Origin of the sequence: Sphingomonas insulae (assembly GCF_010450875.1) — a bacterium.
GTDB lineage: Bacteria > Pseudomonadota > Alphaproteobacteria > Sphingomonadales > Sphingomonadaceae > Sphingomonas > Sphingomonas insulae.
This window is the reverse complement of record NZ_CP048422.1, coordinates 1,395,001-1,452,671: the sequence shown is the minus strand read 5'-3', so window position 1 is coordinate 1,452,671 and position 57,671 is coordinate 1,395,001. Positions and strand designations below refer to the sequence as shown.

Annotated in this window: 47 protein-coding genes and 1 other RNA gene (2 of these 48 only partly in view); 31 read left to right on the top strand and 17 right to left on the bottom strand. The window is 67.4% G+C overall.

The window, feature by feature from the left end; all coding sequences use genetic code 11:
* The 9 genes from GTH33_RS08410 to GTH33_RS08370 form a co-directional block, all read left to right on the top strand.
* A protein-coding gene (locus GTH33_RS08410; protein ID WP_163958032.1) for a TonB-dependent receptor crosses the window boundary here: on the top strand, nucleotides 1–2,371 show its 3' portion. The gene continues 857 nt to the left of window position 1, outside the view; only the last 2,371 of its 3,228 coding nucleotides appear in the window; its start codon lies beyond the left edge, outside the window; its stop codon occupies nucleotides 2,369–2,371.
* A gap of 91 nt (nucleotides 2,372–2,462) precedes the next feature.
* Nucleotides 2,463–3,260: an IclR family transcriptional regulator gene (locus GTH33_RS08405; RefSeq protein WP_163958031.1), complete on the top strand. Its 798-nt coding sequence runs from the start codon at nucleotides 2,463–2,465 to the stop codon at nucleotides 3,258–3,260.
* A gap of 19 nt (nucleotides 3,261–3,279) precedes the next feature.
* A complete protein-coding gene (locus tag GTH33_RS08400; protein WP_163958030.1) occupies nucleotides 3,280–4,041 on the top strand; it encodes an L-rhamnose 1-dehydrogenase Lra1 in 762 nt (253 codons plus the stop codon).
* A gap of 137 nt (nucleotides 4,042–4,178) precedes the next feature.
* On the top strand, nucleotides 4,179–5,690 hold the full coding sequence (locus tag GTH33_RS08395) for a rhamnogalacturonidase (RefSeq protein ID WP_163958029.1): 1,512 nt from the start codon (nucleotides 4,179–4,181) through the stop codon (nucleotides 5,688–5,690).
* Between the two features lie 74 nt (nucleotides 5,691–5,764).
* Nucleotides 5,765–6,079 (top strand): L-rhamnose mutarotase, encoded by a 315-nt coding sequence (gene rhaM, locus GTH33_RS08390; RefSeq protein WP_163958028.1) that lies wholly within the window; start codon nucleotides 5,765–5,767, stop codon nucleotides 6,077–6,079.
* Nucleotides 6,072–9,056: a beta-galactosidase gene (locus tag GTH33_RS08385; RefSeq protein WP_243848438.1), complete on the top strand. Its 2,985-nt coding sequence runs from the start codon at nucleotides 6,072–6,074 to the stop codon at nucleotides 9,054–9,056. The genes rhaM and GTH33_RS08385 overlap by 8 nt, the downstream gene beginning before the upstream one ends.
* Nucleotides 9,053–10,297 carry a glycosyl hydrolase 53 family protein gene (locus GTH33_RS08380; protein ID WP_163958027.1) on the top strand — a complete coding sequence of 415 codons (1,245 nt, stop codon included), beginning with the start codon at nucleotides 9,053–9,055 and terminating at the stop codon, nucleotides 10,295–10,297. Before GTH33_RS08385 ends, GTH33_RS08380 begins: the two co-directional genes overlap by 4 nt.
* The gene (bglB, locus tag GTH33_RS08375) at nucleotides 10,298–11,413 is read left to right on the top strand and encodes a beta-galactosidase BglB (RefSeq protein ID WP_163958026.1); all 1,116 of its coding nucleotides are present in this window, start codon (nucleotides 10,298–10,300) and stop codon (nucleotides 11,411–11,413) included.
* Between the two features lie 103 nt (nucleotides 11,414–11,516).
* Complete coding sequence (locus tag GTH33_RS08370) at nucleotides 11,517–13,058, top strand: MFS transporter (protein ID WP_243848439.1); 1,542 nt, start codon at nucleotides 11,517–11,519, stop codon at nucleotides 13,056–13,058.
* A 273-nt stretch (nucleotides 13,059–13,331) separates the two neighbouring features.
* On the opposite strand, the gene ssrA is transcribed toward GTH33_RS08370, so the two are convergent.
* Nucleotides 13,332–13,707: a transfer-messenger RNA gene (gene ssrA / locus GTH33_RS08365) on the bottom strand.
* Between the two features lie 42 nt (nucleotides 13,708–13,749).
* Here ssrA and GTH33_RS08360 point away from each other — a divergent pair.
* On the top strand, nucleotides 13,750–14,181 hold the full coding sequence (locus tag GTH33_RS08360) for an RrF2 family transcriptional regulator (protein ID WP_163958025.1): 432 nt from the start codon (nucleotides 13,750–13,752) through the stop codon (nucleotides 14,179–14,181).
* Between the two features lie 102 nt (nucleotides 14,182–14,283).
* On the opposite strand, the gene mscL is transcribed toward GTH33_RS08360, so the two are convergent.
* A complete protein-coding gene (gene mscL, locus GTH33_RS08355) occupies nucleotides 14,284–14,727 on the bottom strand; it encodes a large conductance mechanosensitive channel protein MscL (RefSeq protein ID WP_163958024.1) in 444 nt (147 codons plus the stop codon).
* A 109-nt stretch (nucleotides 14,728–14,836) separates the two neighbouring features.
* Between mscL and GTH33_RS08350 the strand changes: the two genes are divergently transcribed.
* The 4 genes from GTH33_RS08350 to GTH33_RS08335 are packed head-to-tail and all read left to right on the top strand — an operon-like array spanning nucleotide 14,837 to nucleotide 17,541.
* Nucleotides 14,837–15,442 carry a LemA family protein gene (locus GTH33_RS08350; protein WP_163958023.1) on the top strand — a complete coding sequence of 202 codons (606 nt, stop codon included), beginning with the start codon at nucleotides 14,837–14,839 and terminating at the stop codon, nucleotides 15,440–15,442.
* A 5-nt stretch (nucleotides 15,443–15,447) separates the two neighbouring features.
* The gene (locus GTH33_RS08345; protein WP_163958022.1) at nucleotides 15,448–16,344 is read left to right on the top strand and encodes a TPM domain-containing protein; all 897 of its coding nucleotides are present in this window, start codon (nucleotides 15,448–15,450) and stop codon (nucleotides 16,342–16,344) included.
* 1 nt (nucleotide 16,345) lies between these two features.
* The gene (locus GTH33_RS08340; protein ID WP_163958021.1) at nucleotides 16,346–17,017 is read left to right on the top strand and encodes a TPM domain-containing protein; all 672 of its coding nucleotides are present in this window, start codon (nucleotides 16,346–16,348) and stop codon (nucleotides 17,015–17,017) included.
* A complete protein-coding gene (locus tag GTH33_RS08335; protein ID WP_163958020.1) occupies nucleotides 17,014–17,541 on the top strand; it encodes an NUDIX hydrolase in 528 nt (175 codons plus the stop codon). Before GTH33_RS08340 ends, GTH33_RS08335 begins: the two co-directional genes overlap by 4 nt.
* A gap of 245 nt (nucleotides 17,542–17,786) precedes the next feature.
* On the opposite strand, the gene GTH33_RS08330 is transcribed toward GTH33_RS08335, so the two are convergent.
* Nucleotides 17,787–18,068, bottom strand: a complete 282-nt coding sequence (locus GTH33_RS08330) for an ETC complex I subunit (RefSeq protein WP_163958019.1) — start codon at nucleotides 18,066–18,068, stop codon at nucleotides 17,787–17,789.
* An 11-nt stretch (nucleotides 18,069–18,079) separates the two neighbouring features.
* On the bottom strand, nucleotides 18,080–20,527 hold the full coding sequence (gene hrpB / locus GTH33_RS08325; protein WP_163958018.1) for an ATP-dependent helicase HrpB: 2,448 nt from the start codon (nucleotides 20,525–20,527) through the stop codon (nucleotides 18,080–18,082).
* A gap of 87 nt (nucleotides 20,528–20,614) precedes the next feature.
* Between hrpB and GTH33_RS08320 the strand changes: the two genes are divergently transcribed.
* Nucleotides 20,615–20,926 carry a hypothetical protein gene (locus GTH33_RS08320; RefSeq protein WP_163958017.1) on the top strand — a complete coding sequence of 104 codons (312 nt, stop codon included), beginning with the start codon at nucleotides 20,615–20,617 and terminating at the stop codon, nucleotides 20,924–20,926.
* A gap of 7 nt (nucleotides 20,927–20,933) precedes the next feature.
* Here GTH33_RS08320 and GTH33_RS08315 read toward each other — a convergent pair whose 3' ends face one another.
* From GTH33_RS08315 to GTH33_RS18460, 4 genes are read right to left on the bottom strand one after another with little or no spacing between them, the layout of a single operon-like run.
* A complete protein-coding gene (locus GTH33_RS08315; protein WP_163958016.1) occupies nucleotides 20,934–21,716 on the bottom strand; it encodes a hypothetical protein in 783 nt (260 codons plus the stop codon).
* Nucleotides 21,716–24,334, bottom strand: a complete 2,619-nt coding sequence (locus GTH33_RS08305) for a M1 family metallopeptidase (RefSeq protein WP_208404200.1) — start codon at nucleotides 24,332–24,334, stop codon at nucleotides 21,716–21,718. Before GTH33_RS08305 ends, GTH33_RS08315 begins: the two co-directional genes overlap by 1 nt.
* A gap of 4 nt (nucleotides 24,335–24,338) precedes the next feature.
* Nucleotides 24,339–25,094, bottom strand: coding sequence for a DUF885 domain-containing protein (locus GTH33_RS18465; RefSeq protein WP_276508912.1), 756 nt, complete (start codon nucleotides 25,092–25,094; stop codon nucleotides 24,339–24,341).
* Nucleotides 25,073–26,155 (bottom strand): DUF885 domain-containing protein, encoded by a 1,083-nt coding sequence (locus tag GTH33_RS18460; protein ID WP_276508911.1) that lies wholly within the window; start codon nucleotides 26,153–26,155, stop codon nucleotides 25,073–25,075. The genes GTH33_RS18465 and GTH33_RS18460 overlap by 22 nt, the downstream gene beginning before the upstream one ends.
* A 136-nt stretch (nucleotides 26,156–26,291) precedes the next feature.
* Between GTH33_RS18460 and GTH33_RS08295 the strand changes: the two genes are divergently transcribed.
* Nucleotides 26,292–26,873 (top strand): ANTAR domain-containing response regulator, encoded by a 582-nt coding sequence (locus GTH33_RS08295; protein WP_163958014.1) that lies wholly within the window; start codon nucleotides 26,292–26,294, stop codon nucleotides 26,871–26,873.
* Complete coding sequence (locus tag GTH33_RS08290; protein WP_163958013.1) at nucleotides 26,870–28,069, top strand: CmpA/NrtA family ABC transporter substrate-binding protein; 1,200 nt, start codon at nucleotides 26,870–26,872, stop codon at nucleotides 28,067–28,069. Before GTH33_RS08295 ends, GTH33_RS08290 begins: the two co-directional genes overlap by 4 nt.
* A 168-nt stretch (nucleotides 28,070–28,237) precedes the next feature.
* Here GTH33_RS08290 and GTH33_RS08285 read toward each other — a convergent pair whose 3' ends face one another.
* Nucleotides 28,238–28,417, bottom strand: coding sequence for a hypothetical protein (locus GTH33_RS08285; RefSeq protein ID WP_163958012.1), 180 nt, complete (start codon nucleotides 28,415–28,417; stop codon nucleotides 28,238–28,240).
* A gap of 19 nt (nucleotides 28,418–28,436) precedes the next feature.
* Here GTH33_RS08285 and GTH33_RS08280 point away from each other — a divergent pair, with 19 nt between their 5' ends.
* The 6 genes from GTH33_RS08280 (at nucleotide 28,437) to cobA (ending at nucleotide 37,284) form a co-directional block, all read left to right on the top strand.
* A complete protein-coding gene (locus GTH33_RS08280; protein ID WP_163958011.1) occupies nucleotides 28,437–29,675 on the top strand; it encodes a nitrate/nitrite transporter in 1,239 nt (412 codons plus the stop codon).
* 1 nt (nucleotide 29,676) lies between these two features.
* Nucleotides 29,677–30,879, top strand: coding sequence for an alginate export family protein (locus GTH33_RS08275; protein ID WP_163958010.1), 1,203 nt, complete (start codon nucleotides 29,677–29,679; stop codon nucleotides 30,877–30,879).
* Nucleotides 30,876–33,338 carry a nitrite reductase large subunit NirB gene (gene nirB, locus GTH33_RS08270; RefSeq protein ID WP_163958009.1) on the top strand — a complete coding sequence of 821 codons (2,463 nt, stop codon included), beginning with the start codon at nucleotides 30,876–30,878 and terminating at the stop codon, nucleotides 33,336–33,338. Before GTH33_RS08275 ends, nirB begins: the two co-directional genes overlap by 4 nt.
* Nucleotides 33,335–33,673 (top strand): nitrite reductase small subunit NirD, encoded by a 339-nt coding sequence (gene nirD, locus GTH33_RS08265; protein WP_163958008.1) that lies wholly within the window; start codon nucleotides 33,335–33,337, stop codon nucleotides 33,671–33,673. The genes nirB and nirD overlap by 4 nt, the downstream gene beginning before the upstream one ends.
* 223 nt (nucleotides 33,674–33,896) lie before the next feature.
* Entirely contained in the window at nucleotides 33,897–36,491 is a 2,595-nt protein-coding gene (locus tag GTH33_RS08260; protein WP_163958007.1) for a nitrate reductase, read from the top strand.
* The gene (gene cobA / locus GTH33_RS08255; RefSeq protein WP_163958006.1) at nucleotides 36,481–37,284 is read left to right on the top strand and encodes a uroporphyrinogen-III C-methyltransferase; all 804 of its coding nucleotides are present in this window, start codon (nucleotides 36,481–36,483) and stop codon (nucleotides 37,282–37,284) included. The genes GTH33_RS08260 and cobA overlap by 11 nt, the downstream gene beginning before the upstream one ends.
* 3 nt (nucleotides 37,285–37,287) lie before the next feature.
* Here cobA and GTH33_RS08250 read toward each other — a convergent pair whose 3' ends face one another.
* The gene (locus tag GTH33_RS08250; RefSeq protein ID WP_163958005.1) at nucleotides 37,288–37,833 is read right to left on the bottom strand and encodes a hypothetical protein; all 546 of its coding nucleotides are present in this window, start codon (nucleotides 37,831–37,833) and stop codon (nucleotides 37,288–37,290) included.
* Nucleotides 37,834–38,076: 243 nt separating this feature from the next.
* Here GTH33_RS08250 and GTH33_RS08245 point away from each other — a divergent pair, with 243 nt between their 5' ends.
* Together GTH33_RS08245 and GTH33_RS08240 are read left to right on the top strand one after the other, a co-directional pair.
* Nucleotides 38,077–38,313, top strand: coding sequence for a DUF3253 domain-containing protein (locus GTH33_RS08245; RefSeq protein ID WP_163958004.1), 237 nt, complete (start codon nucleotides 38,077–38,079; stop codon nucleotides 38,311–38,313).
* Nucleotides 38,314–38,361: 48 nt separating this feature from the next.
* The gene (locus GTH33_RS08240) at nucleotides 38,362–38,652 is read left to right on the top strand and encodes a hypothetical protein (RefSeq protein WP_163958003.1); all 291 of its coding nucleotides are present in this window, start codon (nucleotides 38,362–38,364) and stop codon (nucleotides 38,650–38,652) included.
* Between the two features lie 95 nt (nucleotides 38,653–38,747).
* Here GTH33_RS08240 and GTH33_RS08235 read toward each other — a convergent pair whose 3' ends face one another.
* The 3 genes from GTH33_RS08235 to GTH33_RS08225 are packed head-to-tail and all read right to left on the bottom strand — an operon-like array spanning nucleotide 38,748 to nucleotide 43,083.
* Nucleotides 38,748–39,482 (bottom strand): FadR/GntR family transcriptional regulator, encoded by a 735-nt coding sequence (locus tag GTH33_RS08235; protein ID WP_163958002.1) that lies wholly within the window; start codon nucleotides 39,480–39,482, stop codon nucleotides 38,748–38,750.
* Between the two features lie 30 nt (nucleotides 39,483–39,512).
* A complete protein-coding gene (gene pelA / locus GTH33_RS08230) occupies nucleotides 39,513–40,820 on the bottom strand; it encodes a pectate lyase (protein WP_166753214.1) in 1,308 nt (435 codons plus the stop codon).
* A gap of 19 nt (nucleotides 40,821–40,839) precedes the next feature.
* Complete coding sequence (locus GTH33_RS08225; protein ID WP_208404201.1) at nucleotides 40,840–43,083, bottom strand: glycoside hydrolase family 88 protein; 2,244 nt, start codon at nucleotides 43,081–43,083, stop codon at nucleotides 40,840–40,842.
* 110 nt (nucleotides 43,084–43,193) lie between these two features.
* Here GTH33_RS08225 and GTH33_RS08220 point away from each other — a divergent pair, with 110 nt between their 5' ends.
* On the top strand, nucleotides 43,194–44,573 hold the full coding sequence (locus GTH33_RS08220; RefSeq protein ID WP_163958000.1) for a glycoside hydrolase family 28 protein: 1,380 nt from the start codon (nucleotides 43,194–43,196) through the stop codon (nucleotides 44,571–44,573).
* A gap of 71 nt (nucleotides 44,574–44,644) precedes the next feature.
* Here GTH33_RS08220 and GTH33_RS08215 read toward each other — a convergent pair whose 3' ends face one another.
* Complete coding sequence (locus tag GTH33_RS08215) at nucleotides 44,645–47,467, bottom strand: TonB-dependent receptor (protein ID WP_166753215.1); 2,823 nt, start codon at nucleotides 47,465–47,467, stop codon at nucleotides 44,645–44,647.
* A gap of 198 nt (nucleotides 47,468–47,665) precedes the next feature.
* Here GTH33_RS08215 and GTH33_RS08210 point away from each other — a divergent pair, with 198 nt between their 5' ends.
* Nucleotides 47,666–49,909, top strand: coding sequence for a hypothetical protein (locus GTH33_RS08210; RefSeq protein ID WP_163957998.1), 2,244 nt, complete (start codon nucleotides 47,666–47,668; stop codon nucleotides 49,907–49,909).
* A 10-nt stretch (nucleotides 49,910–49,919) separates the two neighbouring features.
* Complete coding sequence (locus GTH33_RS08205; protein ID WP_163957997.1) at nucleotides 49,920–51,236, top strand: oligogalacturonate lyase family protein; 1,317 nt, start codon at nucleotides 49,920–49,922, stop codon at nucleotides 51,234–51,236.
* A 68-nt stretch (nucleotides 51,237–51,304) separates the two neighbouring features.
* Here GTH33_RS08205 and GTH33_RS08200 read toward each other — a convergent pair whose 3' ends face one another.
* On the bottom strand, nucleotides 51,305–51,985 hold the full coding sequence (locus GTH33_RS08200) for a PAS domain-containing protein (protein WP_163957996.1): 681 nt from the start codon (nucleotides 51,983–51,985) through the stop codon (nucleotides 51,305–51,307).
* 251 nt (nucleotides 51,986–52,236) lie between these two features.
* Here GTH33_RS08200 and GTH33_RS08195 point away from each other — a divergent pair, with 251 nt between their 5' ends.
* The gene (locus GTH33_RS08195) at nucleotides 52,237–52,401 is read left to right on the top strand and encodes a hypothetical protein (protein ID WP_163957995.1); all 165 of its coding nucleotides are present in this window, start codon (nucleotides 52,237–52,239) and stop codon (nucleotides 52,399–52,401) included.
* A 94-nt stretch (nucleotides 52,402–52,495) separates the two neighbouring features.
* Here GTH33_RS08195 and GTH33_RS08190 read toward each other — a convergent pair whose 3' ends face one another.
* Together GTH33_RS08190 and GTH33_RS08185 are read right to left on the bottom strand one after the other, a co-directional pair.
* Nucleotides 52,496–53,521, bottom strand: a complete 1,026-nt coding sequence (locus tag GTH33_RS08190) for a hypothetical protein (RefSeq protein WP_163957994.1) — start codon at nucleotides 53,519–53,521, stop codon at nucleotides 52,496–52,498.
* Nucleotides 53,521–54,039, bottom strand: coding sequence for a hypothetical protein (locus GTH33_RS08185; RefSeq protein ID WP_163957993.1), 519 nt, complete (start codon nucleotides 54,037–54,039; stop codon nucleotides 53,521–53,523). The genes GTH33_RS08190 and GTH33_RS08185 overlap by 1 nt, the downstream gene beginning before the upstream one ends.
* 681 nt (nucleotides 54,040–54,720) lie before the next feature.
* Here GTH33_RS08185 and GTH33_RS08180 point away from each other — a divergent pair.
* A complete protein-coding gene (locus tag GTH33_RS08180; RefSeq protein WP_163957992.1) occupies nucleotides 54,721–56,823 on the top strand; it encodes a beta-galactosidase in 2,103 nt (700 codons plus the stop codon).
* A gap of 80 nt (nucleotides 56,824–56,903) precedes the next feature.
* Nucleotides 56,904–57,671: the 5' portion of a glycoside hydrolase family protein gene (locus tag GTH33_RS08175; RefSeq protein WP_163957991.1), read on the top strand. 444 nt of this gene lie beyond the right edge of the window; only the first 768 of its 1,212 coding nucleotides appear in the window; its start codon is at nucleotides 56,904–56,906; its stop codon lies beyond the right edge, outside the window.

Sequence of the window (57,671 nt, the reverse complement as noted above, 5' to 3'; positions counted from 1 at the left end):
TCAGAAAACGGTTGCCGACCCGCTGTATTCCAACTTCAACACCTATGCGAGCTGCGCCGGCGTCGGTGGCCAGAACACGTCTAACGCCACTGCTCGTCGCCTCGCGTGCGAAACCCAGTTCTTCGACTGGGCATCCACCGGGCCGCGCTATCGGAATCTCGTTCGCCGCGACAAGCGCATCTCGGGCGATCTGACGGTACAATATGAGGTGGCGCCCAACTTCCGCGTCTTCGGAGAGGCGACGCTCAACAACCGCAACCAGCGGCTGTTCGACACGAACTATTCGCTCGACCTCGGCCGTTTCCAGCGCTTCCCGCTTGATGCCGCCCTGCCGGCCGGCCTCAACGGCGCGACGTCGCGACCGCAGGTCGTACAAAGCAGCGCGACCGTCGACGCCAACCACGTCGTGACCAGCTATACCACCGCCGCCAATCCGGTGAACATCGGCACCACCGCGGCACCGAACTATAGCGGATCGAGCAACATCCTCGGCGTCCAGCGCCGCGACTTCCAATATGATCAGCAGTCGCGTTACTATCTCGGCGGCTTCGACTGGGATTTCGACCGGATCCAGATCAAGGGGCTGGTTTCGCACTCCACCGCCACGACGGAGGGCGAAACCAATCTCGTTTCGCTGTCCACCGGCATCGCCGGGGTTTCCGTCGATACCCGCAACGATCTCGGCATACCCGTCTTCACCTATCCGAGCACGATCAATCCCGCCGACCCCAGCATCTACACCAACTTCACGCGGCCGGGTAACAACATCGGGACTGCCTCGACCGTGCTGGGACCGACGGTGCAGTATCGCCCGGGTTATACCAGCAACAGCGAAGACCAGCTGAAGCTCGACATCGACTGGGAAGTCGATGCCGGCCCCCTCAAGAGCATCGAATATGGCGGCCAGTTCCGCAAGCAGAGCTATCTCGTCTACAACGGCGGTGGCAGCCGACTGCTGACCGGCCCGAACGTGATGCCGCAGGTCTACCAGACCACGGCCAACGTGTCGTATACGACTAACATCGTCTCGACGGTAACCGCGCGCACCACGCAGACCGGCAACGGCACCTACACGAACCAGTTGACCCAGGCGGAATATGCAGCGCTCCTCACGTCGCTCGGCGCGACCAGCGGTGGAGCGCCGCTGTTCACCGGCCTGAAGGGCGCCCCATCCAACATTCCCAACCGGATCGCGTTCGCCAACTTCACGCCGGAACTGCTCAGCCAGTATTTCGACCTGTCGGGCTTCGATCACGATCTGCTGTTCGAGGCCAACGGCCTGGCCCAGATCCCGCAGGCCCGCATCAAGGAGACGATCGCCGCCGGCTATCTGCAGGGCAACGTCGACACGACGGTGTTCGGCATGCGGCTGACCGGCAATGCCGGCGTCCGCTACACCTACACCCGCGACCAGGGCACGGGCACCAACATCAGCCGCGTTACCCGCTTCAACGCGGTTACCGGCGCGGTCGAGACGGTCACGCTGGGTGCGCAGCAATTGTCGCTCACGAACAGTTATCACGACATCCTGCCGGCCTTCAACGCGGCGCTGGAAATTACCCCCAACCTGGTCGCCCGCGCGAACTGGGCCCGCAACCTTGCCCGTCCGCGTCCGCTGGATCTCGTCCCCAACATCAATTGTCTGGACGACGCGACCATCTCGGCGGCCGACGACGTCTGCACGGCCGGCAACCCTGCTCTGGTCCCGTACCGCGCCGACCAATGGGAAGTGAACCTCTCCTGGTATCCCAATCGCGATACGCTGGTGAGCGTCGGCTACTATAAGAAGTACGAGAAGAGCTTCGTGGTCCCCAACGTCACCCGCAGCGGCGTCGACCTGTTTCAGGACGGCATCACCTATACGGTGCGCCAGCCGGTCAACGGCTTCGGTGCATTGCTCGACGGGATCGAGGCGAGTGCGCAAACCGCTTTCACCTTCCTTCCCAAACCGTTCGACGGGTTGGGTGCGAGCGGCAACGTCACTTATGCCCGCGCGATCCGTACCAATCTGACGAACAGCGCGACCGGCCTGCCACTCAACGAATATCCGGGCCTGTCGGAGTGGACGTACAATGCCAGCGTTTTCTACGACAAGGACTGGCTGAACGCCCGCCTCAGCTACAACTTCCGCTCGGACTGGCTGGTCGAGGCCGTCAATGCCAACAACGGCAACAATCCGATCTACCGCAAGGGCGAAGGCTATCTGGATGGCAAGATAACCTTCCGCTTCCCGCAGTGGCATTATAGCCTGTTCATGGAAATGCAGAACATCAACAAGGAATATTCGAAGAGCTACATCAAGACCATCGGCACGTCCGAAGTCTACTATCCCGGACAGCGTTTCTTCGCCGGTTTCCAGCTCAAGTTCTGACCCGTTCCTCCCCCTGGCCGGTCGTCGCACGCGCGGCGGCCGGTCGCTTGTTACATTGCCAGGATGTAAGAGGGCGTCCTAAGGAGTGGACATGACCACCACGGCAACCATCGAAAAGCCCGACACCACCGGCGCAGTCGGCGCGGGCAGTCAGACGCTGATGCGTGGGCTCGACCTGATCGAGGCGGTGAGCCACGAGGTGCTGACCCTCAGCGAACTCGCGGCCAAGCTGGACCTGACCAAGAGCACGACGCACCGGCTGCTGTCTGCTTTGGTCGATCGCGGCTATCTCGCCTTTACCCCTCGCGCCGGTTACCGCCTTGGCCCGAAGCTGCTGCTGCTCGGCACACTGGCCCAAGCGCAGGCCGACCTCGTCCAGGTCGCCCGCCCGCATCTTGAGGAACTGGCCGCGTCAACCGAGGACACCGTGCATCTCGGTGTGTTCGACGGCGATTTCGCCTTGTACCTCGACAAGGTACCGGGCCGCCGCCGCATCACCATTTCCAGCCGGGTCGGCGATCGTCAGCCGTTGAGCTCCACCGGACTCGGCAAGGCACTGATGATCGATTCCTCGCCCGCCTATTGGGACGAGCGTTTCGCGGCGGATCAGGCGGCGGGATCGATGAAGGCGGATGCCACGGTCTGGCGCACGCGCATGGAGGGTTATGCCGCCTGCGGGCGCGCGTTCGATCTCGAAGAGAACGAGGACCAGATCCGCTGCGTCGCCGCGCCGATCCGCGATGCCGCCGGCAAGATCGTCGGCGCGATCAGCGTGTCGAGCGCCGCGCAATATATGAGCGATGATCGCATGACGACGCTGACCGACGAGGTGCGTGGCACCGCCGATGCGATCAGCCACGATCTCGGCTTCGAGCCGCACACCGACTGAGTTTCGTAAGGAGATACGTATGTTGCTCGAGGGCAAGACCGTGCTGGTCACCGGCGCGTCGGCCGGGATCGGCCGCGCCGTGGCGATAGGCTGCGCGCGCCATGGCGCAAACGTCGCGCTGAACTTCAGCCGCGACGTCGATGGGGCGAACGCCGCGGTCGCCGAAATCGAGGCGTTGGGCCGCAAAGGCATCGCGGTGCAGGGCGACGTCTCCGACCCCGCCACCGCCACCGCCTTCATCGCCAAAGCCGTCGAAGCGCTCGGCCGGGTCGACGTGTTCGTCAACAACGCCGGGATCTGCCCCTTCCACGCCTTCCTCGACATGCCGGTCGACACATTCGAGCGGACGATGAAGGTCAATCTGCATGGCGCCTATTTCATGGTGCAGGCCGCGGCGAACCAGATGGTGAAGCAGGGTGACGGCGGCTCGATCATCGCCATGTCGTCGATCTCGGCGTTGGTCGGCGGCGAATATCAAACGCATTACACGCCGACGAAGGCGGGGCTGCATTCGCTCATGCAGTCGGTCGCGATCGCGCTGGGCAAGCACAACATCCGTTGCAACTCACTGTTCCCGGGCACGATCCTGACCGACATCAACAAGGACGACCTCGCCGATCAGGCCAAACGGACGTACATGGAGGGCCGCATCCCGCTCGGGCGGCTGGGGCAGCCCGAGGACCTCGTCGGACCGACCGTCTTCCTGGCGTCAGACCTGGCGCAATACGTCACCGGCGCATCGCTGCTGGTCGACGGCGGCGCCTATGTGAACCTGCAATAGGCGGTGCAGCGCCTCCCCTTTATCGCTTCCCTGGCAAAGGCCGGGGTCCTGATGGACAGATCCTAGTGAATCATCGCCGGCATCATGCCGATTGGACCCCGGCTTCCGCCGGGGAGGCGGACGGCACACGGGAACACATGCACGTCTCCCGCCGTGCCGCCACGCTCGGGATGACCACCATCTTCCTCCCCTTCCCAGCGCACGCCGCGACGATGATCGACATCCGCGACCATGGCGCGAAGGGCGACGGCAAGGCGCTCGACTCCCCCGCGATCAACGCTGCCATCGCCGCCGCCGCCGCGCGTCCGCAGGGCGGCACCGTCACCGTCCCCGCGGGTCGCTACCGCTGCTATTCGATCCGCCTGCGCAGTCGCGTCACCATCGTGCTGGCGAAGGGCGCGGTCATCGAAGCCGCGACCGGCACGGGCTATGACCTGCCCGAAAATAACGGCGACCAGCTCTATCAGGACTTTGGCCACAGTCATTGGCACAACAGCCTGATCTGTGGCGAGGACGTGGAGGACGTGGCCATCACCGGACCCGGACTGATCCACGGCATCGGCCTGACCCGCGACGGCCCCGGCGCACGGTGGAAGGCGCAGACCGGCGAGCGCCCGCTATCGATGCGCCAGATGAGCGCCGCGGAAATCGCAAAGCTCGAACCCGATGCCGCGCGCATGAACGGACTCGGCAACAAGGCCATCGCGCTCAAGAACGGCCGGAACATCCGCCTGTCCGGCTTCAGCATGTTGAAATGCGGGCATTTCGCAATCCTCGCCACCGGGACGCGCGGGTTGCATATCCACGATCTGTCGATCGACACCGACCGCGATGGCATCGATCTCGATTGCGTTCGCGACACCGTCGTCGAACGCTGTCGCGTCAACACGCCCAATGACGACGCGATCATCATCAAGAGCAGCTTCGCCCTCGGCAGCGCGATCGCCGCCGAGAATGTCGTCGTCCGCCATTGCGCGGTCAGTGGCTATGATCTCGGCACGATGCTGGACGGGACGCGCCGCACCACGCAGCTGCTGGCGCCGGACCGGGACCGTCCCACCGGACGGATCAAGCTGGGCACCGAAAGCAACGGCGGCTATCGCAGGATCCGGATCGAGGATTGCACCTTCCACCATTGCCGTGGCCTTGCGCTCGAAATGGTCGATGGCGGGGTGATGGACGATGTCGTCGTGCGCCGCCTGACGATGCGGGACGTCACCACCGCACCGCTGTTCCTGCGCATCGGCGACCGCCGCCGCGGTCCTGCCGGCACAGGGCTTGGCGCGATCAGCAATATCCGCATCGAACAGATCGTCGCGACCGGCATCGATCACCGTTTCGCCGCAACGATCGCCGGCCTGCCCGATCGTCCGGTCGAGGATGTCGTGCTGCGTGACATCCGCCTGACCTACGCGGGCGGCGGCACGGCGGCCGATGCCGCGCGCCGACCACAGGAACTCGCCTCCGCCTATCCCGAACCGAGCATGTTCGGGGTCACGCCGGCCTGGGGACTATGGGTGCGCCACGCCCGCGGGCTGCACGTTGAGGGTCTGGCACTCGCCACCGCAACGCCCGACCAGCGTCCGCCTTTCCGGATGGAGGACACAATCGATGTGACCGTCACCGATACGCCACTCTGGCGCGGTTAGCGTTTGACGTCCGAACGATAACCGCTTACCAAATCCTACATACCAATACCATATAATGGTCTGGAGGGGTTTTGATGTCGATCCATGCATTCAAGATGCAGCTGAAACCCGGCGTGATCGACGAATATCGCCGCCGCCATGACGAGATTTGGCCCGAGCTGTCGTCTTTGCTGACGGACAGCGGCATCCACGATTATTCGATCTTTCTCGACGAACAGACGCTCTCGCTCTTCGCGGTGCTGCGGCTGGCGGACCACAACCGTCGCGACGCGCTGCCGGATCATCCGGTGATGAGGCGCTGGTGGGACTATATGGCGCCGCTGATGGAGGTCGAAGCGGATAACCGCCCGGTGGAAACCGCGTTGCCGATGATCTTCCACCATGATTAAGCGCAGCACGGCCGGAATGTTGGCGCTGCTGCTCGCTTCCACGGCGCACGCGCAGGTCGCCAAGCCGACCGAAAACCTCGCCGCCCCCGTCAAGACGTTCGGCCGGGTCAGCTACGATGCCCGCTCGCTGATGATCGACGGCAAGCGTAGGGTGATCTGGTCCGCCGAATTCCACCCCTTCCGCCTGCCCAGCCCTGACCTGTGGCGCGACGTGCTGCAGAAGCTGAAGGCAAGCGGTTTCAACACCGTCGCGATCTACTTCGACTGGGGCTATCACAGCCCGAAACAGGGCGTGTACGATTTTACCGGCATCCGCGACATGGATCGCGTGCTGCGCGAGGCTGCGGAGGAGGGACTGTATGTCATCACCCGCGCCGGCCCCTATGTGAATGCAGAGCTGTCGCGCGGCGGCTTTCCCGGCTGGCTGGTCAACCAACGCGGGCGCGCGCGGACCGACGATGCCGCCTATATGGCGGCGGCGGACGAATGGCTGACGCGGATCGACGCGATCATCGCGCGCCATCAGATCAATAACGGCGGGTCGGTCATCCTGCACCAGATCGAGAACGAACTGGCGCTTACCACCTCGGCGCAGCGCCGCTACATGGACCATCTCTACGCCAAGGCGCGCGGCGACGGCATCACCGTGCCGCTGTTCCACAACGACCAGGGTCGCAACGGTTATTGGGTGCCGGAAAGCAGCACGGTCGCGAACGTCGTCCACGGGCCCAACGACCTGTATGCGTTCGATGGTTATCCCGGTGGCACCTGTACCGCGCAGGGCAAGCCGACGCGCGGATCGGCGGCACCCGACTGGGGCTACTACGGCACCGGTGGTGCCAAGGGCGGCGCCTCCGCCTCACCCGATACGCCGGCGTTCCTTGCCGAATTCGGCGGCGGCTGGTTCGATTATTGGGGATCGAACGGCGGCTATGACTGCAACGCGATCCAGCGCGGCAAGCGGTTCCAGCGGGTGTTCTACGGCACCAACCTGGCCAACGGCATCGACATCCAGAGCGTCTACATGGGCTATGGCGGCACCAGTTGGGGCTGGCTGCCCGCGCCGGTGGTGTTCACCAGCTACGATTACGGTTCCGCGATCTCCGAACCGCGCGAGTTGCGCACGAAGGCGGAGGAGATGAAGCAACTGGGCGGCCTGATTGCCGCCGTGCCGGACCTTGCCGGCATGGTCCCGGCGGGTGAGCCGATCGTGTCGTCACCGAATGTACAGGTCTATCACAACAAGAATCCGGAAACCGATGCCCGCTTCCTGATGGTGACGCACAAGCCGTCGAACGGCAGCACCGACGACCGCTTTACCATCACCGCCGATCTGCCCGATGGCCGCTACACCTTGCCCGCCGCCGAACCGATGCGCCTCAACGGCTTCGACGCGAAATGGCTGGTCGCCGGCGTCACCATCGGCAAGCAGCGGCTGGTCTATTCGACGTCCGAGCTGCAGGCGGCGATGAGCGTCGACGGATCGGATCTGATGCTGCTTTACGGCCGCGCCGGTGAATCCGGCGAGACGATGTTGCGCTATGAGTCCGCGCCGCAGGTGCGGGTGCTGGAAGGACAGGCGACGAGCCGGTTCGATGCGGCGAAGGGGGACCTGCGTCTCGATTACCCGCATCAGGGGCGCGCTGTCGTAAGGGTCGAGGGCGGCGGACGCCCGCCGCTGACGCTGATCCTTGCCGACGAGGCGGAGGCGGTCCGCTACTGGCGGCAGGGTCCCGCACTGGTCCGCGGCCCGGCGTTGGTGCGCAGCGTTACGCTGAAGGGTGGCACGCTGGCGATTATCGGCGACACGCGCGAAGACACGCCGCTGGAAATCTGGGCCGCCAAGGCGGTGAAGAGCATCCGCTGGAACGATAGCGCCGTCGCCACCAGGCCCACCGCGATCGGCAGCCGCACCGCCGAACGCAACCTCGCTGGCCCCGCCCCCATCTCGCTTCCGACGCTGACGTGGCGCGCCGCCTACGGCTCGCCCGAGGCGCAGCCCGGCTTCGACGACAGCATGTGGCAGTCGGCGGAGGGCAAACCCTATGCCAGCATCACCGCGCGTCCCGACGGCCAACCGAATCTGTCGATGGATGCCTATGGCTTCCATGACGGCGACGTCTGGTATCGCGGCCGTTTCACCGGCACGCCGGATGCGAAGCAGATCGCGCTCTATTACGGCGCTGGTGGCTCGGGAATGGTACAGGTGTGGGTCGACGGCCGGTTCGTCGGTCAGGACGAATTGCCGGGCGGGCTGCCCCGTCCGATCACGACCGGCACCGCCCGGTTCGACCTGCCCGCCAGTGCACAAGGCACGGGCGAACACGTCGTCAGCATCATGGTGCGCAACAACGGCCACAATTGGGATCTCGACAGCGACGATGCGCACAAGGAAGCGCGCGGGCTTATCTCCGCCTCGATCGAGGCACCGGGCGGGCGCAGCTTCGCGGTACCGGTCGCGTGGAAGATCCAGGGCAAGCAGGGCGGCGAGGATCTGCCCGATCCGGCGCGCGGCGTCGCCAACAACGGCGGCCAATACGGGGAGCGCACGGGCTGGCACCTGCCCGGCTTCGACGATGCCAAGTGGCAGGCCGCGCCGACCAGCGTACAGCCCGGCACCACCTGGTATCGTAGCCGCTTCGACCTCGCGCTGCCAAAGGGGCAGGATACGACGGTGGCGGTGGCGTTCGGCGATACCGATACGCCGCGTTCGGTTGCCCGTTATCGCGCGCTCGTGTTCGTCAATGGCTGGAACATAGGCCAGTTCATCGCGCATGTCGGACCGCAACGCGTGTTCCCGATCCCCGAAGGCATCCTCAACCACCACGGCACGAACACCATTGCACTCGCGGTGACGTCCGACGGCGCGCCCGGTGACATGCTGGAGCCGGTGAAGCTCGTCACGATGCGCACGGTCAAGGGCGGCTTGCCGGTGCGGATGGTCGATGCGCCGCAGCGGATCGAGGCATCGAAATGAGCGAACTGACCCGCCGCACCCTCGGGCTGGGTCTCGCCGCTGCCGGTGTGGCGAGCCTCGCGCCGACACGCGCTGCGGCGGCACGCCCGTGGCCGTATCTGCTCGGTGCCGACGTCACATGGCTTACCGAGGACGAGACCGAGGGCGCGACCTATTTCGAGGGCGGCAGGCGCCGCGATGCCCTGGCGATCCTGCGCGATGCGGGTTTCAATGCGATCAAGCTGCGGCTGTTCGTCGATCCCGCCAACGGCTATTCCAAGGGCAAGCCGGGCGGCCCATGGGCCGACATCGCCCGCACCGTCGCCTTCGGTCGGCGGATCAAGCAGGCTGGATTCCATTTTTCGCTGACGCTGCATTATTCCGACACCTGGGCGGACCCGCAGCATCAGGACAAGCCCGCCGCCTGGGCCAACCTGCCATTCGCCAGGCTGGTCGATGCCGTCCATCGTCACACCGTCGAGGCGCTGTCGGCGTTGAAGGCGGGCGGCGCCTATCCCGATCTCGTCGTGATCGGCAACGAGACGACGTTCGGCATGCTCTGGCCCGACGGGCGTGTGCCGCTGACCATTCCGACCGGCAATCCGCAGACCGATGCGGTGCACATGGATGTCGCCGGCACCAACACCGCCACTGGCGGCTACGATCGCTTCGCGGCCCTGCTGAAGGCAGGGATCGCCGGCGCGCGCGAGACGACGCCGGATGCGAAGGTCGCGGTCCACAACCATCTCGGCCGGCACTGGCCGATCGTGCGCTATTGGATGGACCAGCTGCTGGCGCGCGGCGTGCGCTTCGATGCCACCGGCTTTTCCTGCTACCAGCAGGCGGCGCAGGGCGACTGGCAGCGGACCTTCGAAGGCTTCGCCAAGGCGTACCCGGACCATGGCTTCATGGCGCTCGAATATTCGTCGCGCAAACGCTACGTCAACGACCTCGTCCACGCACAGCCGAACGGCTGGGGCAGCTTCATCTGGGAACCGATCCGCCACCAGGAAGCGATCTTTACGCGGGACGGCGTCAACGCCGGCGAGGGCACCAAGCCCGACCTGCTGTCGCAGGGTATCAATGCCGCCGAGGCGCCCGGTGCCGCGCCGGTCGCGTCCACAGCGGCGGCACCGCCCAATGGCACGACGCCGTCGCGCGGCCATGGCGGTCGCTACGATGCCGACCCCGCCTTTCTCGACCTCTACCGACAGATGGCGCGCGACTATGCGGCCACCCCGTTCAAGCCCAGGAGACACTAATTGGCCGCCCTCACCCACGACATCCCCCGCCAGGAGGTCACCGCCGCCATCGCCAAGCTGATGGACAACCTCGTCAACATCAAGGACGAGACCGGCGAGTTCCTGCTCCACTTGGAAGACGGTCGGATCATCGACACCAAGGGCTGGGCCGGCTGGGAATGGACCCACGGCGTCGGCCTGTTCGGCATGTGGCGCTATTACGAGCAGACCGGCGACAAGGCGGCGCTGACGATCATCAAGCAATGGTTCGAGGATCGCTTCGCCGAGGGCACGCCGACCAAGAACATCAACACGGTCGCACCGTTCATCACGCTCGCCTATTTGTACGAGCACGAGCCGGACCCGCGCTACATCCCCTATCTGGATACCTGGGCCGAATGGCTGATGGCACCGGACGGCCTGCCCAAGACCGAGGAGGGCGGGTTCCAGCACATCGTCTACAACGACGAGAACCAGGGTGAGATGTGGGACGACACGCTGATGATGAGCGTGCTGCCGCTCGCTAAGATCGGCCTGCTGCTGGGCCGGCCCCAGTATATCGAGGAGGCGAAGCGCCAGTTCCTCGTTCACATCAAATACCTGTTCGACAAGAAGACCGGCCTGTGGTTCCACGGCTGGGACTTCAACGGGCGGCATAATTTCGCCGAGGCGCTGTGGGCGCGCGGCAATTGCTGGGTGACGATCGCAATTCCGGAGATCATCGAGATCCTCGACCTGCCGCAGGGCGACGCCTTGCGCATGTTCCTGATCGACACGCTCGAGGCGCAGGTGAAGACGCTCGCCCAGACGCAGGATGACGAGACCGGCCTGTGGCACACGCTCATCATGGACCCGTCGAGCTACCTCGAAGCCTCGGCGACCGCCGGCTTCGCGTACGGTATCCTGAAGGGCGTGCGTAAGGGCTATCTGCCGCGCCATTACGAGGCGGTCGGCATCAAGGCGGTGCGCGGCGTGCTCGCCAATATCGACGAGGCGGGCGAGTTGAAGCAGGTCAGCTTCGGCACCGCGATGGGCGATACGCAGCAATTCTACAAGGACATCGCCCTCACCTCGATGCCCTACGGCCAGAGCCTCGCCATGGTCGCGCTCGGCGAATTCCTGCGCACCTACATCTGATCGTGCCGTCCTCGCCCTCGCCGCCTTCGGCGTCTTTTCCCTCTCCCGATGGGAGAGGGAGGGCCGGACGGGTGAGGACGGACCGCTAACCGAGTAAGCATCCATGGCCACCGACCCCATCGCCGCAGCACCCGTCCTGCCCACCGCGCCATCGCGGCCGGTCCGCTGGTACAGCCTGCTCGCCTACGGCTCGAACGATGTGCTCGGCGCGGGGTCGATGGCGGTCATCTCGACGTGGATCCTGATCTTCTACACCAGCTTCTGCGGGCTATCCGCGGCGCAGGCGACGATCATCTTCGGCGTCGCGCGGGTGCTCGATGCGTTCACCAGTCCGCTGATCGGGCATGTCTCCGACAATATCGGTAGGACGTGGCTGGGCCGGCGGTTCGGGCGGCGGCGCTTCTTCATCCTCGCGGCGATCCCGCTGCTGCCCTCGTTCGCAATCATGTGGGTCGCCGGGCAAAGCTTCTGGTATTACCTCGTCACCTACGTGCTGTTCGAGATGGTCTATGCGCTGGAGATCATCCCGTACGAGACGCTCGCCAGCGAGATGGCGACCGATTACAAGACCAAGGCCAAGTTCGCCGGTGCGCGCATCCTGTGCGGCCAGTGTTCGGCGATCGCCGCGGCGTTCCTGCCGGCCTGGCTGATCGCCTATCTCGGTCCGGACAGCCCCGATACCTATCTGTACATGGGCATCATCTTCTCGATCCTGTTCATGGGCGCGGCGGGGCTGCTCTACACGTTCAGCTGGGAACGGCAGCGGCCGCCGGAGCTTGCCGAAGCCGAGGCGCGCGACCGGCCGACGCTGGGCGCGGCGTTCGCGGCGCTGTACCGCAATCTGTTCTCGACGCTGCGCATCCGGGCGTTCCGCCTGCACCTGGGCATGTACCTGGGCGGCTATATCAGCCAGGATATCTACAATGCGGCGTTCACCTATTTCGTGATCTTCGCGCTCGCCGGATCGACCGCGATCGTCGGGCAGCTGGTCGGCGTGACGTATATCGTCCAGCTGATCGCGGTGGTGCTGGCGATCAACTTCGCGCTGCGCCTGTCGCCTGCCGCGGCCTATCGCTTTGCGGCGTTGAGCTTCGGCATCGGCGTAGTGATCTTCCTCGCCATGTACGGCGCGGGCTATACCGCCACGTCGGCGCTGTTCTGGCTGCCCGTCGTGTTCGCCGGCCTCGGCCGCGGCGCGCTGAACTATATCCCCTGGGCGACCTACAACTACATGGCCGACGTCGACGAGATCGTCACCGGCCGCCGCCGGGAAGGGGCGTTCGCCGGCGTCATGACCTTCGTGCGCAAGATGAGCCAGGCGTTGGCGGTCATCCTCGTCGGGCAGGTGATGCAGGCGTCGGGGTTCGTTTCAAAGGCGACGACGCAGAGCCCGCAGGCGATCGCGGCGATCGTCGGGGTCCTTGGCCTGGGGACGATCGCGATGTTGATATTCGGGGTGCTGGTATCGACCCGCTTCCGGCTCGATCCGCGGACCCATGCGATCCTGCTCGACGAGATCGAGCGGTTCCGGGGCGGCGCCCGGGCGCCCTCAGATCCCGAGCGCGCCGCGGTGGTCGAGGACCTGTCGGGCTGGTCGTACGACCGGCTGTGGGGCAACAACCCGGTGGCGGGGGCGCAGCGATAGCGCCCTGCCGTCCACGGCCAAGTTGAACAACATGAACAAGTGGGGCACTCGTATCGAAACGAACCGCCCCGATCGTTTCGATTCCTGCACCCATCGCGAACCGGGGCGGGCAGGACGCGCGGCGGGCGGATCGATAGCGATGCCCCGGGCCGTAGGACAGTCCCCGGCATATTGCCGCGACAGGTTAGTCGGTTGGCGACGTCCGCATCCAACAGCATCGTGGATCGATCGAAGAGGTGGGGAGCTTCTGTTGCCCGGTGCTCCCCGTACCGCTGGAATCCCTTCTGTTGCCCGGTGGGTCCAACCGCGTAATCTTGGTATAACGTCAGGCCGTTAGGCCCTCAGTTACGCCGCAATCGCGAGTGCTTCGTTATCGTTGGCACTTGTGTAATGGGCCGTTGCGGTGGTCCCATTCCGAGCGAAAGACAGCGCATTTCAACACACGTCGATCCTAGTTCGGCCCCGTCAGCGCTGCTGAAGTTCCGTCCCCACGCGTGAAGCGTGGCACCGGGCGCCTCAACTGCGATGGTGGAGCCGCCGGGTACTGCCCCCGGGTCCGCTGCGTCTATGCAACGCCACCGTTTATCGCCATAGCCGGCTGGAAGCCGGCACGCCCCATATAGGCGACGCGGCAAGCCTCTGCAATCCACGCCTTTCGCTCGCCACATTATACGCCCATATCGGCGCCATCATGTTGACCCAGCGTTCCCGCTACGCGCTGCGCGCGATGCTGTTCCTTGCCGAAGCACCCGCCGCCACACCACCGATACCGATGGGCCGCATCGCGATCGCCGCCAACGTGCCGCGCAAGTTCCTGGAGCTGATCCTGGCGGACCTGCGCGACGCCGCATTGCTGACCAGCACGCGGGGCAAGATGGGTGGCTATGTGCTCGCCCGGCCCGCGCACCTGATCTCGCTGGGCGAGATCATCCGGATCATCGAGGGGCCGCTGGCGCTGGTGCCGTGCGTCAGCCGCACCGCCTATCGCGCCTGCGCGGACTGCAAGAGCGAGGCGGACTGCGCCATTCGCCACGCGATGATGCGCGTGCGCGACGAAACGGCGCGCATCCTGGACGGGACCAGCCTGGCGGATGCGACCGCGGAGCAGCTGGTCGCGGCATAGCGCCGAACCTGATTCGCCGCACGACACCGCGTCATCGTCGTCCCCGCGCAAACGGCGACGACGGTCGGTTTTCCCGGGGTCGCTTGTCGCCGCCGCCGATGGTCAGACCCGCGGGCGCGCTTTCAGTTCGTCGCGGATTTCGCGGAGCAGAGTGACGTCCGCCGGCTCGACCGGAGCCGCCGCAACTGGCGCTTCGGCCTTCGGCATCAGCCGGTTTACCGCGCGCACGATCATGAAGATGATGAAGGCGACGATGATGAAGTTCGCCGCCTGGGTGATGAATTCGCCGTAGCCGAGCAGCGGCACCCCCGCCTTCTTGAGCGCGGCATAGTCCGACAGCGATCCGGTGTAGGTCGCCGGCACCGGCCCCATGCGCAGGAAATAGCCCGAAAAATCGAGGCCGCCGAAAATCTTGCCGATGACCGGCATGATGACGTCTTCGGTCAACGACGTGACGATCTTGCCGAACGCGGCACCGATGATGACCGCCACGGCCAGATCCAGCACATTACCGCGTGCGATGAAGGTCTTGAATTCCTTGAACATGATCGCCGCTTCCCTCGTTATCTCCCTAGGGTGGCGAGATTAGGCGGCGATTATCCCTTCGCCAAGCCCGTTCACTGTCCTATATGGATAGGACAGATCGCCCAGGAGGATGTTCATGTCGTCGCGTCGCCCGATTGCCGCCTTTGCCCTTGCCGCCACCGCGAGCATGTCGCTGGCCGGCTGCGGCATCAATTCCGTCCCCACCGCCGAGGAGAATGCCAAGGCGCGCTGGGCCGACGTGCAGAACCAGTATCAGCGTCGCGCCGACCTGATCCCCAATCTCGTGTCGACGGTGAAGGCTGCGGGCGCGCAGGAAAAGGATATCCTGGTGCAGGTGACGCAGGCCCGCGCCGGCGCCAATCAGGTGAAGCTGAGCGGCGATGAACTGACCGATCCGGCCAAGATGCAGGCGTTCGAACGTGCGCAGGGTGCGGTGACGCTGTCGCTCCAGCGGTTGCAGGAAGCCTATCCGGAGCTGAAGAGCCAGGGCAATTACACCACGCTGATGAGCCAGCTGGAAGGCACCGAGAATCGCATCACCATCGCCCGCACCGATTACAACACGGCGGTGCAGGCGTATAACACGCGCATCCGCACCTTCCCCGACGCGGTCGGCGCACGCATCTTCTACGGCGCCAAGCCGCTGACGCCGTTCGCGGCGACGACGCCGGGCGCCGAGCAGGCGCCGAGCGTCAACTTCGGGAATGCGAGCTGACGGCGATGACGCTCGCCGCACGGGCGCTCGCCGGATGGCGGGCGGCGCTCCTGACGATGCTGGCGTGGACGATGGTCGCGCCGGCATCGGCGCAGACGTTTCCGAAGTTCACCGGGCTGGTGGTCGATGCCGCCAACGTCCTGCCGCCCGAAGCGGAAGCCGCGCTGACCGCGAAACTGGAGGCGTTGCAGAAGGACAGCAAGCGCCAGCTGGTGGTCGCGACGATCCCCGATTTGCAGGGCTATCCGATCGAGGAATACGGCTACAAGCTGGGTCGCGCCTGGGGCGTGGGGATGAAGGACGTCAATAACGGCGCCATCCTGTTCATCGCGCCGAACGAGCCGGCCGGTCGACGCGGACCACGTATCGAGGTGGGGCGTGGGCTGGAGCCGATCCTGACCGATGCCTTGTCCAGCGTCGTCATCAATCAGGACATGATGCCGCGCCTGAAGGCCGGCGACATTCCCGGTGCGATGACCGCCGGCACCGACGCACTCGCCCAGCAGCTGCGCGCCTCCCCCGAAGAGGCGCAGGCGCGGCTGGATGCGGCGACGAAGCAGTTCGATCAGGCGCACCGCCGATCGACCCCCGGTCGCAGCGGTGGCGGCGTGCCGTTCGGCCTGATCTTCTGGGCGGTGGTCCTGCTGTTCGTGCTGGTGCCGCTGTTCCGCAAGAAGAAACAGGCGGGCCCGTGGGGCACGCGCTATCGCAGCCACGACAGTGGCGCTTTGCCGATCGTGCTGTGGAGCATCGCCAACGAGATCGGCCGGTCATCGGGCGGTGGTGGCTGGGGCGGCGGGTCCGGCGGTGGCGGCGGCAGCGACGGCAGCTGGGGCGGCGGTGGCTTCACCGGCGGTGGTGGCGGCGATTTTGGAGGCGGTGGCGCCTCCGGGAGCTGGTGACATGCGGTTGACCGACGAGGATCGCACCCGCGTGGCGAGTGCGGTGGCGGCGGCCGAGCTGCATACCGCGGGCGAGATCGTCACGATCGTCGCGCGGCGATCGGACAAATATCACGATGTCGCGCTGCATTGGGCGGTGCTGGCGATGCTGTTTGTCCTCGCGCTGCTGGCATTGCGGCCGGATGCGGCGGTGTGGCTGCATGGCCTGGTCGCCGATCCATGGGACGGGGCGCCCGCCCCGGGCGGGCTGTTCACCGTGGCGCTGGTGCTGCTGGTCGTCGCCTTTCTGATCGTGCGGGCAATCCTGGCCTATATGCCGCTGCGGCTGGCGCTGACGCCGGGCAGCACCGAGGCGCGCCGCGTCCATGCGCGCGCGCTGGCGCTGTTCCGCGCGAGTGCGGAGGCACGGACGCGTGATGCGACCGGCGTGCTGCTCTATCTGTCGCTGGACGAGCACCGGGCGGAGATCATTGCCGATGCGGCGATCCATTCGCGCGTCGCGCCCGACGTGTGGGGCGCGGCGATGGCGGGGCTGATCGCGGCGACCCGCGACGGCCGGCCGGGGGACGGCATGGCCGAGGCGGTACGCCAGATCGGCATCGTCCTGGCCGAGCATTTTCCGCCCCGGATCGACGATACCAACGAATTGCCGGACCGGTTGATCGAATTATGACCATCGAAACGCCCTGGCAGGGCAAATATCTCTCCGTACGGACCGCAGGACCGTGGGAATATGCCGAGCGGGTCGGGTCGATCGCGGCCGCGGTGATCGTGGCGATCGATGCCCAGGGACAGCTGATCCTGGTCGAGCAGCATCGCGTGCCGCTGGGGCGGACGTGCCTGGAACTGCCCGCGGGACTGGTCGGCGACGAAAGCGCGGATGAAAGCGTCGCCGAGGCGGCGCGGCGCGAGCTGGAGGAGGAAACCGGCTATCACGCGACGATCGTCGAGGAGCGTGGCATATTCTATTCGTCGCCGGGCATGACGTCGGAATGCTTCACGCTGGTCGTGGCGACCGGCCTGACCCGCACCGGCGACGGCGGCGGCGACGCGCAGGAGAACATCACCGTGCACCGCGTACCATTGCGGGCGGTGGAAGGCTTCGTCGCGGAGAAGCGGCGGGCCGGCGTGGCGATCGATGCCAAGATGCTTTTGCTGCTGGGTGGCGGGATATTGGCGGAGCTTGCCGGGCGGTAACGACACGCACCGGTCGGCACGTGTCGGCCCCGTCCCTTTTCCCCGTAAGCGGGGGGATGGCACGGCGGACGCGGGGTGGCAGCGGGGCGGGCATTGCGCGCGATGACGCGACGGTCGCGCTGCCGCCGCGCGCGGGGTTCGACGGTCGGCCGATGCTCCACGCATGGATGCCCGGGACGAAGGTGCTTGCCCGACAGGTTCGAACCCGGCGCTGCCGCACGAAACGCCGTTACGCTGTTACCCGATCAGCGGAAATTGTCCGCATATGCCTGAAGCTTCAGCTTGCGCTCCGGCGCGGCGGTCAGCTCATAATCCAGACCCTGCGCCTCGCAATACGCGATCGCCGCCGCCTGCGTCGGGAAGCTCAGCTTCACCTGTTCGCGCGTATCGCCGCTGCCGGCCCAGCCGGTGAGCGGGTCGGGCTGCTTGGGTTCGGCGGGTTCGAATTCGAGCGCCCAGGTCTGGGTCCGGGCTTTGCCGGACTGCATCGCGTTCTTGGGGCGTTGGAAGATACGGGCGGTAGGCATAGTCGATCCCTCTAGCGTGTCCCGGACGCGCGCGCATCAGCCTTTTTGGTGCGCAACGTCGCGGATGCGGCGGCGGGATCGTCGGGCCAGGGATGGCGGGGGTAGCGCCCGCGCATCTCCTTGGCGACGGCGGTCCAGCTGCCTGCCCAGAACCCCGGCAGGTCGCGGGTCGTCTGGATCGGTCGACCGGCGGGCGAGGTCAGGCTGAGCACCAGTGGCATGCGATCGGAGCCGATGCAGGGATGCTCCGCCAGTCCGAACAAGGCCTGGACGCGCAATTCGACCCTCGGCCCGCCCTCCGCGGCGTAATCGATGGCGTGGGTGCTGCCCGCCGGACTGGTGAAATCGGCGGGCGCGAGCCGGTCGACCTGGCGCATCATGTCCCAGCCGATCACGCCGCGGATTGCCTCGGTCAGCATGCCCGGCGGGATCGCATCCAGGCGCCGCCGCCCCTCCAGCAACGGCGGCAGCCAATCGTCGAGCCCGTCCGCCAGCATCGCCGCGAGCGGCACGCCGGCATAGGTTGCGCGCGCGCGCAGCGCCTGCGCGCCCGTGCTCCACGGCAGCAGGGCGAGACCGTGGGTGCGCACCCCCTCCAGCAATGCCGCCGCTACCGCTGCGGGATCGGCATGCGCATCCGGCCCCGACGCCAGTCGCAACGCGCCGAGCCGGCGTTCGCGCAAGGTCGTGACGCCGCCGGTGGCGGGGTCGAAGTCGGCGGTGCGCCGTATCTCGATCCGGTTGCCGAACAGCCGCTCGATCGTGGTGAGATCGATCGGCGCCGCGGCGAGGATGCGCGCGCCCGATGCCGCACCCTGCGTATTGGCGACGGCAAGCCACTCGGCACGCGCCAGCGCGGTGGCGGGATCGAGGCGGAAGCCCCGTCCGCCGACCGACGCCCAATGTTCGCCGCCGGCGTCGCGCCGGCGGGCGATGCGGTCGGGAAAGGCGAGCGCGATCGGCACCTCGACCCCCTCGGCATCGGCGTCGGCCCCCTGCCCCGCGCCGGCCAGCCGCGCCCAGCGTTCGGCGAGCTTGCGGGCCGCAACCGCCTTGGTGCCGCGCTCGGCACGCCAGCGCCGCAGCCGCGTCTCGATATCGGCATCGCCGCCGCCGAGGCCGCGTTCGGACAGCAGCACCGCCACCTCCGCCGCGATCCGCCCCTGCCCGAGGTCGCCGGCGCGCAGCAGCATGTGGGCGAGCCGCGGCGGCATCGGCATCGCCGCGATACGGCGGCCGTGGCCGGTCGGTCGACCGTCCGCATCGACGGCGTCCAGCACAGCCAGCCGCTCGCGCGCCTCCGCCACCGCTGCCGGCGGCGGCGGATCGAGCCAGGCGAGATCGCGCGGATCGCCGACGCCCCACAGTGCCGCCGCCAGAACGAGGCCGGACAGATCCGCTTCCAATATCTCGGGCGGGTCGAAGCGCGGCAGGCCGCCGGTCGCCGCCTCTTCCCACAGGCGATAGGCGACGCCTGGCCCGAGCCGTGCCGCACGTCCGGCGCGCTGCGTCACCGCCGCCTGGCTGGCGCGTTCGGTGACCAGCCGCGTCATGCCTGCGGCACGATCGTAGCGCGGGCGGCGTGCCAGCCCAGAATCGACGACGATGCGGATGCCATCCAACGTCAGGCTGGTTTCGGCGATCGAGGTGGCGAGCACCAGCTTGCGCCGCCCGTCGGGTTCCGGCCGGATCGCGGCACGCTGTGCCGCCGGGTCGAGGCTGCCGTGCAGTTCGTGGACGACGATATCCTCGGGCAGGTTCGCCAGCCGCTCCGCCGTCCGCTCGATCTCGGCGACACCGGGCAGGAAGGCGAGAAGGCCGCCCTCCGCCTCCCCCAGCGCGCGCCGGATCGCGCTCGCCATCGCATCCTCGATCCGCGCGTCCGCCGAACGGCCGATATGGCGCAGGTCGAGTGGATAGCTGCGTCCCTCGCTCTCGATCACCGGCGCATCGCCCATGAGCGCCGCGAACCGCGCGCCGTCGAGCGTGGCCGACATCGCCACCAGCCGCAGATCGGGGCGGAGCGATCCTTGCGCGTCGAGCGCCATCGCGAGGCCGAAATCGCCGTCGAGGCTGCGTTCGTGGACCTCATCGAACAGCACCGCCGACACACCGCCGAGTTCGGGATCGGCCTGGATCCGCGCGACGAAGATCCCCTCGGTCACCACCGTCACCCGCGTCGCCGCCGACCGGCGGCTGTCCATGCGCGTCGCATAGCCATAGGTGCCGCCGATCGCCTGCCCCGCCAGTGCCGCCATCCGTTCCGCCGCCGCGCGCGCGGCAAGCCGGCGGGGCGACAGGACGAGCACTTCGCCGCTGCACCACGGTTGGTCGAGCAGCGCCGGCGCGACCGCGGTGGTCTTGCCCGCCCCCGGCGGCGCGACCAGCACGGCGTTGCTGCCCTGCACGAGGGCGGCGAGCAGATCGGGCAGGACGGCGAGGATCGGCAGGTCGGTCACGGCGCGTCGCCTGTGCCACGGATCGCCGCGCGACGCGACAGGCGCGGTCTGCTATGCAGGCGCGACATCACACGAAGGAGATCGACGATGGGTCTGTTGGACGGCATCCTCGGCCAGGTGGCCGGCAATCCCGAGATCGCCAACCTCGCCGGGAAGATCGGCCTGTCGCCCGAACAGGTCGCCGCCGCGATCTCCGCGCTGGGCGTCGCCCATACGCAGCCCGGCGATACGGTCGCGGGCGCAGCCGAATCGACGGGCCTGTCGCCGGATGCGTTGCAGCAGATCCTCGGCCATCTGGGCGGCGAAGGCGCGCTCGGCAATCTGGGCGCCATGCTGGGCGGCGGCGACAACGCCGGCGGCCTGGGCGGAATGCTCGGCGGCCTGTTCGGCAAATCCTGACGACAGGCTAGGAACACCGTCGGCGGGCGGGACGATCACCGGGCAGCGCGCTGAGCACCACCTGCGATCCCGCCCGGTCGATCGACCATAGCCGGCGGTGGTCGGCACCGTCCCAGCCGATCGCCTGCCCGCCGGTGGGCGTGGCGATCGTTTCGACCAGATCGAGCGTGTCGCCCGCACATGGCGTTCGCAGCACATAGAGTTCCGGCCGGTCGTGTCCGGTGACGTAGAGCAGGCCGTCGTCGCCCCAAATGCCGCCGGACGTGCTGCGCGGGGCAAAGCGATCGAGCACCGCCGCGGGGAAGCGCCAGCGGCGGCGCTCCACGAACGATGCCGTGTATTCGACCAGCACCGTCGCACGGTGATCGCGGCCGGCCGTTCCGCCGCGACCGTCGTAATTGGCGAACCCCGCCCACCACGCGCCGCCATGCCGGTCGAGCCAGGTCAGCGATCCTGCCCCCACCCCGAGATCGCGTTCGCGCTCGAGCCGCATGGTGACGCGGTCGAACCACAGCACCTGGCTGCGCATCGGCGTATCCGGATAGTTGGATGCCGCGCAGACCAGCGCGCGGCCATGCACGATGCAGCTGTTGACGTGCTTGTAGCGCAGCGGATCGCCGCGCCAGGCCGCCCGGATGCGGCCGTCGCGCTTGTTGATCCGGGTGATCGCGCTGTTGGCGATCGCATAGACCGCATCCGCATCCGCGACGGCGCCCTGATGCGCATCGGGCGATGCGATGCGCATCAGTTCGATCGCAGCGATCCGCGCGAGGATGAGGGGTGCCGGCATCAGGCGGGAGTGCGGCGGATCGCCACGGTGCGTTCCAGCTCGTCGCGCGCCAGCAGCACTTTGCGGCGGACGTCGACCGGCAAGGTCGGCTGGCCGGCGAGAAAGGCGTCGACGATGGCCAGCGCCTCTGCACTCACCTGGCCACCGATGAAGGCGTCGATCCATGCGGGCAGGAAGAAGATGCGGCGATTTTGGCGAATCCACAGCAGCCGATCGAGCGCCGGCCGCAGGAAACCGATGGTCAGCGTCGCCTGCGCATCCGCATTGAACGCGGTGAGGCTTTCGCTCGCCCACGCCTCGTTAAGCGTGGTGTCGTCGAAATAGCGTTTGAAATAGGCGCTCTTTACCGCCGCGCTCGGTGTCGCCGCGGCGGTGACGAACGCATCCTTCGCCGCTTCGGTCGAGGTATCTCGCTGGCGTTCGGCGGCGAACAGCGCCGCGGCGTCGGGTGCGTCGATCGTCACCAGCCGGCGCACGATCGCCCAGCGGGTCGGCTGGCGGATGGGGTCGTTCGCCAGCGTCGCCCGCCCGGCCAGCAGCGCGCGTAGCCGGTCGAGCGCCAGCGGCGTGCGCGCGGTTGCGATCAACCGGTCGAGCGCGTCCTTGCGCAACCCATAACCGAGCGAGGTATCGTCGATGCGCGCGAGCAGCGCCGCTTCCCAGCGGGTGCGCAGCGGTGCCGACCGCGCCTCGGTCAGATAGGTGTCGAGCGCGGTCGCGCCCCGCGACAGGATGGTGCGCGATATCTGTTCGTCGCGCTCACCGGCCAGTTCGCGCAACAGCACGGCCAGATAGCGTTCGGGCGACAGCCGCAGGTCGCGCACCACGTCCCACAAGGCGCTCCACAGCAGCGCGCGGAGCAGGCTGTCGCGAACGGTGCCGACCTTTTCGGCGATCCATGCGACCGTGCGCGGATCGGGCATGAACAGGCCATAGCCCTGGTCGGCGTCGTTCGCCCAGACATAGTCGGGCGCCGGCAACCCCACGGCCGCCGCGACACGCGCCGTCGCCCCGTCGAAGCGGGCGTCGACCACCACGTCATCGCGATCGCGATAGCCGAGGCGGACGCGGACCTTCATCGGCCATGTTCCGCCGGGATCGCCGGGCAGCGTACGCGCCGGTTGCTGGACAAGGTCGAGCGCGGCGATCGTGCCGCCGTCGAGGCGCAGGCGCGTGTCGATCCGCGGCAGGCCGGCGCGCAGCACATATTGCCGTCCGAACTGCGCCAGATCGACGCCCGACGCCTCGCCGATGGCGCCGAGCAAATCCTGCCACGTCGCATTGGCATAGCCATGGCGGGTAAGAAACAGGTTGAGCCCGCGGCGGAAACCATCCTCCCCGACGTAGAACGCCAATTGTTTGATGACCGCCGGCGCCTTGTTGTAGACGATCGGTCCGTAATTGCTCTTGGCGGCGTCAAGATTGTCGAGCGCCTGCCACAGGGGGGCGGTGCCGCTGGTCGCATCGGCGCGATAGGCGGGGGTCTTGATCGACAGCAGGAACGTCGTCCATGCGTTGCTGTCCGGCTGCAGATCGGCCTGGATACGCGCCGCCATGAAGGTGCTGAAACCCTCCTTCAGCCACAGATCGTCGAACCAGCGCATCGTCACGAAATCGCCGAACCACTGGTGGCTGATCTCGTGATAGATGGTCTGGTCGCGCGACAATCGTTGCGGCAGCGTCGGCGGTTCGCGGAAGACGAACCGGTCCTCGTTGTAGAAGACCGCGCCGACATGCTCCATCCCGCCGAACGGGAAGGCGGGCGCGAGCACCAGATCGAGCTTGGCGAAGGGGAACGGCACGTCGAACCAGTCGGCGAGCCAGCGCACCGCGGCGCGGTTGGTGGCCAGTTGCACGTCCGCGTCGACTTCGCGTGCGCGCAAGCGGCGGGCATAGAGCGTGATCGGCCGTTCACCGGCGGGGGCCGAGGTGGTGCCGACCCACGGCCCGGCGGCGAAGGCGGCAAGGTAGGTGGAGATCGGCGCCGTTTCCGCGAATCGCCAGCGCACCGTTGCGCCCACCGGCTCGCGCGCCTCCACCGGCCCGTTGGCGATGACCGTCCAGTCGGCCGGCGTGGTCAGCCGCCAGCGGAATTTCGCCTTCAGGTCCGGCTGGTCGAAACAGGGGAACAGCAGATTGGCGTCTGACGGGACGAGCAGGGTGTAGAGGTAGACGCCGCCATCGGCGGGATCGCGGAAGCGGATGATCGCCGCGCCCGCCGCCGCGATCGGCGTCTCGAACCGGGCGGAAAGCAGGTTGGCGCCGGTCTTCAGCACGCTGGCCGGCAGCACCAGATGACCATCGCGCCGCGTCGCCACCGATATCGGCGTGCCGTTCGCGACCAGCGCCGCCAGCATCGTGCCCCGGAAATCGAGGATGAGGTCGCCGCCGTCATGGCGGTCGAACCGGATCGCCACCTCGCCGATGGCGCGATCCGCCGCGGTCAGGTCGAGCGTGATATCGTAGCGCAGATCAGCGATCTGCCTTGCGCGCCGGATCGCGAGGGCATGCGCGATGCCCGGCTGGACCAGCGGATCGGCCGCCGCCGCAGCCGCCGGCGGCCAGCCGACGACGGGAAGGACGACGGCCCCCTTCAACAGGTCGCGACGATCGGGCATCCGCTTATTGCCGGTGCGCGGCGATGTAGCGACCGACCTGTTCGTCGAGCACGTCGAGCGGCAACGCGCCCTGGTCCAGCACCGCTTCGTGGAAGTCGCGGATGTCGAAGCGCGGCCCCAGTTCGCGTTCGGCGCGAGCGCGCAATTCGGCGATCTTCAACTGCCCGACCATGTAGCTGGTCGCCTGCCCCGGCCAGTTGAAATAACGGTCCACCTCGCGCGCGATGTCGGTGTCCGAAACCGAACTGTTCGCCCGGAAATAGGCGATCGCCTGTTCGCGGGTCCAGCGCTTCGAATGAATGCCGGTGTCGAGCACCAGCCGGATCGCCCGCCACACCTGCAACGACAACATACCGAACCGGGCATAGGGGTCCTTGTAGATGCCCATTTCGTTGGCAAGCCGCTCCGAATACAGGCCCCATCCCTCGACATAGGCACCATAGCCGCCGAACTTGCGGAATTTCGGGATGCCGACCAGCTCCTGCTGGCGCGCGATCTGGAAATGGTGGCCGGGCGCCCCCTCGTGCGCGGCGATGCCGGCGACCTGCACCTTCTGCGTCTGGTTCATGTCGACCAAGTTGACGTAATAGATGCCCGGCCGCGATCCGTCCGCCGACGGCGGATTGTAGAAGGCGGTCGAAGCCGTCTTCTCGCGCCATTTCTCGACCGCGCGCACCTCCAGCGGCGCTTTGGGCAGCACCCGGAAATAGCGGGGCGCTGCGGTCATCACCGACGCGATCACGCCGCGCGCATCGCCCAGATACTGCTCGCGCCCCCCGCCGTGTTCGGATATTTGAACTGCGGATCGGTGCGGACCTTGTCGAAGAACTGCTCCAGCGTGCCGGTAAAGCCGACCTCGCGCTTTATCGCTTCCATCTCCTGCCGGATCGCCGCGACCTGGCGCAGGCCGAGCGCGTGGATCTGGTCCGCGGTCAGATCGGTGGTGGTCGCGCTCTTCAACCGGTCGGCGTAGAAGGCGGCACCGTTCGGCAGGCTCCAAGCGCCGAAATTGCCCTTCGACAGCGGCTCGATCGCGTCCAGCGTCGCGAACAGCATGTCATAGCCACGACGGAACGGCCCGGTCAGTGCCGCACGCGCGTCCTCAAGCAGCGTGGCCTGCGTCGCGGCGGGCAGGTGCAGGGCCGTCACCTTCTTGCGGAAATCGGCCATCACGGTCGAATCCGCGCCGGCGTCGAACGGCACGCCGGTGACGACCGCGCGGGCATCGGCGCGCGCGGGGGCGAAATTCACCTTGTTGGGGATGATCCCCGCCGCCGCCTGTTCGCGCATCGTCGTCGTGACTTCGCGCATGACGCGTTCGGTATCGCGCAGCCGGGCGATATAGGCCCGTGCGTCGGCGAGTGTATCGACCTTGTGGTTGTTGATGAGCAGCACGGGAATGTCGCCCGCCGGGCTGCCGTTGGTCGACACCGGAAAGCGCAGCTTGCGGAACGGCAGCGACTGGCGGCCCCGCTCCACCTCATATTCGAACAGGCGGAAGCTGACGCGGGCGCTCTCGCCCAATTGCTCGGGTGGGAAGCGGGCACGCATCGCCTTCAGCTGACGCTCGCTCAACGCCTGCGCGCGGATTGCGGCGGCGTCGGTGTAATCGTCGAGCCGGTCGTAGTGCGTCTTGAAACCGAGCTGCGTCAGCGATTCCGGGCTGAGATCGAGCTGCCTGTCATAGGCCTCGTCCAGGAACTTCAGCAACGCGGCGTCCTGCGCGGTGGTCGACGCGGCCGGACCAGGGGCGGGCAACGGCGCACTCGCCTGGACGATCGGCGATGCCGACAGCAGCATTAGGGCAAGGACGATACGCATAGGCTTTCCTGTCATTGCGCACTTGTTGCCCGCAACGCCGCCCGGCGCAATCGCACAGGCTGCGTTTTCCAATGTCGTGCAAGCCGCTTACCGGTCCGGAATGGCAATGTGCTGCGGGGCAGCATAGGATCGGCCCATGCGGATCGCGATCATCGACACCAGCCGGACGCGCGCCGCGATCATCTTTGAGGGCCTGCGCGATGCGGCCCTGGGCGATCTGGTGCTGATCGATCCCGGCGGGCCGATGCTGGCGCAGCTGGAGGCGGCGCGGCCCGAGGTGGTGCTGGTCAACCTGGAGAACCCGAGCCGCGACGTGCTGGAGGATTTCTTCGCGATGAGCCGCGCGCTGGCCCGACCGATCGCAATGTTCGTCGACCAGAGCGATGCCGAATCGACGGCGGCGGCGGTCGATGCCGGCGTGTCCGCCTATATTGTCGACGGCCTCGCCCGGCAGCGGATCAAGCCGGTGCTCGACCTCGCCATCCGCCGGTTCCAGGCCTTTGCCCGGTTGCAGGCCGAACTGGCCGAGGCGAAGAGCGCGCTGGCCGACCGGCAGGCGATCGACCGGGCCAAGGCGATCCTGATGCGTCGCCGCCACCTCGACGAACCCGCCGCCTATGCGCTGTTGCGCAGCCATGCGATGCAATCGAACCGCCGCATCGCCGAGATCGCCGAGGCGATCGTCACCAGCGATGCGCTGATGGGAGACCTGCCGTGACGCTCCCCCTCTTCCGCATCGGATTCCTGCCGCTGGTCGACGCCGCACTGCCGATCCTTGCGAAGGAACAGGGCTTTGCCGCCAGCGAAGGCGTCGCCATCGACCTCGTCCGCGACCTCACCTGGGCGACGGTGCGCGACCGGTTGCTGTACGGCCATACCGATGCCGCGCACATGGTCGCGCCGCTGGCGATCGCGACGACGCTGGGGCGCGGGCGGCCCGCAGTGCCGCTGGCCGTCCCCTTCGTGCTGGGACTGAACGGCAATGCCGTGACGCTGTCGACCGCGCTTGCCGAGACGGTAGGACTGGGCGACGGGCTGGCCGATCCGGTCAGGCTGGGCGAGAGACTGCGCGCCGTGGTCGCCACCGGGCGACGTTTGCGGTTCGGCGTGGTGCATCGCTATTCGAGCCACAATTACATGCTGCGCTATTGGCTGGCGGCCGTCGGCGTGCGTCCCGATCTGGACGTCGAGATCGTCGTCACCAGCCCGCCGTTCGCCGCCGATGCGCTGGCGGCCGGCGAGGTCGACGGGATCTGCGTCGGCGAACCTTGGAACAGCATCGCCGTGGATCGCGGCGTCGGCCGGATCGCTCTGGTGACCGCCCAGATCTGGCGGCGCGGCGTCGAAAAGGTGCTGGCGATGCGCGCCGACGCCGCCGCCGAGCGCGGCGAGGAGGTCGCGGCATTGCTGCGGGCGCTGCACCGCGCCGCCGCGCATTTCGTCGCGCCGGACACGGCGGAGGACAGCGCGGCGATCCTGTCGCGCCGGGAATATTGCGATGCGCCGGCCGCGACGATCCTGCGCGCGATCACCGACCGGGTGCGATTGGCACGCGATGGCGCGGCGCTGCACATCCCCGACTTCATGTTCCAGTATCGCGAGGCGGCGAACTTCCCGTGGCGCAGCCAGGCGGCCTGGCTCTATTCGCAGATGACGCGATGGGACGGTACGCCGTTTGCGGAAGAGGAGGCGAAGGCGGCGGAGGGCGTGTTCCGCCCCGACCTGTACCGGGCCGCGCTGGCCGGATCGTCGGCGACGCTGCCCGGCGCCAGTTCGAAGATGGAAGGGTCGATCGGTTCGGCGACCGGGGTCGGGGCGACACAGGGGCGGCTGATCCTCGGCAGCGACCGCTTCTTCGACGGGCGCGCCTTCGACCCGGACGAGATACCGGCCTATCTGCGGGGGCTGGACTAACCTCCATTCCCTTCCACCCCGCCGCCGCCACCCCACCCGCCATCCCGGCGTTCGCGGGATGACGGGCAGAGGCGTCCGGCAGTCGCATTGTCCTTGAGAGGACCATCCACGACCACCACCGGTCCAGTTTGCTGCATGTGCGAAACCCCCTTGCACTTACCCCGCGAATCAGGCAGCTTCCTGATCGTCGGGCGATGACGCCGGACACGAAATAGACGGCGACACCATCCAACGAAGGGCGGTGGCGACGACATGGGGATTGGCGAGCGCCCTCCCCTTGAACGGCAACGAAGCCGCCAGGATGCAGCCAGCAATGGCCGCCGTCCTGGCGGCTTTTTCTTTGTCCATCGCAGATGGGGGACGGCACATGGCCACGGCAATCTGGCAAGACGATCGAACGAGCGACAAGACCGGCTTCTGGGCGAGCGGCCATACGCCGACGCTGATCGCCGCATTCCTGTATTTCGACCTTGCCTTCATGGTGTGGGTGCTGCTGGGGCCACTGGCGCCGGAGATCGCCAAGACGCTGGCACTGACGCCGGCGGAAAAGGGGCTGATGGTCGCGACCCCGACTCTGGCGGGCGCGATCCTGCGCGTCGTCAACGGCCTGCTCGTCGATCGCATCGGGCCGAAGAAAGCGGGCGCGATCAGCCAGATCATCGTCATCGCCGGGTTGTTCAGCGCCTGGGCAATGGGTGTGAACAGCTTTGCGGGCACGCTGGCGCTGGGAGTGATACTGGGGTTCGCCGGCGCCAGCTTCGCGATCGCACTGCCGCTCGCCAGCCGCTGGTATCCGCCGCAGCATCAGGGCAAGGCGATGGGCCTCGCCGGCATGGGCAATTCCGGAACGGTGCTTGCCGCGCTGTTCGCGCCAGCGCTCGCCAAGCTGTTCGGCTGGAATGCGGTGCTCGGCCTTGCCTGCATTCCGCTGGCGCTGGTGTTCGTCGCTTACATGCTGCTGGCAAAGGACGCACCGAACGCGCCCGCGCCCAAGAGCTTCGGCCAGTATCTGACGCCCTTGAAAAGTGCCGATGCATGGTGGCTGATGGGCTTTTACGCGGTGACCTTCGGCGGTTTCGTGGGGCTGGCCGCCAGCCTGCCGATCTATTTCACCGACCGGTTCGGGCTGACGACGATCCAGGCCGGCTATTGCACCGCGGCCTGTGTGTTCGCCGGATCGCTGGTGCGGCCGATGGGCGGCGCGCTGGCCGATGCCGTCGGCGGGGTGAAGGCGCTGACCGGGGTGTTCGTCGTCGCCGCGCTCGCCCTCGCCGGCGTCGGCATGGCGACGAGCGTGCAATCGGCGCTGGCGCTGTTCGTCTGCGCGATGCTGGCGCTCGGCACCGGCAACGGCGCGGTATTCCAGCTGGTGCCGCAGCGCTTCGCCGCCGAAATCGGCGTGATGACCGGGCTGGTCGGTTTCGCCGGTGGCATCGGCGGCTTCTACCTCGCCTCGTCGCTGGGCGTCGCCAAGCAGCTGACGGGCAGCTTTTCGTCAGGCTTCCTGATCTTTGCCGGCCTCGCGCTGGTCGCTCTCGCCGGACTGACGCTAGTGAAGCGCGGATGGCGTGCGCGCTGGGGCGCCGCCGGTATGGTTCGGATCTGACATGCGCTTTGCCACCGCCCTTCCCCTCCTCTCGATCGCCTGCACGGCACCTGCCGCGGCGCAGACGCTGACCCCGCTCGCCGATGCGCGGCTGCGCTACGAACATGTCGACCAGGACGGCCTGCCCGATCGCGCGGATGCGGTCGTCGCGCGCATCCGCGCCGGGGTACAGGCCCGCCAGGGCGCCTGGTCGGCACTGGTCGAGGCGCAGGGCAATCTTGCGATCGTCGATGATTATTACGATGGCCTGCACGGGGCGGCGAACCTCCGCCCGCAGGTCGGCGATCCGCAGAATATCGCGCTGTACCGTGCGCAGCTGCAATATCGCACCGCGCCGTTGACCGTCACCGCGGGCCGGCAGCGGATCGCGATCGACGACGAACGTTTCGTCGGCAATGCCGCGTTTCGCAACAATGCCCAGACCTTCGATGCGGTGCGGGCCGAAGTGGTGCCGGCCAAGGGCGTGAAGGCCGACGTGACCTATGCCTGGGGCGTCCGCACGATCTGGGGCATCGATGGCGCCGGCGCGCGGCAACAGGCGGTGGGCGGCGACAATGTCTTTGCGACGCTCGGCTGGGCGTCGCCGATCGGCACGCTGACCGGCTTCGCCTATCTGGTCGACCAGGACGAGGCGCCGGTGCAGGGCTATCGCCTGTCGAGCCAAAGCTATGGCGTGCGGCTGTCGGGGTCGCGCACGTTCGGCAGGACCAGCGTCGCTTGGCAGGCCAGCCACGCCCGCCAGTCCGACTATCACCGCAACCCCAACGATTATCGCGCCGATTACTGGCTCGCCGATGTCGCGGTCGATCTCGCCGGGCCGAAGTTGGGCGCCGGCTATGAAGTGCTCGGCGCCGATCGCGGCACCGCGCTCACCAGCTTCCAGACCCCGCTGTCGTCGGTGTTCAAATTCCAGGGATGGGCGGACAAGTTCACCACCACGCCGCCCGACGGCGTCCGCGACCTGTACGCCAGCGCCGGCTGGGGATGGAAGCAGCTCGGCACGCTGAAAAACGTGTCGTTCCAGGCGATCTACCATCGCTTCGAGAGCGACCGGCTGATCCGCCATTACGGCAACGAGGTCGACCTGCTCGCGCAGGCCAGGATCGGCCGCACCACCGCAGCGCTCCGCTATGCCGATTACCGCGCCGACCGCTTCGCCACCGATACCCGCAAACTCTGGCTCCAACTGGACTGGACGATATGACGCAACCACAGGAACACCTCGTCGTCATCGGCAACGGCATGGCCGGCTGCCGTGCGGTGGAGGAGCTGATCGCGCGCGACCCCGCCCGCTATCGCGTGACGATCTTCGGTGCCGAACCGCATGTGAACTACAACCGGATCATGCTGTCGCCGGTGCTGGCTGGCGAAAAGACGTTCGAACAGATCGTCATCAACGATGCCGCCTGGTATGCCGACAACGGCATCGAACTGGTGTCGGGCGATCCGGTACGGGCGATCGACCGCGCGGCCCGGACGGTGACGGCGCGCTCCGGTCGCACCGTCGGCTATGACCGGCTGCTGATCGCCACCGGCTCCGACCCGTTCATCATCCCGGTGCCGGGCAAGGACCTACCCGGCGTCATCAGCTTCCGCGACATGGCCGACGTCGACCACATGCTCGCCGCCGCCGATGCGGGCGGCGATGCGGTGGTGATCGGCGGCGGGCTGCTGGGGCTGGAGGCGGCACACGGCCTGACGCTGCGCGGCATGAAGGTGACCGTCATTCACCTGATGCCAACGCTGATGGAACGGCAGCTGGACGAGGCGGCGGGCTGGCTGCTGAAACAGGCGCTGGAGGCGCGCGGTCAAACCATCCTGACCGAAGCGCACACGGCCGGCATCGTCGGCGACGGCAGGGTCGAGGGCGTGGCGCTGAAGGACGGTACGGTCATCCCCGCCAGCCTGGTGGTGATGGCGGTCGGCATCCGCCCTTCGGTCGCGCTGGCGCGCGATGCCGGGCTGGCGATCGGCCGCGGCATCAAGGTCGACGACCACATGGTCACCAGCGACCCCGCGATCCTGGCGGTCGGCGAATGCGTCGAACATGACGGCAACGTCTATGGCCTGGTCGCACCCCTGTGGGACATGTGCCGCGCCCTGGCCGACGGGCTGGTCGGGCGGCACAGCGGCTATCGCGGATCGGTGACGTCGACCAAGCTGAAGGTCGCCGGCCTGGACGTGTTTTCGGCGGGCGACTTTTCCGGCGGCGACGGCGCGGAAGACATCGTGCTGCGCGATGCCAGCCGCGGCGTCTACAAGCGGGTCGTCGTGCGCGGCGACAAGGTGGTCGGCGCCGTGCTGTACGGTGACACCACCGACGGCGGCTGGTATTTCGACCTGTTGAAGCGCGGCGAGGATGTCGCGCCGATCCGCGACATGCTGATCTTCGGCCAGTCCTTCGCCTCGGGAGGGGGCGCGGCGGACCCTAAGGCCGCCGTTGCGGCGCTTTCCGACACGGCGGAAATCTGCGGCTGCAACGGCGTCACCAAGGGGCAGGTCGTCGGCTGCATCGCCAAGGGCGCGCACAGCCTCGATGCGGTGCGGACCACCTGCAAGGCGTCGGCCAGCTGCGGCTCGTGCACCGGCCTGGTCGAGACGCTGCTGGCGCTGACACTCGGCGACGAGGTGCAGGCCGGACCCAAGACGATGTGCAAATGCACCAGCTTCGGCCATGACGATGTCCGGCGCGAGATCGTCGCGCAGGGCATGCGATCGATCCCCGAGGTCATGCAGAAGCTGCACTGGTCGACGCCGGACGGGTGTTCGTCGTGCCGCCCGGCGCTCAACTATTATCTGCTCTGCGCACTGCCCGGCGACTATAAGGACGACCAGCAGAGCCGCTTCGTCAACGAACGCATGCACGCCAACATCCAGAAGGACGGCACCTATTCGGTCGTGCCGCGGATGTGGGGCGGCCTGACCAGCCCCAGGGAATTGCGCGCGATCGCCGACGTGGTCGAGAAATTCGATGCGCCGATGGTCAAGGTGACCGGCGGCCAGCGGCTCGACATCTTCGGCATCAAGAAAGAGGATCTGCCCGCGGTCTGGGCCGACCTCAACGCCGCCGGCATGGTCAGCGGGCATGCCTATGGCAAGTCGCTGCGCACGGTGAAGACCTGCGTCGGCAGCGAATGGTGCCGCTTCGGTACGCAGGATTCGACCGGCCTCGGCGTCAAGATCGAACGGATGACCTGGGGCAGCTGGATGCCGCACAAGTTCAAGATCGCCGTATCCGGTTGCCCGCGCAATTGCGCCGAGGCGACGATCAAGGATTTCGGCGTGGTCTGCGTCGACAGCGGCTACGAATTGCACGTCGGCGGCAACGGCGGCATCAAGGTGCGCGCCACCGACTTCCTGTGCAAGGTCGCGACCGAGGCAGAGGCGATGCATCATTGCGCCGCCTTCATCCAATTGTACCGCGAACAGGCGCGGTATCTGGAACGCACCGCCCCGTGGATCGAGCGGGTCGGCGTCGCATACATCCGCGAACGGATCGCCGACGATGCCGAAGGGCGCGACGCGCTTGCCGAGCGCTTCCTGTTCTCGCAACGCTTCATGCAGGACGATCCGTGGGCCGCGCGTGCCGGCGGCGAGGAGCGCGAACAGCACGCGCCGATGGCCGTCTTCACGCCTCTCGACAACGTGAGGGAAATGGCATGACCGGCGAATGGCTCGATATCGGCTGGGTCGATGAAATCCCCGTGCGGGGCAGCCGGACGGTACAGGTCACCGGCGGCGACGACATCGCGCTGTTCCGCACCGGCGAGGGCAAGGTCTTCGCCCTGCTCGACCGCTGCCCGCACAAGCATGGCCGGCTGTCGCAGGGCATCGTCCACGGCGGCGCGGTCGCCTGTCCGCTGCACAATTGGCGTATCTCGCTGACGACCGGAGAGGCGCTGGGCGGGGACAAGGGCTGCACGCCCGTCATCCCGGTCAAGATCACCGGCGGCCGCGTCCTGATCTGCCGCACCGGCGCCTTGCAGGCGGCGGCGTGACGGGCGCCCTGCTCCTCCTCGGCATGGAAAGGACTGCCGCTCCCCCATCTCCTCCGTCACCCCGGACTCATTCCGGGGTCCACTCCGCGGCGGGGCGACCCATTCGAGCCTCGTGTCCAGCCGTTGCGGCACGGTGGACCTCGGAACGGGGCCGGGCTGACGACGTCTGCGAGGCAGGTTCACAACAAGCTCTCATGCGCAATTCTTCGAAAGCGAATGGGCTTTGACAGGCATCCGCACCACCTGCGCCTATTGCGGCGTCGGCTGCGGCATCTTGGCCACCCCGACGGGCGCGCGTACCGCGACCATCGCCGGCGATCCCGACCACCCCGCCAACCGCGGTCGCCTGTGTTCCAAGGGCACGCACCTCGGCGAGACGATCGGCCTCGACCAGCGCCTGCTGACACCGATGATCGGCCGGCGCCGCGCATCGTGGGACAAGGCGCTCGACCTCGTCGCCAAACGCTTTCGCGACACCATCGCACAACACGGGCCGAACAGCGTCGCCTTCTACGTCTCCGGCCAGTTGCTGACCGAGGACTATTATGTCGCCAACAAGCTGATGAAGGGCTTCATCGGCTCGGCCAATATCGACACCAATTCGCGGCTCTGCATGTCGAGCGCGGTCGCCGGCCATGTCCGTGCATTCGGTGAAGACATCGTGCCGGCGCGCTACGAGGACCTCGACGCTGCCGACCTGATCGTATTGGTCGGCAGCAATACCGCCTGGTGCCACCCGATCGTCTATCAGCGCATCCAGGCCGCCCGCGCCGCGCGGGGGACGACATTGGTCGTCATCGATCCGCGCCGGACTGAGACGGCGGACGAGGCGGATCTGCACCTGGCGATCCGCCCCGGCACCGATGTCGCGCTGATGCACGGCCTGCTGGCCTGGGCGCGTGCCGCGGGCGTGGTCGACGATGCCTTCCTCGCCGCCCATGTCGCGACGCCGGCCGGTTTCTGGGACGGGTTCGAAGAGGGCAGCGATCTATGGTCGACCGCGCGCACCTGCGATGTGGCGCCGGACGACCTCCGGCGCTTCTTCGACCTGTTCGCCGCGACGCCCCGTACCGTCACGATCTTCAGCCAGGGCGTGAACCAGTCGCTCGCCGGCACCGATCAGGTCAATGCGATCCTCAACGTCCATCTCGCGACCGGCCGCATCGGCAAGCCCGGCGCGGCACCGTTCTCGATCACCGGACAGCCCAATGCGATGGGCGGACGCGAGGTCGGCGGCCTCGCCACGACGCTCGCCGCGCACATGGACTTCGCACCCGACAATGTCGCGCGCGTCGGCCGCTTCTGGGCGGCGCCCAACATGGCGACCAGACCGGGGCTGAAGGCGATCGACCTGTTCCGCGAGCTTGGCCACGGCCGGATCAAGGCATTGTGGGTGATGGCGACCAATCCGGCCGTGTCCATGCCGGATGCGGGCGGGGTGCGCGAGGCGCTGGCGCGCTGCCCGTTCGTCGTGGTCAGCGACGTGATCGCCGACACCGACACCAGCGTCCATGCGCACGTGCGCCTGCCCGCCGCCGCCTGGGGCGAGAAGGACGGCACCGTCACCAATTCCGATCGCACGATCAGCCGCCAGCGCGCCTTCCTGCCGCTGCCCGGCGACGCGAGGCCGGACTGGTGGATCGTGACGCAGGTCGCCCGGCGGATGGGGTGGAAGACCGCCTTCGCCTATGATCGGCCTGCCGAGATCTGGCGTGAACATTGCCGTCTGTCGGCCTATGAAAACGACGGGTCGCGGCTGTTCGCCTTGCCCGGGCACGCCGCGGGCGGCAATGCCGCCTATGACGCGATGCAGCCGTTCCGATGGGGCGGCACGCCGTTTGCCGACGGCCGCTTTCCAACGCCCGACGGGCGTGCGCGACTGGTGCCGGTGACGCAAAAGCCGCTTGTCGCGCCGCTGGCGGAATGGCCGATGACGCTCAACACCGGCCGCTACCGCGACCAGTGGCACAGCATGACCCGCACCGGCCTGTCGCCCAGGCTCGCCCGCCATCGCGAAGAACCGCTGGTCGAGGTGCATCCCGACGACGCCGCACGGCTTGCGCTGCAAGACGGCGGCCTCGCCCGTGTCGCGACGGCGCAGGGCGACAGCCTGTTCCGGGTCGCGGTCGTCGCGACGCAGCGCGCCGGCGAATTGTTCACGCCGATCCACTGGACCGATCGCACCGCGACCGGCGGGCGCACCGGCCTGCTGCCGCGACCGCTCGCCGATCCGATTTCCGGCCAGCCCGGTTTCAAATCGACCCCGGCGCGGATCGCCCCGGTCGCCACCGCCTGGCGCGGCTTCGTCATCGTCGCCGGCGAACTCGCCGCGCGGCCCGCCTGCCTGTGGGCGACCCGCATCGCCGTGCCGTGCGGCACTGCGTGGGACCTGGCGGGCAACGGCGATGCCGCGCGGCTCGACGCGCTGTTGCCGGCGGGCGAGCGGCTGGAGGCGATCGATGGGGCCCGTGGCACCCGGCGCATCGCCATCCTCCAGCACGGACGGCTGGCGGCCGCGCTGTTTGTCACCCGCGACGGCAAGTTGCCGCCGCGCGACTGGCTGGTCGCACAGCTGGCGGAGGCGCAGGCGGCCCCGACGCTGCTTGCCGGCCGCGCGCCGGGCAAGCAGGTCGACCGCGGCCCGATCGTCTGCGCCTGTTTCGACGTGGGGCTGGCGACGATCCTCGCCGCCATCGCCGAACGCCGGCTGACCGACGTCGCCGCGATCGGCACCGCCCTGAAGGCGGGCACCAATTGCGGCTCGTGCCGCCCCGCGCTCGCCAAGCTCTTGCAGGAAGGCTCCACCCATGCCGCATGACGCCATCGCCCCCGGCACCGTCTGGCTCGTCGGCGCCGGACCCGGCGATCCCGACCTGCTGACCCGCAAGGCCGAACGGCTGATCCAGGCGGCGGACATCGTCTTCTACGATGCGTTGGTCGGTCCCGGCGTGCTCGACCTGCTCCCGGCGGGCGTCGAGCGGATCGGCGTCGGCAAACGATCCGGCCGCCATTCGAAGGATCAGGGCACGATCGACAACCTGATCGTCGCCGCCGCCCGCGCCGGCAAGCGCGTGGTGCGCCTGAAGGGCGGCGATCCATCCGTATTCGGCCGGTCGACGGAGGAGATACGGGCCTGTGCCGCGGCCGGCATCGCCGTCCACGTCTGCCCCGGCATCACCGCGGCAAGCGCGGCGGCGGCATCCGGCACGCTGTCGCTGACGTTGCGCGGGCTGGCCCGATCGCTGACCTTCGTCACCGCGCATGCCCGGCAGGGCGAACCGCTGGACCTCGACTGGACCGCGCTCGCCCGTCCCGATGCGACGCTCGCGGTCTATATGGGCCGCGCCGCGGCGGGCGAGATCGCGCGCAAACTGATGCAAGCGGGCCTTGCCGCGGACACGCCGGTGGTCATCGCGGTCAACGTCTCGCTGCCCGACGAACGGCTGATCCGCGGTCGGCTGGATGCCTTGTCGTTCCTTGTGCGCGCGATCGGCAGCACGGATCCCGCCCTGCTGCTGATCGGTGCGGCGATGGCCCCTTCGGCAGAGGTGCCATCGCCATCGCCATCGCCATCGTCATCGACGGTGACGGCGCACGCGCTGACCGGATGAGCGTCAGGGGATCGACACCGGACCTGCCGCCTGCCGGGGAAATTGCGCCATCACCGCATCGGCCAGCGTCTGCGCGACCAGATCGATCCCGCCCGTCCGGTTACCGGTGACCCGTGCGGTGACGGCACTGCCCGACCATACCGGCCGGGCATCGCCACGGCGGGAGAGGACGACCTTCAATTCGGTCACCACCAGGTCGCTCAATCGCTCGCCTCCGGGGGACAAAGCGACGCTGACGCTGCCGTTCAGGTTCGCCAGCGGCGGCGGAGCGGGGCGGCCTTCGGCGGCGACGACCCCGCGGGATGTCCGCGTCACCGTGACGCTCGCCGCGTATCGACCGTGTCCCTGGCCCGGCAGCGGCGTGAACCGCGCTCGCAACATCGCCCGTTGCACCGCATCGTCGAAGACGCGCGCCGCCTCGCTCGACAGTGCCGGTCCCGCAGCGGGGGCGATGGCGACCGTTCCCGGCGCCAGCGTCGCCGCAGCGGGCGGGCTGTCCGTGCCGGCCACGATCGCCGCAACCGCGGCCAGCCCTTCCAGAATGAGCATCGAATACACTCTCTTCCGACAAAAACGCGTCGGCACCAACGGCCATTCCGCAGGTTCATACCGGGCAACGCCCTTCGCCCCCATCGGCTCCGGTCACCCGCATCGCGGCAGCGTTCGGCGGCCTTTACGGTAGTGCGCCGGCACGGGACAGCCGCCGGTGGGCGAACCACCAGCCCGATCATCGATCAGGCGGCGAGCCTTTCGGAGCTTGACGGGATGGCGCGTCGGGCCGACGCGGTCCGGATGACCGACCCGAGGACCGCGGCGCTGTCCCTGCTCGCGCGCCGCGCACCGGATGCGACGATCTGCCCGAGCGAGGTGGCGCGCGCGATCGCGCCGGACTGGCGCAGCGCGATGGCTGCGGTCCACGCCGCGATCGACGAACTGGTGCAAGACGGGCTGGTGCGACTGAGCTGGAAAGGGCAACCGCTGGCAACGCGATCGGGACCGTACAGGATCGCGCGTCGCGACGGCGATTGAGCCCGCCCCCCCTCCCGCAACCGCGATGCCCCCGCTAATGCGTGGGGCATGGCGAGGAAGAAACGCTACCTGACCGCGACGATGGCGGATGGTTATGTGAAGACGATCGGCCCGACCAGCGCGCCGTTCACGCATTACTGGCGCATCGTCGCGCACCTGCACGACGGCAAGACCGAGGTGTTCTGGGGCCATGCCGCTTCCGCAAAGGAGGCAGCGGCCAAACAGGCGCTGACGCAACAGGCGGCAAAACGATACGGGTGGAAGCGTTTCGATTTCGAGGTGGTCGCGCTCACCGAACACGGACCATTGCCAACGCCGGGTGCCGGTCGCGGTCCTTAGACCGTGCCGCGAATGACGCCCGCCACCCGGGGGTTCGGCGCCTTCGTTGGCATTGGACCGGTATCATGACCGACGGCGACGTCGCATGGCCGCGATCAGCCCGCCTCGATCACCCCTTCGTCGGCAGCGCTCTGCTTCAGGGCATTGTATCGCTCGTAGCTTTTTTCCATGTGCCGCCGTGCGGCGCGGCCAGCCTGCGTGCGGTTCTGCGCGTGTATGGCTTCGTAGATCGCCATGTGATCCTTGTTGATCGACTTCGCATAGGCGGCGTGGGAACGGGGACTGTCGGTCCGCAGGTACAGGCGTCGCGACGGCACCAGGCGGATCCCCAGAAAGTCGGTGAACCGCAGGTAATAGGGATTGCCCGTGGCCCTCGCGATGGCGGCGTGGAACGCGCTGTCGGCGGCGACGGACGCATCCATATCCGTGCTGCGCGCCATCTGATCCATGCAGGCACGCATCGCGGCGAGATCGTCCTCGGTGCGGCGTTGCGCGGCGATCGACGCCATCTCCGCCTCGAAACCGGTCCGCATCTCGAGCAGGCGGAGTACGTCGTCGAGTTCGCGCAACTCTGCCGCCGTGACCTGAAACGCCTGATAGCGCGCCCCTTCCGCGACATAGGCGCCCGATCCGCGCCGCGATTCGAGCAGGCCGCGGGCCGCCAGCCGGGCGAACGCCTCTCGCACCACGGTCCGGCTGACACCGAAGTCGGTCGTGATCGTCATCTCGGTGGGGAAGCGCTCGCCGGGCTTGAGCGTGCCGGACAGGATCTTCGCCTCGAACTGACCCACCAGATCATCGGCGAGCGATGCGGCCTTGGTGATCTTCATCGTTCGCTCACATCCCTCCAGGGCGGCCGGTCAAGACGCTACGCCGTTGCGGCTCGCCCATCCGACATACGCGTCCAGCGCCCGTTGGGGAACGGTGACCCACCAATTATAGCCGTTGCGGCGCCCGACCGAGATGAAGTTGACGTCGTCGTGGATCGATTTGTCCTTGTCGCCGAAGATCGGCCGTTGTGTCGCCACGTCATAGTTGCGCGACCACAAGGCACCGCCGCCCGGGCGGGGAAAGAATTTGCGCCCCTCGTCGCCGACCCGTTCCCAGGCGTGATCGTAGACCGCGCGCGCCTTCAGCCAGGCGATGCCACTGGTCACCGCGGTCTTGATCGCCGGGCCGGGGTTGGGCTGTTGCATCAGGAACAACAGCACGTCCGTCGTCTCGCCGCTGGCGATGGAGCGCGGTTCGTAGTTGCGGGCAGAGATCGGCGCGAGGGTCAGCGGGTCCACCTGTTGCGGCCAGCCCGTCAGCTGGCCGCCGGTCCGCACCTGTGCACGCAGGATCAGGTCGACGCCGCGCTTCACCGCCGCCGCGGACCGGGTGCGCAGGTCCGCGGACACGAAGCGGTAGGCCGGTTCGGTGGCGATCGCCTGCAGCAGCAATGCCGCTTCCGCCATCGCATTGTCGTTGAACGTGATACCGTCGTGGAAGCCCCCCTCCAGCGGATATATCTGTGGCCAGCCGCCGTTGGGATATTGCGCCGCCAGCAGATAGCGGACGCCTTTCGTGAAGCTCGCACGATACCGATCGCCGTCGCGACCGGGCAAGGTCGCCGCCACCTTTGCCAGGAAGCGCATTTCCGTCCACGTCGCATCGTTGTCGAGCGTGCCGACGAAGGTCCAGTAGCGGTCCTCCGGCGCGTCGAAGTTGGACCGGTCGGGATCCATCGTCTCGGCATCGTTGGCATAGCGCTGGCCCGGCAGACGGGGTGGACCGGCACGGTTCTGGTTCTTGCTCCAGCCGCCGGCCGGGGTCTGGAAACTGACGATGGTATCGGCGGTGCTGCGCGCGACGGGACCGGCGTACCAGGCGGCATCGCGGTCCAGCGGCATGTTGTACTGACCACCACCGACCGCCTTGGGTGGAGGTGGCGGGGTCTGGCCCGGCTTCAGCTCGGCCGGCAGGCTGGCGCGATCGGCGGCGCGCTGCCGCTGCGACCGGCGCAGATAGTCCGTCCAGGCGGCCTGCTGCGCCTTCGGCAACGCGGCGATGCGATCGGCGGTCAGCGACTGCGCCGGCGTGTTCCGGCCGATCACCTTGGCGCTTGCCGGTGCGCCGGACAGCGCGATCGGTGTGATGGCCAATGCGAGCCACGACAGACGGGACATGCTCTCTCTCCTGTTGTTCTTAACGACCGGCATCGAAATCGAACCGGGTTCCCGCGACCAGCGCGTCCCAGTCCGCGGCGCTGCGCACGTCCAGCCCGCGATCCCAACCGTAGCCGGTGTAATATGCGAAGGGCGTGCCGGGCTGGACCCTGACCAGCATCAGGTAATTGTCCGCATCCTGCGCGAAGCCGACGACCGTGGCCGGATCGGCGGCGACGGTGATCGAAACCGCGCCATGGCCGGGATCGGCGGGTTCGTGGAAGGTCAGGCGACCGTTCGCCTGATCGCGGACGACGCGGCCCGTGCCGGCGGCGGTCTTGCGCTTGCCGATACCGATGCCGACGACCAGCGGTTGCTTGCTATCGTCGGAACCGAGCGTCGAGACCATGCGGGTGAAATGCGATCCCATGGGCAGCGCGAAACTGCGCGTTTCCCAGACGCGGCGGACGACGTCGACCGGCCACGGCTTGTACGTCACCTCGAACCGCGCGACCTTGCCGCCGGTGTCGAGCACGCGGTGCGTCGCCCAGTTGCGCGACGTCCACAGCTTGTTGCCGTACCATATGCCGAGCGCCCCTGCCCCACGGCTGCCGCCCACGTCGTAGAAGTCGAGGCCCTCGCCGCGGTCGACGTGATAGTTGGGAAACCGCAACTGGCGCTGCATGAACGGCCAGCGCACGCGCTTGCCCCACACGTCGATGCCCGAGCCGGACGGCGGCTCCTTGGCTTCCAGCGCGGGACCGTAGATGCGCAACGCGACCTTGTCGTTTTCCCACAGGATATCGTCGAGCCGTTCCGGCGCATAATGGACGATCGCGCGCGGACGGGCGGCATCGCCGGTAGGGGGCGTCAACGGTTCGATCGTCGCGGGACGGCCGAGGACGGCGGGGTCGTAGGCGAGCGCCGCCGTGGCCGTCATTTCCGCCGCGCGCCGGGCGCGCTCCGCGTCGCCGGTGACGGTCCGCGGCGCCGGCGGTTGCGGCGTGGTGCTGGCGATGACCTGTTCACTGTCCGCCTGCGGCTGGGGGACGGGCAAGGCCGCGGCGCCCCTGGCGAGGTCGGCGACCTCCATCGCCGTCAGCAGATAGGCGCCCGTACCATACAGGCCGACATCGGTGGCGGCGGTCGCGACCGGCTGGTCGCCCGTCTTCTGCACCGCACCGAGCAATCCCGACGGCAACACATGCCGGTTGAGCGCCGCCCAGCCACGCGTCACCGCGGGGACGTAGCGATTCCGCGGCAACAGGCCGTGGTTGACGCCCCACGCGATACCGTAGAGCAGCAGGCCCGACCCCGACGTCTCCGGTTCCGGGAATGCCGCCGGGTCGAGCAGGCTGGCGCGCCACAGCCCGTCCCGGCCCTGCAATTCGGCCGTGCGCGCGGCGAGCTGGCGGAACAGGTCGAGATAATAATTGCGACCGGCGAAGTCGGCCGGCATCGCCTCGATCGTGCGGGCGAGTCCGGCGAGCACCCAGCCGTTGCCGCGCGACCAGAACACCGGCGCACCATTGGCGGACGTCCGGTCGAGGAACCGTGCGTCGCGGAAGAACAGGCGCTGCTGCTTGTCCCAGAGCAGCCCGGCGGTCCGCCGCCATTCCCTGTCCATCGCGATCAGATATTTGGGATCGCCGGTGATCGCCGACATCCGTGCCATCACCGGTGGCGCCATGAAGAGGGCATCGCACCACCACCACACCAGCGCCGGCGTCTCTTCGGTCCGCATCAGGTGGGGGATCGAATAGTCGAGCCGTTGCTGGAGCGGCATCAGCACCCCGTCCTGCCGCCGCCGTGCATACAGTTCCTGATACAGGTCGCCGATCGCGATATCGTCGGCGTTCAGCATCGTCTTGCCCGACCGCGCGCCGCGCATCGCGTAATTGTAATGTTCGGCGGTCGCCGTGAGGAAGCGCAGGGTTTCGGGCTGCGAAGACACGCGCGCCAGGCGTGCGGCACCGACGTAGAAGGTCGCGGCGACCCAGTTGGAGGCGGCGGAATCCAGCGCCCCGCCCGTCGACAGCGGCAGCGGATGGCGCGCCATGTCGGCGATCTGCGCCGCAGCGACGTAATCCGCCGCGCGCAGCACCGCGGCTCGATCGGGAATACGATCCGGCGCGAAGACGAGATTGGGCCGGGCGGGCACGACCTGCCATGCCGGTTCCATGCCGAACGTCGGCGCACCCTGCGCCGCCACGCCGGCGGGCAGCGCGAACGCCACGGTCGCCGCGCCCGCCGCGGCCATCGTCAACCGCTTGATCGATCGCATCGATTCCCCCCTCCTCATGATCGTTTTCGCGCTTCCGTCTCTAGGCCAGCTGGTAAAGTTGTGCAACAACTTGGGACAGGAACCCGATCCTGATCCCGAGAGGAATGCCGATGCCGCGACCCGAATTCACCCGACGGACGCTCGTCGCGGCAGGCCTCGCCCTGCCCTTGCTGCCGGCCCGCCTCCTTGCCGCCGCGCGGGTGATCGATCCCGCTGATCATGGCGCGGTGGGCGATGGCGATGCGATCGAGACGCGCGCGATCCAGGCGGCGATCGATGCGGCGGCACGCGCCGGCGGCGGTACCGTGCGGCTGCGTCCCGGCGTCTATCGATCCGGCGCGCTGTTCGTCGCATCGGGCGTGACGCTCGACGTGGCGCGCGGCGCGACGTTGCGCGGGGTCGGCGACATCGCCGCCTACCCGATGATGCCGACCCGCGTCGCGGGGATCGAGATGCCGTGGCCGGCCGCGCTGGTGAACCTGTATCGCGTGCGCGATGCGCGGGTGACCGGCGAAGGCATCATCGACGGTGATGGCAAGGTCTTCTGGGATTCCTACTGGCGGATGCGACGGGCCTACGATCCCAGGGGATTGCGCTGGGCGGCCGACTACGACTGCCGCCGGCCGCGCCTGATCCAGGTGTTCGACTGCGATCGCGTCCGCGTCGATGGACTGATGCTGACGCGATCGGGATTCTGGACCGTCCACGTCTGCTATTCGCGCGATGTCACCGTCGCCGACCTGACGATCCGAAACAACATCGGCGGCCGCGGCCCCTCTACCGATGGCGTCGACATCGATTCCTCTGAACGGGTGCGGGTGGAACGATGCGATATTTCGGTCAACGACGATGCGCTCTGCATCAAGGCCGGGCGCGACTGGGATGGCCTGCGCGTCGCCCGCCCCTGCCGCGACGTGACGATCCGTGACTGCGTCGTGCGCGATGCACTCGCCGGCATGACCTTCGGCAGCGAAACGTCCGGCGGGTTTCGCAACATCGATATCGCCGGCCTGACGATAATGCACCCGGTGCCCATCGGCATCTTCTTCAAGTCGGGCTCGACGCGCGGTGGCACCATCCGCGATATCCGCATCGCCGACGTTGTGATGCAGGATGTCGCGACGCTGTTTCAGGTCAATCTCAACTGGTACCCCAACTACAGCTACGCCAAGATTCCCGCCGGGCTGGCGACGGTGCCGCCGCATTATCGCGCACTCGCCACGCCGGTCCCGCGCGACAAGGGCCTGCCGCACATCAGCGGGGTATCGATCGACAACGTCCGTGCGGTCGGCGGCAAGATCGCCTTTCAGGCCGCGGCCTATCCCGATGCGCCCCTGGACAGCTTCACGTTCCGCAAGCTGCGCCTTGACGTGCGCGAGGGCGGCGAGATCGCCGATGCGCGGAACTGGCGGTTCGAGGATTGCACGATCGATACGCTCGACGGGACGCCGCCCGCATTGCTGCGATCCACAGGCGTCACCGGCCTGTGAGGTAAAGGGTGAGGAAAAAGGTGCGGAGCGTGATCCACGCTCCGCACCAGACCGACGCCGACCGGGGGAGGTCAGTAGCGCCAACGCAGACCGAACAGGATTTCGCGGCCGAAGTGACGATAGTTGGACACGCGGTCCGTCACGTCGGCATACCTGTCGGAATAGGTATCGGTCAGGTTCACGCCCTCCAGCGTCAGGCTGAATTTTGGCGTGAGGTCGTAGCGGATCGCGGCATCGATGTTCGTCGCGCCCTTGATCCCCTCTTCGGTGTTGCCATTGCCGCCGGGGAACGACACCAGATATGCGTCGCGATAGGCGGCCGAAACGCGGGCGCTGAACCCCTTCACCTCATAATACAGTGTCGCATTGAACAGGTTTTTAGACTGGCCGGTCAATCGGTTATACAGCGGGTCTGCCACGGTTCGGTAATTTACGCGGCTGTCGACGTAGGTGTAGTTTCCGATGAAGCCGAGGTTATCGAACGGAGCGGGCAGAAATTTGAACGGTTGTTGATATTGGAACTCGACACCCTTCAGCGTGCCGCCGGTGCCGTTGATGTTGCGCGTCACCTGGAAGATCTGGTCCGGCGACGACGGCGTGCCGACGAGCAGCGAGTCCGGCAGGCCCAGTTCGCGATAGGGCAGGAACGAAATGTCGCTGGCGATGAACGAATCGATCTTCTTGTAGAATACCGCGACGGCGAGCAGCGATTCCGGTGCGAAATACCATTCGGCGGCCAGGTCGACGTTCTTCGCGCGGAACGGTTCGAGCAGCGGGTTGCCGTAGGAGATCGTCTGGCCCGAGGTGTTGAGCGAGCCGCCCGGCGTCAGGTTGCTGAGCGTCGGGCGCGACATCACCTTGGCGACGCCGAAGCGGAACACCAGCCGGTCGGTCGCATCCAGCGCCAGGTTCGCCGACGGCAGCCAATCCTCGTATTTGTTGTCGACGGTCACATAGGTCGTGTTGAGGAAGCCCGAAGACGCCGTTTCGGTTCGCGCATAGCGCAGGCCGACGTTGCCGCGCAGCGTCGTGCCGCCGAACGGCTGCGCGAAGTCTAGCTGTGCGTAGGCGCCGGTATCCGTCTCCGACACTTCACGAAAGCCGTTGTAGGTCGGGACCAGCGGGAAGTTCTTGTACAGCCCGATAGCCTCGGTCGTCTTCCAGATGTCCGGCGTGATGTAGCTGAGGTCGGCGCCGTTCGGGATCGCTAGCTTGCCATCGAGACTGGCGAGCTTGCCGATGTTGCCGACGCTGACGATCTGCTCGGCGGCACTGAGCACGCGGTTGCGCTGGCGCCCGAAGCTGTTGAAGCCATAGCCGCGCCGCTCGCCGCCGAGCTTCAGCTCGAACACGTCGTCGAACTTGTAGGCGACGGCCGCCGCTGCGGACTCGAGATCGTAGATGGCCCCGCCTTCGCTGGCGCGCACTTCGGTCAGGGTGAATTTCGACGGATCGGTGACGTCGAACCCGTATTTGATCAGCGGCAAGCGATCGTTGTTGCGGAAATCATAGGTGTAGCCGTTCACGTTGTTGACGTCGAACTGGTACGAGATCGACGTCGGCGTCAGCGCCTCCGCCTTCGACTTGCCGAGCTTCAGCTGGCCGCGAAACTTGTCGCTGAACTGGTGCCGTGCGTTCAGCGAGACCTGCGTGAAGCGGCTCTCGTTGCGGTCGAAGCCGTTTTCCGAACGGACGTCGACACGATCGAACACGCCATAGGAAATGACGTTCTTTTCGCGATCGATCTCGTAATCCCGCACGATCGTTTCGCGCACGCCGGTCGCCGTCGAGCGGCTGAACGAGATCGCCTCGATGTTGGGGCTTTCGAATTCCTGGTTGAAGCGGGAATGCAGCGCGTCGATCGACACTTCGGTGCGATCGCTCGGCTTCCACTGCAACGAGGCGGTGATGCCCATGCGATCTTCGGAAAACTGGCCGAACGTGTAGCGCGGAATGCGCGGATAGAAGGCGTTGAGCACTTCGGCGCGCTGGGCGGGTGTGGCGCAGATCGTGCAGCCGGCGAAGTTCGCATTGGTGCCATAGGCCTGCGCGGAACTGCCGGCCTGCCAGCGGGTGGTGTTGAAGCTTTCCGAGGTCGGTTTCCGTTCGGAATAGGCCAGCGAGATCAGGCCGCCCCAGGTCTGGTCGTCGTTCGTCCAGCTGACCAGACCGGCGATGCGCGGCAGCACCTTCTTCGACAGATCGTTATACGACCCCTGCGTCGACAGCGCGGCATCGAATCCCGCCTTGAAATCGAGCGGACGACCGGTCTGGAGGTCGACGGTGGCGCCGAGCGAGCCTTCCTCGATTTCCGCCGACTGCGTCTTGCGCACGGTGACGCTGTTGAACAATTCGGACGCGAAGATCGAAAAGTCGAAGCCGCGGCTGCGATTGCCGCCGACCGCCGCCTGCGCCTCCAGCCCGTTGATGCGGACGCGGGTGAAGTCAGCACTGAGACCGCGCACGCTGATCGTGCGCCCCTGCCCCGCATCACGCTCGATCGTCACGCCGGGCAGACGCTGAATCGATTCGGCGAGATTGAGGTCGGGGAAGTCCGCCATGTCTTCGGCCAGGATCGCATCCACCGCGCCGGCTTCGGTCTTCTTGACGTTCAGCGCCTTTTGCAGGCTCGACCGGAAACCGGTGACGATGATCTCCTGACCCCCTTCCTGACTGGCATCGCCCTCGGCAACGCCGTCACTCTGGACCGGGGCGCCGGCGGCGACCGGCTGTTCCTGCGACGGGGATGTGGACGGCGGCGCGATCTGCGATGTCGGCGGTGATACGGCCTCGGGGGGCGTCGTCGTCTGCGCCGCGACGGCACCGGCGATCAGCAGCGCGGATGTTGAAACCGTCGCCCTGAACGACGCGCGCATACCCTGTCGAATCGTCATAATCCTCTCACCCCATTCGGTTTTTGCTACCGGTGTCATCAATGCAATTGCCTCAAGACGACGGCGAGTTGCAATACAAATTGTGGCTAACACCCAATTTTTCTATCAGTGTCGTTGACCCAAGTTGAATGACAAGTTACCTCCAATGTCATGGAGAGGGTTGCTATGGGTAAGGTCCGGTCCCGCCCGAAAGCGGCGATGATCCGGCGGTCCATCGTGTTCGCCGCGCTCCTGCCGCTCGCGGCCGTATCGGTCGCTACCGCGGAGCCGATCGACCGCGAGGCGCTGGTACGACGGCATGCGATCGCCATCGCCAAGGCCGATCCGCATGCGCCAGTCATGCTGGGCAACGGCGAACTGGGCTTCACCGCGGACATCACCGGGTTGCAGACGTTTCCGGCCCTGTATTCCGAACTGGCGCCGCTGCTGACCATGGCGCAATGGGGTTGGCACAGCTTCCCCAATCCCAAGGGCTATACCGAACGCGACGGGCTGACGATGGTCCCCGTGCCCGGCCGCGGCGATCAACCCTATCCCTGGATGCGCGCGTGGAGCGATGCGGAGACGAATCCGGCATTCACCTGGCTGCGCGCCAACCCGCATCGCGTGTCGCTGGGCCGCATCGCGCTGTCGGTCGGTGGCAGGCCGGCGGATATCGCGCGTATCACGGACACCCGGCAGACGCTGGACATGTGGACCGGCACGCTGACCAGCCGTTTCCGGTACGACGGCCAGCCCGTCGAGGTGCGGACGCGGGTGCTGCCCGGCGTGGATGCCGTTGCGGTGGAGGTGACATCGCCGCTGGTCGCGCGCGGGGCGCTGGGCGTGTCGGTGGCGTGGCCGGGCGTGGCACCGGCGATCAACCCCGATCCTTCGAACTGGACGCCGCGTGCGGGCGAGGCGACGCGGGTGTTGGCGCACGCGCCGGGAGAATGGCGGATCGAGCGGCGGCTGGATGCGACGCGCTACTGGTCGACGGTGCGGTCAGACGGTCGGATCGCACAGGCCGCGGACGGCCGCCTGACCGTGCATGGCAAGGCGGCGACACTGCATACCGTTGTCGCCTTCAGCCAGCAGTCGACGGCCATACGCCTGCCGCGCTTCGCGGCGATGCCGGCTGCGGTCGCCGCGCATTGGCGGCGGTTCTGGACGAGCGGCGCGGCGGTCGATTTCACCGGCAGCAGCGACCCGCGCGCCGCGGAACTCGAACGCCGGGTCGTGCTGTCGCAATATCTGTCCGCGATCAACGGATCGGGGACGCTGCCGCCGCAGGAGGAGGGGCTGTTTTCGAACAGCTGGTTCGGCAAGTTCCATCTTGAAATGCACCCCTGGCACAGCGGATGGCAGGCGGCCTGGGGCCATCCCGAGTTGCTCGAGCGCAGCATGGGCTGGTACCTGCGCACCCTGCCCTCCGCCCGTGCGGAGGCGGCGCGCCATCGGGTGAAGGGCGCCTGGTGGCCGAAGATGGTCGGGCCGGGGGGGCGCAACAGCCCCAGCCTGATCTCTCCGTTCATCATGTGGCAGCAGCCGCATCCGATCCTGCTGGCCGAATTGATCCGCCGTGCCGGCAGGGACCACGCGGCGATCGACCGATATGCCCCGCTGGTCGAGGCGACGGCGGAGGTGCTGGCGAGCTGGCCGACCTGCGACGCCGCGGTCTGCCACCTCGGCCCGCCGCTGATCCCGGCGCAGGAGAATTACGATCCGCTGACGACCCGCGATCCGGTGTTCGAACTCGAATATTTCCGCTGGGCGCTGGGCGTGGCGCAGGAGTGGCGGACACGGCGCGGATTGCCGCGGCGGGCGGACTGGGACGGGGTGATCGCACGGCTGGCGGCGCCACCGAAGCGGGATGGATTGTACCTGCCGGTGGCGTCCGTCCCCGATTTCTGGCGCGTCGCCATGTCGGATCGCTGCCGGCGGCACGCCGAGCCGGACGGATGCCGGAACCGGGACCACCCCTCGTTCCTGATGGCCTATGGCTTCATCCCCGGCACGCGGATCGACCGGGCGACGATGGGCCGGACGTTGCAGGCGGTCGAGGCAAACTGGGACATGCGCCAGACCTGGGGCTGGGACTATCCGATGATCGCAATGACCGCGGCGCGGCTGGGGCAACCGGACAAGGCGGTCGACTGGCTGTTCGCGCCCGGCCGCAACAACCAATGGGGACCGACGGGCATGACGCCGCGCGTCCACCTCGATGCGCATGCCGAGGGGCTGGTACCGAAATCCGGCGGTGCCGGCGGTGTCGCGATGGCGAAAAACCCCGACGGCCCCGGCTATGCACGTGCCGCGGAGACCTATTTCCCCTCGAACGGTGCGTTGCTGATGGCGGTCGGGCTGATGGCGGGCGGCTGGGATGGCGCGGATCGCCCCGCCCCCGGCTTTCCGCAGCGCGGCTGGCGCGTGCGGGCCGAGGGCTTCACCCCCCTCCCCTGAACCTGGAGCGATGATGAGCGGATCGACACGACGCGAATTCCTCGGCGCGGCGGCAGCGGCAGGCGGCACCGCGGCAATCGGGCAGGTGCCGGCAGGCACTCCGCCACGCGACTGGACCGATCCCCGGACCGGGCACCGCATCGTCCGCCTGTCGGGCGACGAGGGCGGCAACAAGCTGTACTTCTATCGCAACAGCTTCACGCCGCAGGGTGACCTGATGGTCATGTCGAGCCCGCGCGGCATCGTGCTGGTCGACCTGAAGACTCATGCCCGCCGCATCCTGGTGGCCGACCCGCGCGCCGATCTGATGTTCACCGCACGCCGGTCGCGCACCGTCTTCTACAGCGTGTCCGATCCGGGGACGGGTCAGCCGACCGACCGGCCGCGCACCTTTTTCGCGGTGGACGTCGATAGCGGCCGCACCCGCCGGATCGCGCGGATCGAGGCGGGGCAGGTCGGCGCCGTCAACGCCGACGACACGCTGTTCGTCGGCACCGTCGCCTATGGCGATGCACCCTTGCAGCCCGACGTGCCCGACCCGCGCAATCGCCGCTTCGGCCAGGCCGAATATGCCGCAGTGGGTCCGGACGGACGCCCGCTCAACTTCGCCAAGGCGAAAGGGGTGCGCATGCTGCAACGCTGGGCGGCGCGGGTACCGATGGAATTGTTCGTCATCGACCTCAAGACCGGGCAACGCCGCGTCATCCACCGTGCGCAGGACTGGTTGAACCATCCGCAATTCTCGCCGACCGATCCCGGCCAGATCATCTTTTCGCACGAAGGGCCCTGGCATCGCGTCACCCGCATGTGGCGCATCCGCACCGACGGCAGCGGACTGGCGGCGACGCACCGGCGGACGATGAATATGGAGATCTGGGGCCACGAATTCTTCAGCCCGGACGGCAAGTGGTTGTGGTACGATCTCCAGACCCCCCGCGGACAGGTATTCTGGGTCGCCGGCCTGGACCTGGCGACCGGGCGGCGGCTGTGGCGGCGGGTCGGCCAGAACGACTGGTCGGTGCATTTCAACGTGTCCCCCGACCAGCGCCGTTTTGCGGGCGACGGCGGCGATGCCGACATGGTGGCTCACGCCAAAGACGGGAAATGGATCGTCCTGTTCACCCCGGAACAGATCGTCGACGGCGAAACGCAAGCCTATGATCCGGACCTGGTGACGCCCGAATATATGCGGTCGACGCGACTGGTCGACATGTCCGCGCACGATTATCGTCTGGAGCCGAACGTGACGTTCACGCCGGACGGCAAGCAGATCGTCTTCGGATCAAATATGCATGGCGCCAATCACGTCTACAGCGTGGCGATTTGAGATAGAGGAGCCGTCTTTGCCTGAAGCAGGGCCGGCGCCCGTTGATCGTCCGCCCGGATGCTGCGCGTTCATGCCTGTTGATGCTCGGCGACCAGCAGGATGGATTCCGGAACGTCATAGACCGCCGACAGCATGGCTTCGATCCGGCCCAGGCCGTCCTGGGTCAGCAGGATGGCCTGGGGAGGACCCGCGCCGATCTGCACCAGGCCGCGCTTTTCCAGCAGCGTGAGCCAACGCATTGCCGTCGCCGCGGCAAGGTTTGCGAATTCGGCGATCTCGGCAAGCTCGACATTCCTTCCCTCCGCTTCCGCCAGATAGATGCCGATGAGCAGGGACCCCACCGGGTCGGTACACAGGTCCTCTCCGAACAGGCGCATGCGGGCGATGTGGACATGGCGGATGCGCAACGCCGCCTCCCATAGGCGGGCGGGCGGCAGTGCGCGCCCGTGGTCGCGCCAGAACAGGGTGCTGACGAGCCTGTCGGGATCGGAAAACCGCGTGACGAACAGGTTGGCGGCGATGCTGCTGCCGTCGGCGCGGATGTAGCGTTTCTGCAAGCGTACCGGTGCCGCGCCGTCTTCGAGAACCGCGAGCATGCGTTTGCTGCGCTCGACGTCGCGGGGATCGGTGACGGCCTGAAACGACAGGCCGACGATATCGGCCTGGTCGCGCTGCAGCAATTCGCAAAACCCCCTGTCGCCCGCCAGGATGATGCCATCCACGGTCGATACACAATGAGCCGACGGCATCGTAACCCCTTCGTCATGGTGCATCGTCAATCTAGGGGAAAATCGCGGATCATCAATGCATCACGCTCGATCGTGTCGCAGTCGCATATGGTCCGCGCCGGACCCGCCAGCGCACCGTTCTGGCGACCGTGCGGTGGGCCGAGGCATGACGGCTTTTTCATGCGCTCGTTCAGTTCCGGTTTCGAAACCTCTGATATCGTCGGCCGACCGCTTCACGACCGCTGACGGTCCCGTTTGATCGAGACGATGGCATGACACGGGAACAACCGTCCGAGCAGTTGAAAGAGGTCGTCGCATTGCTGGTGCGGGCCCTGGCCATCGCCGACGAGAGCCATTGCACGCTGGTGGCAGCGCATATCGAAATGGCGATAGCCGCCGCCCGGAACGAAAGCGGCATTGCCGGACACGACGACTGATACCGCCGGCCACCGGCGCCGGACCGGGCATGACGCGTTAGTACCGCGGAGCTGCTGCCGATCGCCCCGCGTTCAATCGGCAGCGCACATTCCCCTAGTTGGATAGCGGCACGGTGGATGGCCCGGCATCGGGGTTCGGTCTCACCGCAATCATGGTGCTGTCCGCGTCGAACAGCACGTCGAAGGCATAGAAGGGCAGCGTCCCTGCGTGCACGACCGTCTGACTGCCGGCCTCCGGCTGGAAGCTGGTGTTGGCGCCATGGGCCTGATCGCCCGTCACGAAACCGACGACCGGCGATCGCCCGCCCTGTGCCGGGTCCAGCAGCAGGCGCGCACGCCGCCCCGGCTGCCATGCCGGCGGCCGATCGGCGTGAAGGACGGTGATCCCCGGCGCTCCTGTATCGAACAACGTCGGACCGCACGCCTGCCGGGCGCCGGGCAGCGCCAGCGCCACGCAGCCCGCAACGGTGCCATGGGCATTGGCCGCACCGGCACGCAGCGGGACGAAGCCGGCCGTATCGCGGGCATCCGGGTTGAGGATCAGGGTGCCGCCGCCGCCGCCCCGCTGCGGCAGATGGACGATCCAGCGATGGACGCCCATGCGCGGCAGCGGGTTGCCGACGCGGCCCGCATCCAGCCGGATGCCGATGATCGCCGGGAACCCCTGCCCCGCCTGCCCCGATCCCATCAGGCCGTAATCCGCGGGCGCCAGGTGCGATGCGGGGCAATCTGGCTTTCGGGCGTTGCACCCGACCCGGTCGACCGCCTGCACCGTCACCATGCTGCGTGCACCACCGATCGCCACGTCGGCGCGCGCCTGATGCCCGTCGAGCAACACGCCGCTGCCGTAGTCATAGCGTTCCGGTTCGCCGCCCGGCGCGATCCGGGCGAGCGCCGCCGCGCGCGGCAACAGGCGCAATCCCGTCGATCCGGTATCGAGGCCGGCCAGCATCGGCGTGCCGTTCACGACCACCTCGATCGCATAGCGCGGCGTACCGATCGGCCGGATATCGACCTCGCGTATCGGCACCACACTGCGCGGGGCCGATTGTGCCGCTACCGCAGGCGCGAGGACGACGGCGGCGATGCCGGCGAGCGCGACCGACGCGACCCGGCCCATCACGACCGTTTCGCCCGCATCGCCGCGATCGCGGGCTTCGATCCGGCGAGCGCCCTGGCAACGAGGCGCCCGTTCGGCGAGTCCGGATGCGCGACATAGTCTTCGGACCAGCTGCCGATGGCGGCGTTGGAAAAGCCCAGCGCCGCCAGCCTGTCGCCCACGCCGCGGGCCGTCATCGCCCGCTTCGCGTCGGCACGTCCCATCGTCCTGGGGTCGGGATCGAGGCGATAGTCGCCGTGACCCAGCGCGGCGCCGGGGCGGCAATTGGTGAGCCGTACGACCTGCACGGCGCCACGCATGCGCGGTATACACGAGCCCCCATGCGTGCAGTACGACGCCCCGTTGGCGTCGCGCCGCAGGATCGTCACCGGCAGCAGCTTGCCCGCGTCCCAGCGATTGCCCAGATCGTCCGTCACCGGCTGCAGCACCCGCACCATGCATTCGGGGACGGTCGCCGCATCGGCAGCCCCAGCCATGGTCAGCGCCGCCAGCGCGATGCAAAATGAAGCAGTCTTCATCCGGCCTTCTCCTGTTCGACCGGAGAAATACGCACGGCGCGCCACTTGGCGCCCTAAGCAACCGTGATCCGCGTAAATTTTCCCGCCGGCTTGCCTGCCCGCCGGCAGCGGTGATTGCGCGATGTAGCAATATGGCAACCGTCATGGACGCGGGCGGGGGGACGTAGGCTCGGCGCTCACTGATGAGCGGTCCAACGACATCGCGTAGCCACCGCCGAAAGCCCCGCGTCGACGTGGGAGCACGTGCGCCGTTACTGACCCAGGACATTCAACCGCACGGGTCACCTATCATATGTCGTGTCGACGCCGATGAGCCAGCCGCCTCGCAGCTTCCGTCCGGCGGGGATGCCTTGGCTGGTCTTTCGCGCCTGCGCGGTCGATCGCCTGGCTGACCTGCAACGTGCGTCCGGTCGGACCGTCGACGGCGCGTGATGCTGTCCTCGGCTCCCTCGATTGCGATCCTTGGCACCAACCCTGGGCTCGGCCTTGTTGTTGACAGATTGGCCATGCGCCTTCGGTATTCTTGTCCTACATCATCCGACCACCTCATTCCTTGCTCACTGCGGAGTAGCGGACGGATATGCGCCAGGGCGGCCGTCCTGACCCGTTCGGCCACGAATAAGTCACTTCCCCTCTTTCTTCATCTTGATCTATATAGTCCGACAAATAGGAGAGAACGGGATGGGGATTGGCATAAGGATGGGGCTGCTCGCGGCGGCCCTGACCATGAGCGGGGCGACGCGGGCGCAACTGCCCGACACGATCCTCTATGGCGTTGCCTATTATGACGAATATACGCCGGTGGATCGCGTCGACGAAGACGCGCGGATGATGAAGGCGGCTGGCATATCCGTCGTGCGGATCGCCGAATCGACCTGGGGCACGCTCGAGCCGCAACCGGGCGTCTTCGATTTTCGCCACGTCGACCGGATGCTGGCCGCGATGCACCGGCAGGGGATCAAGGTGATCGTGGGCACGCCGACCTATGCCATTCCCACCTGGCTGGCGCGCCAGCATCCCAATGTCCTGGTGGTCCAGCCGAACGGGGTCCGTGCGCAGTACGGACCGCGGCAGAACATGGACATCAGCGACCCCGACTATCGCGCTGCCGCCGAACGGGTGATCGTCGCGCTGGTCGATCATGTGAAGGATCATCCCGCGGTCATCGGCTACCAGCTCGACAACGAGACCAAGGCCTACAACACCAGCGGTCCCAACGTGCAGGCGGCGTTCGTCGCCGAGATGAAGCGCAAATGGCCCAGCCTCGATGCGCTGAACGCGGCCTGGGGACTGAACTACTGGAGCAACCGGATCACTCGGTGGGAGGATTTCCCGTCCACCAACGCATCGATCAATGCCAGCATGTCGAACGCCTTCGCCGAATTCCAGCGCGGGCTCGTCACCGATTTCCTGACGTGGCAGGCGAAGCTGGTGCGCGCGCACGCGAAGCCGGGCCAGTTCATGACGCAGAACTTCGACTTGGGCTGGCGGGGCCATTCGTACGGCATCCAGCCCGAGGTCGATCACTGGAAATCGGCGCGACCGCTCGATATCGCCGGAATCGACATCTATCACCCCAGCCAGGACTTGCTGACCGGGACCGAGATCGCGTTCGGCGGCGATGTGTCCCGCTCGATGCGCAACGGCCAGAACTATCTCGTGCTGGAAACGGAGGCACAGGGTTTCCCGAACTGGACGCCCTATCCGGGGCAGTTGCGGTTGCAGGCCTTCAGCCATCTCGCGTCCGGCGCGCAGATGGTCGAATATTGGCATTGGGCGACCACGGCGAATGCCATCGAAACCTATTGGCGGGGGCTGCTGACGCAGGATTACAAGCCCAACCCGGTCTATGACGAGGCGAGCACGATCGGCGCAGAGCTGAAGCGGCTTGGCCCCAAGCTGGCGGGTATGACCAAGCACAACCGGGTCGCGATCTACGTCAGCAACCGGGCGCTGAGCGCCTTCGACGCGTTCAGGCCGAGCGGCGTCGATTACAATCAGGTCGTCCGCCCGTTCTACGACGCCTTCTACCGGATGAACGTGGAAATGGACATCGTGTCGCCGGATTCGACCGCGAGGCTCGACGACTACGACCTGATCGTCGTGCCGGCGCTGTACGCGGCGAGCGATGCGGAAATCGGCCGGCTGAACGATTATGCGCGGCGCGGCGGGCACCTGCTCTACACCTTCAAGAGCGGCTTCGCCGACGAGAACACCAAGGTCCGCTATGCGACCCAGCCGGGGGCGATCGCCGAGGCGGCGGGGGTGCGCTACCAGCTGTTCGCGACGCCGGAGAACGTCTCGCTCGACGGCGATCCATTCGGTGTCGGCCCCGGCGACAACCGGATCCGCTGGTGGATGGAAATGCTGACCCCGACGACCGCCAAGGTGGTGGCCCGCTACAGCCATCCGTCGTGGCCCGCCGGCGCCGCGATGACCCGCAACGCCTGGGGAAAAGGCGAGGTCACCTATGTCGGCTTCATGCCGAGCGACGCCATGGTCGAGAAGATCGTCGCGGGCGAGGTCGCGCGAGCCGGCGTCCAGCCGACGATGCCCGGCGTCCGATACCCGATCATCGTCCGGGGCGGGACGCTGAAGGACGGGAAGGACGTGCGCTATATCCTCAACTATTCGGCGACGGCGCAGCAGGTGACGGTCCCGGGCGGGGGGACCGAATTGCTGGGCGGGCGCACGATCACCGCCGGCCAGCGGATTGCCCTTCCCGCATGGGGGGTCGCCATCGTCGAGCAGGAGGGAAAGCTTGCCCGCCGCGAACCGAAATAGGTCGGACACGCGATCCTAGACGCCGCGAATACCGGAACGCCGGCCAAACCGGCGGCATACAGATGGGGAGTTTTGACCTGATGAACCTGCGTTCGATACGCCGCTTGCCCGTCGGTCCGGCGATGACGTCGGGTATTGCCGCCATCGCGATGCTCTTCACGCCCCTCGCCGCCGCAGGGCAGTCGGGTCCGGTCGCGTCGCCGGTTCGCGAGCCGGTGCCGGTAATCGGCCCGAAGGCGTTCATCGACTATTTCATGCCGACACCGGTGCTTCGCCCGCTCAGCGCGACCGCCTGGGGCGCTCGCGAGGTCGGCCGGCGTGACGTCGCCAACGGTCTGGAAGACGCCACCATGAAGCGGTGGAATTACTGGGACGGCCCGATCCTTCGCGGACGCGATGGCCGCTACCGCATGTTCGCCAGCCGTTGGGATCAGGCGGATGGACACGGCGCATGGCCGCGTTCGAACGCCGTCATCGCGATCAGCGACGCGCTGCTCGGCCCCTATCGCGACCAGGGCCTCGCCTGGCCCGCCGATCGTGGCGGCATGGGGCATAACATCACGCCGTTGCGCCTGCCGGACGGGCGCTATGCCGTCGTCGCCAGCGAGACGCGGACCGGCGACGTGTTCGTATCGGCGACGATCGACGGCCCCTGGCGTCGGCTAGGAACCATCACGGTCGACCAGAGCGGTGTCGCTTCGCTGGAAACCCCCGGCGATATGCCGGATCATGGCACGCCGAAGCCCTGGCACGGATCGAACATCAGCCTGATCGTCCGGCCCGACGGGGCGTTCGAGATCATCCAGCGCTCCGGCCAGATACTCGTCAGTCGCACCGGGATACTGGGT

Coding starts and splice junctions, on each gene's coding strand:
- GTH33_RS08405 (WP_163958031.1), top strand. CDS start 2,463: ATGACCACCACGGCAACCATCGAAAAGCCCGACACCACCGGCGCAGTC.
- GTH33_RS08400 (WP_163958030.1), top strand. CDS start 3,280: ATGTTGCTCGAGGGCAAGACCGTGCTGGTCACCGGCGCGTCGGCCGGG.
- GTH33_RS08395 (WP_163958029.1), top strand. CDS start 4,179: ATGCACGTCTCCCGCCGTGCCGCCACGCTCGGGATGACCACCATCTTC.
- rhaM (WP_163958028.1), top strand. CDS start 5,765: ATGTCGATCCATGCATTCAAGATGCAGCTGAAACCCGGCGTGATCGAC.
- GTH33_RS08385 (WP_243848438.1), top strand. CDS start 6,072: ATGATTAAGCGCAGCACGGCCGGAATGTTGGCGCTGCTGCTCGCTTCC.
- GTH33_RS08380 (WP_163958027.1), top strand. CDS start 9,053: ATGAGCGAACTGACCCGCCGCACCCTCGGGCTGGGTCTCGCCGCTGCC.
- GTH33_RS08370 (WP_243848439.1), top strand. CDS start 11,517: ATGGCCACCGACCCCATCGCCGCAGCACCCGTCCTGCCCACCGCGCCA.
- GTH33_RS08360 (WP_163958025.1), top strand. CDS start 13,750: ATGTTGACCCAGCGTTCCCGCTACGCGCTGCGCGCGATGCTGTTCCTT.
- mscL (WP_163958024.1), bottom strand. CDS start 14,727: ATGTTCAAGGAATTCAAGACCTTCATCGCACGCGGTAATGTGCTGGAT.
- GTH33_RS08350 (WP_163958023.1), top strand. CDS start 14,837: ATGTTCATGTCGTCGCGTCGCCCGATTGCCGCCTTTGCCCTTGCCGCC.
- GTH33_RS08345 (WP_163958022.1), top strand. CDS start 15,448: ATGACGCTCGCCGCACGGGCGCTCGCCGGATGGCGGGCGGCGCTCCTG.
- GTH33_RS08340 (WP_163958021.1), top strand. CDS start 16,346: ATGCGGTTGACCGACGAGGATCGCACCCGCGTGGCGAGTGCGGTGGCG.
- GTH33_RS08335 (WP_163958020.1), top strand. CDS start 17,014: ATGACCATCGAAACGCCCTGGCAGGGCAAATATCTCTCCGTACGGACC.
- GTH33_RS08330 (WP_163958019.1), bottom strand. CDS start 18,068: ATGCCTACCGCCCGTATCTTCCAACGCCCCAAGAACGCGATGCAGTCC.
- GTH33_RS08320 (WP_163958017.1), top strand. CDS start 20,615: ATGGGTCTGTTGGACGGCATCCTCGGCCAGGTGGCCGGCAATCCCGAG.
- GTH33_RS08315 (WP_163958016.1), bottom strand. CDS start 21,716: ATGCCGGCACCCCTCATCCTCGCGCGGATCGCTGCGATCGAACTGATG.
- GTH33_RS08305 (WP_208404200.1), bottom strand. CDS start 24,334: ATGCCCGATCGTCGCGACCTGTTGAAGGGGGCCGTCGTCCTTCCCGTC.
- GTH33_RS18460 (WP_276508911.1), bottom strand. CDS start 26,155: ATGCGTATCGTCCTTGCCCTAATGCTGCTGTCGGCATCGCCGATCGTC.
- GTH33_RS08295 (WP_163958014.1), top strand. CDS start 26,292: ATGCGGATCGCGATCATCGACACCAGCCGGACGCGCGCCGCGATCATC.
- GTH33_RS08285 (WP_163958012.1), bottom strand. CDS start 28,417: ATGGACAAAGAAAAAGCCGCCAGGACGGCGGCCATTGCTGGCTGCATC.
- GTH33_RS08280 (WP_163958011.1), top strand. CDS start 28,437: ATGGCCACGGCAATCTGGCAAGACGATCGAACGAGCGACAAGACCGGC.
- GTH33_RS08275 (WP_163958010.1), top strand. CDS start 29,677: ATGCGCTTTGCCACCGCCCTTCCCCTCCTCTCGATCGCCTGCACGGCA.
- nirB (WP_163958009.1), top strand. CDS start 30,876: ATGACGCAACCACAGGAACACCTCGTCGTCATCGGCAACGGCATGGCC.
- nirD (WP_163958008.1), top strand. CDS start 33,335: ATGACCGGCGAATGGCTCGATATCGGCTGGGTCGATGAAATCCCCGTG.
- cobA (WP_163958006.1), top strand. CDS start 36,481: ATGCCGCATGACGCCATCGCCCCCGGCACCGTCTGGCTCGTCGGCGCC.
- GTH33_RS08250 (WP_163958005.1), bottom strand. CDS start 37,833: ATGCTCATTCTGGAAGGGCTGGCCGCGGTTGCGGCGATCGTGGCCGGC.
- GTH33_RS08245 (WP_163958004.1), top strand. CDS start 38,077: ATGACCGACCCGAGGACCGCGGCGCTGTCCCTGCTCGCGCGCCGCGCA.
- GTH33_RS08240 (WP_163958003.1), top strand. CDS start 38,362: ATGGCGAGGAAGAAACGCTACCTGACCGCGACGATGGCGGATGGTTAT.
- GTH33_RS08235 (WP_163958002.1), bottom strand. CDS start 39,482: ATGAAGATCACCAAGGCCGCATCGCTCGCCGATGATCTGGTGGGTCAG.
- pelA (WP_166753214.1), bottom strand. CDS start 40,820: ATGTCCCGTCTGTCGTGGCTCGCATTGGCCATCACACCGATCGCGCTG.
- GTH33_RS08225 (WP_208404201.1), bottom strand. CDS start 43,083: ATGCGATCGATCAAGCGGTTGACGATGGCCGCGGCGGGCGCGGCGACC.
- GTH33_RS08220 (WP_163958000.1), top strand. CDS start 43,194: ATGCCGCGACCCGAATTCACCCGACGGACGCTCGTCGCGGCAGGCCTC.
- GTH33_RS08215 (WP_166753215.1), bottom strand. CDS start 47,467: ATGACGATTCGACAGGGTATGCGCGCGTCGTTCAGGGCGACGGTTTCA.
- GTH33_RS08210 (WP_163957998.1), top strand. CDS start 47,666: ATGATCCGGCGGTCCATCGTGTTCGCCGCGCTCCTGCCGCTCGCGGCC.
- GTH33_RS08205 (WP_163957997.1), top strand. CDS start 49,920: ATGATGAGCGGATCGACACGACGCGAATTCCTCGGCGCGGCGGCAGCG.
- GTH33_RS08200 (WP_163957996.1), bottom strand. CDS start 51,985: ATGCCGTCGGCTCATTGTGTATCGACCGTGGATGGCATCATCCTGGCG.
- GTH33_RS08195 (WP_163957995.1), top strand. CDS start 52,237: ATGACACGGGAACAACCGTCCGAGCAGTTGAAAGAGGTCGTCGCATTG.
- GTH33_RS08190 (WP_163957994.1), bottom strand. CDS start 53,521: ATGGGCCGGGTCGCGTCGGTCGCGCTCGCCGGCATCGCCGCCGTCGTC.
- GTH33_RS08185 (WP_163957993.1), bottom strand. CDS start 54,039: ATGAAGACTGCTTCATTTTGCATCGCGCTGGCGGCGCTGACCATGGCT.
- GTH33_RS08180 (WP_163957992.1), top strand. CDS start 54,721: ATGGGGATTGGCATAAGGATGGGGCTGCTCGCGGCGGCCCTGACCATG.